Genomic DNA, 57671 nt, shown 5'->3' with positions numbered 1-57671 from the left:
AAAAGAGCTAATGCTCCCTCTGAAGCCAAAGCCACATAATCTCTGGCATCTGGAGGAAACTCGTAATAAACTACTTTGTTATTATATACATACACAACTGTATTAGAGAATTCTTGAGCTATTCCATATCTAGAATTTGGAAAAGATTCTACTTTCTTAACATCAATATTTTGTTCTCGCATTAATGTAATATAACGTCCACTAATACTGCCACTGATTAACCAAACTTCATCCCATTTAAAATTAGTATAATCAGATAAGGTTATGGTTTTAGGATGATTGTTTTTTACATCTTTTAAAACCTTTTCTAAAGGTGTTTTGTTGCAACTGGTTAATGTTACTAGTGACATAAATGTGACTAATAGTAGAAGTATTTTTTTCATTCCTTGTTATTCCAGATTAATTTTGTTTTATATTCTTGTTTAGATTTGATTGAAAGTCCGCTTAATGATTCTATCTTATCTAAAAACTTTATTTTCTTTTTCAACACTGCTTTGATTACTCATTAATACTACGATAAATTACTTATTAAACAGATGATAAGCGAGCGAAAAAACAATCGATATCTTATATTGACAAGATAATAGATATAAAGTTCACATATACAATGACTTTTCTATAACTGAATAATATCTAATTATTTTTATTCGGATTTATTTGGATGTTATAAACCAATTGCGGCTAAGTAAACAGGATGTTCTACTCTGTCGGTCTATTAAAAAGTTTTCATATTTGATAAGTATTAACATGGTATTTACGATACGAACTAAAATAATCGGTAAAAATAGCGTACAATAGCGCAATGTTTACTTGTACATCAGCTTAATTAATTTAGGAAATAAGTATGACCGGCAAATTTATTGTCATTGAAGGACTTGAAGGTGCAGGAAAAACCACAGCAATTAATACTGTTGCGCGTATTTTAAAGCAATCTAATATTGAAGATTTACAATTTACTCGTGAGCCGGGTGGAACTCCGATTGCTGAAGCGTTACGTAATATTATTAAAAATGGTTTAGAACATGAGCCGTTAACGGATAAAGCTGAATTATTGATGTTATATGCGGCTAGAATTCAACTTATTGATAATGTTATAAAACCCGCTCTTAAAATAGGAAAATGGGTAATAGGTGATCGTCATGATTTATCCACGCAGGCATATCAAGGAGGGGGACGCCAACTTGATAGCGTATTGATTGAAACGTTACAAAAGCAAGTGTTAGGTGATTTTAAACCCGATTTAACTTTGTATTTGGATGTTGATCCAAAAATAGGATTAATGCGAGCAAAATCTCGTGGTCAGCTAGATAGGATTGAGCAGCAATCTATCCTATTTTTTGAACGTACTCGTCAACGCTATTTAGAGCTTGCTATGCAAGATGATACTATTGTGACTATTGATGCCAGTCAATCAATGAATGTGGTAACACAGCAAATTGAAGACGTGTTAACTGCATGGTTATCATTAATACAGGTTAATAATGCATGATCAAAAATGGATATAGTTGGCTCACGCAGCCATATCAGCAATTAGCGACAAGTATTTTACATGATCGAGCCCATCATGCTTTATTAATTAATTATATTCAAGGTAGTGGTGAAAATGAGCTAATTGAGCAATTAGCAAATCGTTTATTATGCCAAGCATCAAGCGATCTAGCCCCTTGTTTAAAATGTCATAGCTGCCAGTTATTTTTGTCTCATCATCATCCTGATTATTATAAGATAACTAACGAGCAAGGTAAGCAATCGATCGGTATCGATCAGATTCGAAGTATTACCGCTAAAATTTATGAAAAATCACAGCAAGGCGGTAATAAAGTGATTTGGATTAAACATGCTGCCTTAATGACCGAAGCCGCCGCAAATGCATTATTGAAAACGTTAGAAGAGCCACCTGCAAATACTTATTTTATTTTAAGTGACGATCATAATAGTCATTTATTACCAACTATTTATAGTCGTTGTTTTTCTTATTTTTTACCGATACCTAAGCTTGAACAGTCTATGGATTGGTTGAAAAATATACAGGATTTACATCATAGTGATAATGAACTTGCGTCAGCTTTGTTATTAAGCGAAAATGCGCCATTAACAGCAAAAACTTTGTTGGATCCTACAAAATGGCAACAACGTAAAGTATTTTGTGAAAATTTATTGAGTGTTATTCCTAATAATGATTTTTGGACGCTTGGCGTAACATTTGAGCATGACCATTTTATTGATCGCATTAGTTGGTTTTGTGCTTTATTAAGTGATGCTTTGAAAGCAAAACAAAAAGCTGGACGGTATATTATTAATCGTGATCAAGTGCCATTGGTAAGATTATTGGCAACATTAAGTTATGAAAAAATTACTGTTCTTTATGAACTCTGGTTGAATGCCAGACGTCAGTTATTGTCAATAACTGGGTTGAATAAAGAATTATTGGTTTATTATGTTCTTTCTCAATCAGAGTTGATTTGCGATTAAATATTTTCATGGAAGTGTTGAGGGATATTATTTTATATGTAAATGTTTTAACGAAGGATTATAGTGAGTTATTTATCTATTGAATTTGGTCTGTTGTTTATCGTTTTTTTTGCTATATATTGGGCATTTAACTTATTACCTAAATTCCAAAATGCCTTGTTACTCGTTTCAAGTTATTTAATTGTAAGCAGTTATAGTTGGCAATTTGCGTTGATTCTTGGTGTTTATACCAGTGTAACTTATCTTATTTCCATTATGATATCGGTTTCAAAAGATCATGCTAAAAGTTGGTTGATTTTTGGCTTAATAATATCGATTAGTAATTTAGCATTATTCAAATATTTTGATTTTTTCCGACAAGAACTACAAGCTTTACTTAACGTCTTTCATATTCCTATTTTATTACCATTATTTTCTGTGCTAATCCCTATTGGGATTTCCTTTTATACTTTCCATTCTGTCAGTTATTTAGTTTCAGTTAAAAGAAAAGAGATTGAAGTAGCTAAATTTTGGGATTTTGCACTTTTTTTATCTTTTTTCCCCAGTATTGTCGCAGGGCCGATCAATCGAGCTAAAGATTTTTTGCCGCAAATTTCAGTTTGCGAACCCCGCCAAATTTTAGAGCCATATCGAGCTTTTATATTAATCATGATGTCAATCATTAAAGTTTATTGTTTAGGTGGTTGGATAAATGATGCATGGGTTAACCCCATTTTTGCCAATCCATTAGAATTTAGTGTGATTGATTTATTAGTGGGTGTATATGCTTATGCAATTCAAATTTATCTCAATTTTTCAGGCTATACGGATTTGGTGACTGGTATTGCTTTGTTGTTAGGGTTTCGTCTACCAATTAATTTTAATCAACCTTATTTATCTTTAAATTTAAGGCATTTTTGGGCGCGTTGGCACATAAGTTTATCTCAATGGATTCGGGATTATATTTATATTCCGCTTGGCGGTAATCGTAAGGGATTTACCCGAACACAAATCAATGTTTTGTTGGCAATGTTTTTATCGGGATTATGGCATGGTGCAGGTATCAATTTTATTATTTGGGGTATTTGCCATGGTATTGGTATTGTGGCTCTGAATATTGGTGATCGCTTTTTTGGTCGTGATGTGATTAGTCAACGCTCACCTTTTATTGCGCGTTTATTAACTTGGCATTATGTCTGTTTTACTTGGTTGTTTTTTTATTGTGAAAATTTATCCGATGCTTTGGATTATTTAATGGCATTAACGCATAATGTGATGATAAAACCACAATATTGGCAGGCTTTTTTAATTATCATGGTTGCTTATTTAGTTTATCCAATGTGTAAAAATCTGCCAAATTTGGCAACGGTACTGTTATCTAAAGTTAATAAATTATGTTTACCTGTGATAATGATATTAATTTTGTGGTGTGTCATTTATTTTGCGCCGTCAGGTATGCCCGATTTTATTTATGCCAGTTTTTAATTGTGTTTTAAAATTTTTTAAGATCAGTTTTGACAAGGAACAGTAATTTGAAGGATTTTATGAAGTTAAGTAATATGCTAACAATGCCAACTAACAAAACCTTATCTGCATTTTATATTGTTATAGTGTTAGTTGTTACAGCTATTGCTTTAATGGTTTTGTTTCATAAATCAATATTGATTTATTGCCAGCAATCTTACCATTTTGAGTTTTTTGATATGGCATTAATGGTGGATGATGCTAATGTCACTGAGGATGATCAGACAAAATGGACTAATGAATCGTATGAATCAGAGGAGTTAGAAAACACGAATATTGAAAAGGATAATCAAAAACATCCTAATGTCGTGACTGCAAACGCAATTGCAGATAAACAGTTACAACAAAATAACCGGCAAAACAAAACAATAAAATCCAATCACACAACTGAAAATAATAAACAAAAATTACCGTTAATTAAGGGTGATAGCCTGCAAGCTACTAATAAACGTCAAACTCATTCTGATAGTCAACTAAACAGTACTCGGACTAATACAGCGTTAGGTAATACGGTAACATTGAATGAATCAAGTAACCCAAGACTTAGCAATAATACCGATTTTACTGAACTTTCACCGATTGTTTTAACTAAAAATGACAAAGTCCTTTTTGCGGGGGATTCATTAATGCAAGGGGTTGCACCATATGTTAAAAAAATGTTATTTAAACAATATAAGATAGAAAGTATTAACTTGAGTAAACAAAGTACTGGGCTTGCTTATCCAAAAGCTTTTGATTGGCCAAAAACAATTAATGATGCAATCAGTGCTGATGCCTCCATTAAATTAATCGTCATTTTTTTAGGCCCTAATGATCCGTGGGATTTTCCTGTTAAGGGATATGCTAAATATGCTAAGTTTAAATCGCAATTGTGGGAAGAACAGTACCGTTTACGTGTTGCATCGATATTAGATATCGCAAATCAACATAATGTAAAAGTACTTTGGCTTTCACCACCTTGTATGCGTAAACCAAAGTTGAATGACGGAATGAATTATTTAAGCCATTTATATGAATCCGAAGTTGAAAAAGCGCATCAACATTTTATGGAAACCAATACATTATTAGGTTGTTCTTACGATCAATTTAACAGCTATATTGAGACTAATAAGCAAAAAATTAAAGTAAGAATAGACGATGGTATTCATTTTACAATAACTGGACAAAAGCTTTTAGCTCAAGCAATTTTGGACCAAATCACATCCACTTTATCAGAGGATTCCCACATTGAATCAATGCATTAAAACTATGGTTGCTGTTTTTTTGGTGGTGTTTACTGTCAGTTTTAGTACTATGGCTGAAAGTATTCCAACGTCTAAGTCTGTGATTGTTGATTTTGGCGATCCAAATGCTAAACAATTTGTTTTACGCTTAAATTCATTAGTCAATAATCAAGACCACACCCATAAAGTTGTCAATATCACCCAATTTGGTGATTCTCATACCGCTGCAGATTTTTTTACAGGCGAATTTAGAGCGTTGATGCAAGATAAATATGGTGATGCAGGTATAGGTTGGGTTCCTCCTGTTTGGGTTAAAGGGCAAAACCATACTCGAGTTAGTTTGAAAGATTCTAATTGGGAATTGTTAAGTAGTCGAGTATTAAGTAATCTCGATTTTCCTATGGGCGGTTTTATCGCTAAACCTATTAATTCTCAAGCTTCTATTGAGTTGGCACTTAAAGCAGACGATAGAGATATATGGAAAGTTAGCCTTATTTTTAAAACAAAGAAAATGACTAAAAATCCATTAAGTATCTATAATAAAGATAAAATTACCTTTAGTTTCAAGAATAAATTTGGTGGTTGGCAAACGACAACGTTTACTTCAACGCTTCCTATTACCATTAAAAGTAAAGATAGCACTGAAATTGGTGGATTTTGGTTAACTCGAGCCAACAAGTCGGGTGTTATTGTATCTGCGATTGGTTCGAATGGGGCTAAGCAAACAATTTGGCAAAAATGGCGTCCTCAGTGGTTTCAGGAATTATTGTTATCCAAAAGCGATTTGGTTATTTTGGAGTATGGAACAAACGAGAGTTTCGATGAGACTTTAGATGCAGATGAATATCGGAAAAATTTAGTCTACAACATTCGTAAAATTCGAAAATTATTGCCGAATGCTGCAATTTTATTGATTTCACCTCCTGATACAATGATTAATCAAACTGAAATTCCAAAGTCTTATAATTTAGTAAAAAGGATTCAAAAACAAGTGGCTAAATCAGAAAAAACACTGTTTTGGGATTGGCAGGCCGCTATGGGGGGAAGTCATTCGGTTAAGCTTTGGTCTAAGTATGGATTGGCTCGGTCAGATTTAGTACATCAAACCTTGCAAGGCTATAAAGAAAGTGCCAAAATCTTTTATAATGATTTAAATGAATTTGTTAAAAAAAATAGCGATTAGTTATTAATAAAAGGAATAAATCTGTTATGTCTTCACCTATTATCGTTGCTGTTGATTTTGCTGATGTTAAATCAGCTTGGAATTTTATTGATCGTGTTGAGCCAAAAGATTGTCGTTTAAAAATTGGCAAAGAGCTTTTTACGCATGCGGGGCCCGATTTTATTAAACAGATTATGAATAAAGGTTTCGATATTTTTTTGGATCTGAAATTTCATGATATTCCAAATACGGTTGCTAAAGCTATCGTAGCTGCTGCTGATTTAGGTGTTTGGATGACAAATGTTCATGCTAGTGGTGGGTCTCGGATGATGCAGGCGGCGAAAGACGCACTCTATCCATATGGTAAAGATGCGCCTCTTTTAATCGCGGTAACTGTTTTAACAAGCATGGAGTCGGTAGATCTTCAAGAAATCGGTATCCCTGTTTCGCCTTTGGAACAAGCCACTAAATTAGCTTTGTTAGCCAAAAATTGTGGGCTTGATGGCGTAGTATGCTCCGCTAAAGAAGTGCAAAGTTTTAGAACTCGCTTAGGGAGTGATTTCAAGTTAGTGACGCCAGGTATCAGACCCGCCGGTTCCAATGCTGATGATCAGCGTCGAATTATGACGCCACAACGTGCGCAAGCTGCAGGATCGGATTATCTGGTTATTGGTCGTCCGATTACGCAAGCAGAAGATCCTTCTTTAGCATTGCAAACTATTTTATCAACCCTTGATTTGAGCAAGAGTTAATTTCATGATGTCTGATAATCCACTTGTTTATTCTACCGATCAAGGTCGTATTAAATCGGTTGAAGTAAAAGAATCTCGACCTAAAGGGGATGGGGTTATTCGAATTCAACGCCAAACATCCGGACGTAAAGGCAAAGGTGTGTGCGTCATTTCAGGATTTGATTTTGATGATGCCCAACTTCAAAAAATAGCTGCGGAACTCAAAAAACGTTGTGGTTGTGGTGGAGCAGTTAAAAATGGTAGCATTGAAATTCAAGGCGATAAACGTGATTTACTCAAATCTTTGCTGGAAGAAAAAGGCTTTAAAGTAAAGTTAGCCGGTGGTTGAGTTGTGGTAATTGTCTTTACTCCCATTATTGAATGGGAGTAAATCTGCTATATGTTAGTGAGAACGATAGCTACGCATTTTGTTGCTGATTTCACGGCGTTCTTTTGAAATTTCAGCATTTTTGATAATATAATCATCTACACGATCATCATAATCACTTTTCATGTTAGCAATAATTGCTTGAAGTTCGTCATAAGTCATATCTGGTTTTATATAATCACTCAAATTTTCAAGTAATAATACTCGTTTTTGGTTATCTCGGATTTTTTTCTCATTATCGGATATTTCACGTTTTAATTTGTTTAAACGACGTGATAAACGAATATATTCTAATACATCTTGAAATGATGGTGCGGCGTTTTTTTCCTTGTCCATCTATAACCCCTTATTTCTAAAATTGGAAAAAATAAATTATGACTAATTATATACTAATAAATTTATAGATGATAATTAAATCTGTTTTGAGTGTTTATCAATTTTAAATTATGTTCAATGAAAAATCATTGATATTACAATAATTTACTACCGTTCAATGTGAGCTTGCTTATGATTTTAATGGCTATTTATTTATTCCTATTTGTCATCAACGATAAATATCGATGCTATTGACCCAATGTAGAGTGTTTAATTGAACTTATCATGTCAGTTTACTCTAAGCCAAGTTTATCCCAAATTTCATCGATATAAGCCACAACTTTTGGATCTTTTTTGATGATTTTTCCCCATTCTCGCTGAGTTTCGCCTTGCCATTTATTGGTCGCATCTAATCCCATTTTTGAGCCTAACCCAGAAATAGGCGAAGCAAAATCTAAATAATCAATCGGCGTATTGTCAATAAATGTGGTATCACGATGAGGATCCATGCGCGTTGAAATAGCCCACATGACATCTTTCCAATCTCGGGCATTGATATCATCATCACATACAATAACAAATTTGGTATACATAAATTGGCGTAAGTAAGACCAAACGCCCATCATGACACGTTTAGCATGGCCTGGATACTGTTTTTTGATGGTCACAATTGCAATCCGGTAGGAACATCCTTCGGGTGGTAAATAAAAATCGACAATTTCAGGAAATTGTTTTTGTAAAATAGGGATAAATACCTCATTTAAAGCGAGTCCCATTACGGCTGGTTCATCGGGTGGACGACCCGTATAGGTAGAGTGATAAATCGCATCTTTTCGACGAGTTAAATGCGTAACCGTAAAAACAGCAAATTTTTCAACTTCGTTGTAGTAACCAGTATGATCACCATATGGGCCTTCAGGCGCTAATTCATTCGGATCAATATAGCCTTCTAAGATAATTTCGGCGGTAGCGGGGACATCTAAATCATTGGATAGCGATTTTACTACTTCAGTTCGACTATTGCGTAACAGACCTGCAAAGGCGTATTCTGGTAAGGTATCTGGTACGGGAGTGACTGCACTTAAAATGGTTGCTGGATCTGCACCAATGGCAACACTAACAGGAAACTTTTCATTAGGATGGGCTTGTTGCCATTCTGCAAAATCAAGCGCTCCTCCTCGATGAGATAGCCAGCGCATGATTAACTTATTTTTACCCAATAATTGTAAGCGATAAACGCCGACATTTTGCCTTTCTTTATAAGGTCCTTTCGTTATCGTTAGTCCCCAAGTTAAAAGTGGTGCTACATCATCGGGCCAACAATGCATGATTGGCAGACGAGTTAAATCAACTTCTTCATTTTTAAAAATCAATTCCTGACAAGGCGCAGACGATCGTCGCTTAACAGGCATATTTAATATTTGCTTATATTTGGGTAACACATTAAAAAATTGCTTAATGCCTTTTGGTGGTTCTGGCTCACGTAAAAAAGCTAATAATTCACCAATTTCACGTAATTGCGATGTATCTTCTAACCCCATTCCCATCGCAACACGTTTGGGTGTTCCAAATAGGTTACAAAGTACGGGCATGTCATAACCAATAGGATTTTCGAATAATAAGGCTGGGCCTTTAGAACGTAAAACACGATCTGCAATTTCGGTCATTTCCAAATAAGGATTAACAGGATAGAAAATTCGTTTTAATTCACCTTGTTCTTCAAGATAATTTAAAAAATCACGAAAATTGGTCAAGTTCATAAAAATAATTACTCCCTATTAATCTGCCTTTGTTTACACTAATTTAAGGTAGTCTAACATCCTAAATGTTAACGTTATTTTGTCATCAACTAGTCAGCGTCAAAATTTTCACTATAAATAGGCACTTGTTGATTTAGATTGCACTTCACAATTTTAGGTAATAATGTTTTAAATTGCTGTTGGTCGATATCAATAAATTTATTTTCATCTACTTGATAAAAAAGATATTGGGTCGTTTGATCTTCAAACTCAAAAGAAGCAATCCAATAGTTTCTATCATCATTGTTTTCATTAGCAAACACTTTGATGATGGTATTTTCTCGTATTTCAGGTTGATTATGTAATTTGTGTTCGATAATATTTTCAGCGATTTGCGAATCGATTTCATCGAAAATGATATAATCAGTTTTGTTGGTTTGACATGTTTTAATGTTAATTTCAGCATAACTATTAGGTATAAAATACAATAAGCTTGATAACACAATGGCATACTGACTTAATTTCATTTCCTACTCCTTAGTTAATCTTGTTTAATTGAATAATTTCATTAATTGCTTCTTGATTATTTGGCGATGCTGTTATTTTAGCTGCATCGCTAATTGTCAACCATTGATAGGCTAAATGTTCAGTAAGCGTTGGTGTTATTTCATTTTCGAGCGGTAAATAAAACCAATGTTCTTTATTTATTTCAACTTCAGGTGCATATCGATGCCTAAATTGTGGAAAAATCTTGAATTCAACCGTATGGTTAGTATCGATTAAATTAAGATTTTTACCCAGAATATCAATGCCTGTTTCTTCAAAAACCTCACGAATGGCAGTTTCAACCGGCAATTCGTTATCTTCCATGCTACCTGTTACTGACTGCCAAAAATTGGGATCATCTTTGCGTTGTAGCATAAGACAACGCAAAGTTTTTTGACAGTAAATAACAACTAAAACAGATTCAGGCTTTTTGAACTTTTGCATTAAGACATCACTATTTTTTGCTAACTTCAATACCAAGCTCAGCTAATGCATTAGGATTTGCCGGGCTTGGTGCATCTGTCATTAAACAAGTTGCCGCTGTTGTTTTAGGAAATGCGATAACATCCCGGATATTATCGGTACCTGTTAATAGCATACTTAATCTATCTAAACCAAATGCAAGTCCTGCATGTGGCGGTGTACCATATTTTAGCGCATCAAGTAAAAAGCCAAATTTTTCGCGTTGATCGTGTTCATTTATACCTAAAATAGAAAACACAGCTTGTTGCATTTCACTACGGTGAATACGTACTGACCCTCCACCTACTTCATATCCATTGATAACCATGTCATAAGCGTTAGCTATCGCGTTTTCAGGATTTTGTTTAAGCTGTTCTGGCGTCAAGTCTTTTGGTGATGTAAACGGATGGTGCATCGCACTAAGACCTTCTTCCGTTTCTTCAAACATTGGGAAATCTACTACCCAAAGCACAGCCCACCTATTTTCATCAGTCAGATTTAAATCTTTACCTACTTTTAATCGTAGTGCACCTAATGCATCACTGACAACTTTATAACTATCTGCCCCAAATAATAAAATATCACCATCTTTGGCATTAGCACGATTCAACAGTGCTTCCATTTGCGTTTCATTAAAGAATTTAGCAACCGGACTTTGTACCCCTTCAAGACCTTTATTACGGTCGTTGACTTTAATCCATGCCATACCTTTAGCGCCATAGACCGAAATAAATTGAGTGTAATCATCTAACTGTTTACGGGTTAACTGGGCTCCGTTTGGTACGCAAAGTAATGCAACTCGACCTTTTGGATCATTTGCTGGGGTTGAGAATACGTTAAAATTGACATCTTTTACTAAATCGGCAACATCTATTATTTCTAATGGATTTCGTAAATCAGGTTTATCGCTACCATAACGGCGCATCGCTTCGGCAAACGTCATGATAGGGAATTGACCTAAATCCACATTTTTAACATGTAACCAAAGTTCACGGATCATTTGCTCCATAACTTCACGGACTTGCTCTGCGGTCATAAACGAAGTTTCAACATCAATTTGTGTAAATTCTGGTTGGCGATCTGCACGTAAATCTTCATCACGAAAACATTTTACAATTTGATAATAGCGGTCAAAGCCAGACATCATTAATAATTGTTTAAATAATTGCGGTGATTGTGGCAGTGCATAAAACTCACCATTGTGAATTCGACTTGGTACAAGGTAATCACGCGCACCTTCTGGCGTTGCTTTGGTTAACATAGGGGTTTCAATATCAAGAAAACCATGCTCATTCATAAAGTTACGTACAAACGCAGTAATTTGAGCACGAGTTTTGAAGATGTTTGTCATTTCAGGACGACGTAAATCAATATAGCGATATTTTAAACGCTGTTCTTCACTGTTGTTTTGGTTAAAATCAAGTGGCAGCACATCACTGCGATTGAAAATTGTCAGCTCAGTGGCTAAGATTTCAACTTCACCCGTAGCCATGTCTTTATTTGCTTGTCCTTCTGGTCTTGCTCTTACTTTTCCTTTAATTTGAATGCAAAATTCATTACGAAGTTCACTGGCAAGTTGATAAGCTTGTTGATATTCAGGATCAAAAAATACTTGTACAATCCCTTCGCGATCACGCATATCAATAAATATCATACCGCCAAAATCTCGACGCTTATTGACCCAACCGCATAATGTGACTTCTTGATTAATATGAGATGCTGTTAAATGACCACAATAAATTGAACGCATAAAATATCCTGTTTAAATACCAATCTTATAAAAAAATATGAGGTATTATAAATCAAATAGTGTCCTTATAAAGGCATTTGTTGAGATTTATTCTTTAATTATTTTTGCGTCATTGAAATATATTGTTTGGTTATGTGTATTTAATGGTAGATGCGTGTTGACGCAAGTAATCTGGGTTATGTATATTAGCTGTGCAAAATAATAATTATTATGATAATAGCTGTCATGGATAGTTTTATTGACCGGAAATTTATGTAAAGAGGCGTGAAAGGATGGAAATTTTAAAAGACTATAGAGTGCATTTGCTTGCGCTGATAGTTGTTTTAGTATGTGAGTTTGTTGGTAGGCAGTCTATCTGGATTATCATGTTGTATCCTATGCTATTTGCCATGATTATTGGTGGTCTTATCAGTCTTCCTAAATTAAAAATCTTAAAACATAAAAATATGCTTCATGCTAGTTCGGTGATGATTGTGACGTTAATGTTACTGATTGCCAAATTAGGCGTTGCGGTGGGGCCTAAAATTGATATGATTTTGCATGATGCTAAGTTGGCATTGATTTTCCAAGAATTAGGGCATTTTGCGGGTACTATTTTACTCGGTTTACCGTTGGCAATGATGTTAGGTATGAAGCGTGAAGCGGTCGGGGCAACCTATTCTGTTGCACGTGAACCCAATATTGCCATTGTGGCAGATAAATATGGATTGGATTCGCCCGAAGGTCGTGGTGTCATGGCAATGTATGTTTGTGGTACGCTCTATGGGGCGATTTGGATGAGTATTCTTGCTAGTGTAATGGCAAAATTAGACGTTCTTCATCCTTATGCATTAGCCATGGGGGCAGGGGTTGGTAGTGGTAGTATGATGGCGGCATCACTTGCGCCGATAAGTGACCTTTATCCGAATATGGCGAGTGACATCAAAGCTTATGCAACAACGGCTAATTTAATGTCTAGTATAGTTGGTATTTATATTTATACATTATTCTCACTACCGTTTGCTTCTTTTCTCTATAATGTTTTTGCTCGTTTCCAAAGCAGTAAAAGGAGCTCACTATCATGAAGATTTTCGAAACCGTTTTTTTATTGATTTTAGTCGCAATTATCATGGCTGCTGGCAATACAGTCGGTTATCATGTTGATTTTATGCTGTCATTACAAGCTTTAGCTGTGCTTGTCGCAATATCGGTTGTTGGTTTTTTTATAAGCAAAGTGCCATTATTCAATAAACTTCCTGTTATTTTGTGGGTGTCAGTTGTGGCGGCTGTGGCTTCTTCACCGATATTTCCATTTCATGAGCAAGTTGTTGCGATAACTGAACATGTCTCTTTACTTGCTGTTTGTACACCAGTGCTTGCTTACGCTGGATTAGCCATTGGTAAAGATCTTGCTTTATTCAAAAGTATCTCATGGCGAATTATCCCCGTTTCATTAGCGGTGTTTTCCGGTACTTTCCTTTTTGCCGCCATCATTGCCCAAATTACCTTAAAGTGGGAAGGTGTGATTTAATATTAGGTAGGATTTAATGTATGACAAAAGAAGAACTAAAACGACAAGTTTGCAGTGCCATTGCTAATCGTAAAGCAGATATAAAAGCGATTGCTGAGGCAATTTGGGCTGAACCTGAACTGGGCTATAAAGAACACAAAACCGCAAAAAAAGTTGAAGAAGCTTTTGAAAAACTTGGTGTACCCTATAAAAATAAATTGGCGTTAACAGGAGTCAAAGGGCGCTTAAAAGGTGGAAAAGGAAGCCAATGCAGTGTCGCAATTATTGGTGAGCTTGATGCCATTATCTGTGCTGACCATCCTGCAGCCGATGAAACCTCTGGCGCTGCTCATTGCTGTGGTCATAATGCTCAAATAGCGAATATGATGGCTGTCACCATGGGATTAATCGATTCTGGAGCGATGCAATTTTTAGCCGGTGATGTCGTTCCTTTTGCAGTACCGGCCGAAGAATACGTTGAAATTACTTATCGTAATCGTCTGATTGAAGAAGGTAAAATTAAGTATATTGGTGGTAAACCCGAACTTATTTCACGGGGTGAATTTGATGATGTGGATATGGCACTTCAAATTCATTTAACCAGTGTACCAAACGATCGCCAAGACGGATTTATTGAGATTTCAACCACAAGTAATGGATTTATCGGTAAATTAATCAAGTATAAAGGTGAAGCAGCACATGCGGCGGCGGCTCCTCATGCTGGTGTTAATGCGTTAAATGCAGCAATGATGGGGATGATGGGCGTTCATGCTATACGTGAAACGTTTCAGGAAAAAGATTATATTCGTTTTCATCCAATCATTACCCAAGGTGGTGATTTGGTAAATGTTGTGCCAAGTGATGTCAGAATGGAAAGCTATGTTCGAGCGGGTAATGTTCCGGCAATGATTGATGCTAATGAACGAATTAATCAGGCTTTAAAAGCTGGGGCAATGGCTGTAGGGGCAACTTGTGAAATTAAAGATTTACCGGGTTATCTTCCATTGCAAAATAATCCAACCTTAAATGCATTTTTGAAAGCAAATGCTGAAGCGTTAATTGGCGAGGAAAATGTGTCGGTTGCACCGCATATGACCGGTAGCACAGATATGGGCGATTTATCGCATATCATGCCTGTTAGTCATCCGTGGATAGGATCCGTTAGAGGTGTGTTACATGGTAAAGATTATACGGTATTTGATGAAGAGATGGCTTATATTCGTCCTGCTCAAATGATGGCATGTACCATTATCGATTTACTATATGATGATGCAAAACCAGCTCAAACATTATTATCAAACTATAAACCATTGATGACTAAAGACGAGTATTTAAGCTTCTTAGCGAGTTTTGATAAATAATGTTTATGACTTGGCACAATGCTGTGCCAAGTTTCTGCTATAATAGATTCTTTATGATTAATCACGATGATGATTCCCTATGCTAGCACTATCCGATCAAGAATTACTTCGTTATGACAGGCAAATTTCCTTACTAGGCTTTGATATCGATAAACAGCAAATGTTAAAAAATAGTGCAGTATTGATCATCGGGCTAGGCGGTTTGGGGTGCGCAGCTTCGCTTTATTTGAGCCGTGCAGGTATAGATAAATTGACGCTAGTTGATTTTGATACCGTATCAGAATCAAATTTGAATCGTCAAATTTTATATACTAATCAAGAAATTAATCAATTTAAAGTAGATGTAGCGAAACAAACATTAATTAAAATGAATTCTGATATTAAAATCGAGACTATTAATCAGAAACTTGATGATATTTCGTTAACTTCTCTTATAAAACAACATAATCTTGTCATTGATTGTACCGATAATTTATCTTCGAGAGAGCAGATTAACCGCTGCTGTTTCCAAGTAAAAATACCGTTAGTGTCTGGTGCTGCAATTCGAATGGAAGGCATATTAACGACTTTTACGTATCAAGCAAATGAGCCTTGTTATCACTGTTTAAGTCGATTGTTTGGGCAGGATCAACTGACATGTGTTGAAGCGGGTGTAATGGCGCCTTTAGTAGGTATGTTTGGTTCCATGCAGGCATTAGAGGCAATTAAAGTTTTGACTGATTATGGTCAACCTTTGGTTGGTCGTGTACTGATGATTGATGCAAAAAGTATGCATTTTAATCACGTATCATTGTCGAAACAGCCAGATTGTCAGGTTTGTGGAAACAGTCATAAAATATAGGTAACACAATGAATATCGATCGTATTATTTTAGCGCCAATGGAAGGGGTACTTGATTATCATGTCCGGCAAATTTTGACTGAAATAAACGCATTGGATTACTGTGTGACCGAGTTTGTGCGCATTACTCATCATAAATTATCCAATCGAACTTTTTATCGACTTTGTCCCGAGCTGAATCATGGCGGCAAAACGGCATCCGGTACTCCAGTTCGTGTGCAGATTCTTGGACAATCACCCGAGTGGATGGCAGAAAATGCCGTTAAAGCAATTGAATTAGGCTCGCATGGGGTAGATATTAATTTTGGCTGTCCTGCTAAAACCGTCGTTGGTAGTCATGGTGGCGCATATCTATTGCAATATCCAGATCAAATCTTCAATATTGTTAAGCAAGTCAGACAGGCAATGGGAACATCCGAAATATTATCCGTTAAGATTCGTTTAGGTTGGGCAGATAAATCTTATTGTTATGAAATTGCTGACGCCATTGCACTTGCTGGTGCAAATGAGTTGGTTATTCATGGTCGAACAAAAGCGGATGGTTATCAAGCCGATAAAATTGATTGGCAAACAATTGGAAATATAAAGCAACGGGTCGATATTCCGATCATAGCCAATGGCGAGATTTTTTCTATACAACATGCGCAAGATTGTGTAAGGCAAAGCCAAACAAGCGATATTATGCTAGGACGCGGAATATTAACTATACCAAATTTAGCGAATATGCTACGTTTTAATGAAGCGCCTTTAAGCTGGCAAAATGTATTAAATATATTAATGCGTTACGCAACCATAACGATAGAAGATGTAAAACCGTTATATCACTCAGCTCGCATTAAACAGTGGCTTGCTTATTTTCGGCAATACTATGCGCCTGCATCAGACTTACTCAGTCAAATTAGGACACTAAAAACACAAAAAGAGATTTCAGAACATTTAAAGCGAATCACAGATCAATCACAGCATTTTTGACGGTGAAGTTGTTCCATTGGTCATTGATATTGCTTACGATGACGTACTTGGTCATCACGTTTGTTAGAGTATAATTAGAATTAAATCAATATACTTTTTGCCTAATTGAATTCTTTATAAATATTTAATTGTTATATAAATTAGATTCACGAATTCATTTTTCATCGTTATCTTCCAGAAATTGTGTAAAAATCAAACTTAAATATTTAGTCCTGATATTATAGCTATAATAAGTGATATAACAACGATTTATCTAGAATAAAAAACGGATTATCTTAATTGTGAGTATATAATTTATTATGTAATTTTGTTATAGTGTATAAGTTGTAAATTGTAAAATAGTATAGAGAGGACTGAATGATTATCGGTAAGCAACAATCGGATACAACGTTGGAATGGTTTTTGTCTCATTGCCATATTCATAAATATCCAGCTAAAAGTACCCTGATTCACCAAGGAGAAAAAGCCGAAACTCTCTATTACATCGTTAAAGGTTCTGTTGCTGTTTTAATCAAGGATGATGAAGGCAATGAAATGATTTTGTCTTACTTAAATCAAGGTCAGTTTTTGGGCGAATTAGGACTTTTTGAAGAAGGCACAGAACGAAGTGCTTGGGTTAAAGCGAAAACAAGTTGCGAAGTGGCTGAAATATCGTACAAAAAATTTAAACAACTTGTACAAGTTAATCCTGATATTTTGATGCGATTGGCAAGCCAAATGGCAAGTCGTTTACAAGTGACTTCAGAAAAAGTCAGTAATTTAGCTTTTCTTGATGTTGCCGGTCGTATTGCACAAACTTTGTTAAATTTAGCAAAACAGCCCGATGCGATGACGCATCCGGATGGCATGCAAATCAAAATTACTCGTCAAGAAATAGGTCAGATAGTTGGTTGTTCACGAGAAACAGTAGGGCGAATTTTAAAAATGCTTGAAGATCAGCATCTCATCTCTGCACACGGTAAAACGATTGTCGTTTATGGTACACGATAATTGAAAAATATTACGAAATTTAGTCATAACATGATTGATATAACGCGAGATATTACATGACACAAGAAAGATGTATTCCAAGTCATGTGGCTATAATTATGGATGGAAATGGTCGCTGGGCAAAAAAACAAAATCAATTACGAGCATTTGGTCATCGTGCCGGTTTGAAAGCTGTGCGTAAAATTGTGAGTTATGCTGCAACCATTGGTATCAAAGTACTAACTTTATATGCGTTTAGTAGTGAAAATTGGAAACGCTCATCCAATGAAGTGTCATCTTTACTTTCGCTATTTATTTATGCATTAAACCGAGAAACAAAAAGTTTACATAAAAATAATATTCGTTTGAATATCATTGGGGATATTTCGCGTTTTAATGAGCAACTTCAAACTATGATAGTTAATGCAGAGGCATTAACTAAAAATAATTCGGGACTGGTGTTAAATATTGCCGCTAACTATGGCGGACGCTGGGATATATTACAATCAGCCCGCAATATAGCAATACAAGTAAAACATGGTGAGTTGATGATAGATGATATTACTGAGGAACGTTTAGGGTTAGAAATGTCAATGGGTGATTTTCCGGATGTTGATTTAGTTATTCGTACTGGTGGTGAATACAGAATAAGTAATTTTTTATTATGGCAAATTGCTTATGCTGAACTTTATTTTACTGATACTTTATGGCCGGATTTCGATCAGGCGTTATTTGATCAAGCAATCAGTGATTTTAATACCCGGGATCGTCGTTTTGGCGGTATTCTAGTGGAGGAGCAATCATGTTAATTCACCGTATTTTAGCTGCTATTATTCTAATACCTGTTGTTATACTAACGCTTTTTTTCGCGCCATTATCACTCTTCACCTATATTATGATTTTTATTTGTGGTCTTGCAGCGTTTGAGTGGTCGCAGTTTTTAGCAATAACCCAAAAACCGCAAAGAGTTATATTTGCTTTAGTCGTTATTATTTTATTAAGTTTACTCTGTCTATTACCCATTCCGGTTGTGGTAAAATTGAAGTTATATTCAGGGTTATTGTTACTTTCGTTATGTTGGTGGTTGGTTGCACTATTTTTAGTTCTTACCTATCCAAATACGGCTAAATATTGGCGTGGTTCTATCACTGCTAAATTAATATTTGCTTTTTTTACTCTCGTTCCTTTTTTTATCGGGATGATCGAACTTAGAATGATTAATTATAGTGCGAATACTTATACCGGCGCTTATTGTCTGTTATATGTCTTTATTTTAGTCTGGGCAACAGATACTGGCGCTTATTTTGTTGGGCGCAGTATGGGGAAACGTAAATTAGCACCAAAAGTTTCACCCGGTAAAACTTTAGAGGGATTTATTGGCGGTGTGATTGTTGCCGTTGTTATTAGTTTTATTGCCTACTTTACCGGATTTATTTCAATTAATTTGACCAGTTTTATTATGAGTTCTTTATTCGCTATTTTTGCATCAGCATTAGGTGATTTAACTGAAAGCATGTTCAAACGTGAAGCAGGCATCAAAGATAGTGGAAATTTAATCCCTGGACATGGCGGTATTTTAGATCGTATTGATAGTTTGACTGCTGCAGTGCCGATTTTTGCAGCATTATCTTTCAATTTATTTTAAATAAGGTAATTAACTTTGCTTTGGTCTCTGTTGTTATTTATTATTACCATTAGTATATTAGTTACAGTACACGAATTTGGGCATTTTTTCGTGGCAAGGCTATGTGGCGTTCGGGTTGAGTGTTTTTCCATAGGATTTGGGAAAAAAATATGGTCATATAAGTTTTCAGGTGGAACAGAATTTGTCATTGCTATGATTCCACTAGGTGGTTATGTTAGAATGCTGGACGGAAATGCGAAAAACTTATCAACCGACGAAGAAAAACAGGTTTTTGATAAAAAAAAGATATGGCAACGAGCAGCAATTATATTTGCAGGTCCATTTGCTAACTTTATTTTAGCTTTCATTCTTTATTGGATAATTTTTATGCTTGGTGTTGTTACCTATCCGGTTAAAATAGGTAGTACAATACCCGATACACCTGTTGCTACTGTGAATATCCCTTCAGGAGCAGAGTTAAAAAAGATTAATAATATACAGATCGAAAGTTGGAATGATGTAAATTTTGCATTAATGTCTATTTTAGGACAAGATGATGTGACGATTACCTATTTGATTAATGCTGGTAATAATCATCAAAAAGAAGTTAGTCAACGTGTTGATATTCGTCATTGGCATTTTGATATTGAAAAAGAATCAGCAATAAAGACCTTTGGGTTGGTACCTAAAACATTGGAAATTTATCCAATTGTGAGTAAAATTATACCAAATTCAGCTGCCGAAAAAGCGGGTTTACAAATTGGTGATAAGATTCTAAGTTATGATGAACACCCTTATGTAGATTGGAATGATTTTTCAGCTATAATAAAGAAAGGTAATCAAATAAGATTAAAAATTGAGCGTGAAAATAAAAATCTTTACCTTGATTTAACGCCGTCAATACAGGCAAATGGGGAAGGTATTGCGGGGCTATATCCTACCTCGGAAGCAGTCATTAAGCAGTATGGATGTTTAGAAGGGTTTGGCAAAGGATTAGAACAAACAGTGTTAACTACTCAGTTAACAATTCGTTCTTTTTATCAGTTAGTAACAGGTGTTATTGGACTTAATCATTTATCAGGACCAATAACAATAGCAAAAAGCGCAGGGCAAACAGCAAGTTATGGTTTCACACCTTACTTATATTTTCTGGCATTTATTAGTATAAGTTTGGGGGTAATCAATCTTGTTCCATTACCAATGCTAGATGGTGGGCATCTTATTTTTTTATTATTTGAAAAAATAAAGGGTAAAAGTCTATCAATTAAAGCAAAAGAACGTTTTTATCGTTTCGGATTTGCTTTTTTACTGGTAATAATGGGGATTGCACTATTTAATGATGTTTTACGATTGTGATGGAATGAGGTTATAAACATTTACAATGAAAAAAATAAATAAATTACTTATAGCATCTTTGCTGTTTAGCACAACAGCAGTATATAGTTCCAATGCATTTTGTGTTGATGATTTTGTAGTAAAAGAAATCAAATTTGAAGGATTACAACGGGTAACTCAAGGGGCAGCATTGCTTGATATGCCAATCCAAGTTGGTGATTATGTCAGTGAGTCTGATTTGGGGCATATTGTTAAATCACTTTACTCGAGTGGAAACTTCGATAATATTACTATTTCTAGAGATGGTAATAGCTTAATCATTCATGTTGAAGAGCGTCCAACCATTGCGAGTATTACTTTTTCAGGTAATAAATCAATTAAAGATGATATGCTGAAAAAGAATTTAGATAGCTCCGGTATTCGGGAAGGCGACGCACTTGATAGAACCATGCTTTCTGCCATGGAAAAAGGGCTAGAAGATTTTTATTATAGCGTCGGTAAATATAATGCTCGAATTAAAGCTGTTGTCACACCATTATCTCGTAATCGCGTTGATTTAAAATTAGTTGTAGCGGAAGGTAAATCAGCGTTAATCGATCAAATCAACATTGTTGGGGCTAAGGCATTTTCGTCCGAAGAGCTAATTTCACGCTTTTCACTGCGCGATGAAGTGCCGTGGTGGAACATGCTTGGCGATCGCAAATATCAAAAACAAAAATTAGCTTCTGATTTAGATGAATTACAAAGCTTCTACTTAAATCGAGGTTATGCACGTTTTAATATTGAATCCACGCAAGTCAGTTTAACGCCAGATAAGAAAGGTATTTATGTCACTATCAATATTCATGAAGGTGAACAATATAAATTATCTGATTTTGACTTCAAAGGGGATTTTGCCGGACATAAGGATGCGATTACTAAAATAGCAAAAGAGCGTGTTTCAACGGGTGATTTGTATAATGGTAAAAAAATTACTGATATTGAAGATAATGTGAAACAGCTACTTGCAAATTTTGGTTATGCTTATCCAAAAGTCAGTATTCAACCTGAAATGGATGATTCAACGCATACCGTAAAATTAATTATGTTTGTTGATGTAGGGCCGCGTTATTATGTTCGTAATATCAACATAGAAGGTAATACCATAACAAGTGAAGGTGTTATCCGTCGTGAACTTCGTCAAATGGAAGGTTCTTGGCTGAGTAATGGACTTGTAGAATTAGGTAAAGATCGCTTAAGTCGACTAGGATTTTTTGAATCAGTAGATGTTGAAACTGAGCGTGTTCCGGGGGCCGAAGATCAAGTTGATATTACTTACAAAGTCGCGGAGCGTAACACAGGTAGCATCAAACTTGGTGTCGGTATTGGTTCTGATAGTGGTATTAGTTTTAATGCTGGTATTTCGCAAGATAACTGGTTAGGTACGGGTAATAGTGTTTCATTCGATGTAAATACGACAAATACCGATAAAACTGCATCGATATCAGTTGTAAACCCTTACTTTACTATTGATGGGGTGAGCTTAGGCGGAAGCATTTATTACAATACTTATAAAGCAGATGATGATGATGATGAATCTGTTTATTCAAGTAAGTTATGGGGTGCATCAGCTAATTTAGGTTTCCCAATTAGTGAAAATAATTTTATCCGTTTTGGTAGCGAGTATGCTAATCGGAAATTATCCGATATGAAACCACAATATGGTATGTGGCGTTACTTCCATTCAATGGGTGAAAACACTAAAAATAAACACTCCATGACCTATGATACTAATGATTTATTATTAAATGCGAATTGGACATATAATTCATTAAATCGTGGTTATTTCCCTACAGAAGGTTTAAAAGTATCGGCTAACGCAAAAATTACGGCTCCAATATTTGATAACCGCTTCTATAAAGTGGTTGCAGATGCATCTTATTATTATCCTCTTGATAACGATCATAATTGGGTATTCTTAACGCGTGGTCGATTAGGTTATGGAAATGGTTTTGGTGGAAAACAGCTACCATTTTATGAAAACTTTTATGCAGGTGGTTCGACCGTGCTTCGAGGATTTAAATCCAATACTGTTGGGCCTAAAGCAGTCTATTTTAATAGAGCAAACTGTAGTAATTTAAATAATACTTCAGGATGTGTAGAGTCTAAAGATGCGGTAGGTGGTAATGCATTAGCGTTTGCAAGTGCTGAATTAATTGTTCCAACGCCTTTTATTAGTGAAAAGTATTCCGATAGTATTCGAACATCATTCTTTGTTGATGCAGGTACGGTTTGGGATACCGAATGGAACTTAAAAGGTAATCATTTGCATGATTACAGTTCTCCTTCAAATATACGAGTTTCGCTAGGTGTTGCAGTACAGTGGATGTCACCACTTGGACCATTAGTATTTTCTTACGCAATACCGCTTAAGAAATATGACGGCGATTCGTCTCAACAATTCCAGTTTAACATAGGTTCAACATGGTAAAACCATGTTGTAATTAAATGAAATACACATAGGTGAAAAAAGTGAAAAAAATTATATCTATTCTTAGTCTTAGTGCAGCGCTTCTTTATACAGGTATAGCTAATGCAGAAATAAAAATTGGTGTTATAGATGTGATGTCTGTATTACAACAAATGCCTCAACGGGAAGCCGTTGGTAAAGCATTAGATAAGGAATTTGAATCACAAATCAAATCGTTACAAGATCAAGAAGAAAAAGCGAAGAATGCAAGTGCTCGTTTGAAAAAAGATGGTCCAACACTATCTGCATCGGAAAAAAGCAAATTGAATAAAACAATTGCTGATTTTGAAAGTAAAGCAAAAGATTTTTCAATAAAATATCGTAAACGTGAAAATGAAGAAGCAGAAAAATTATTGAAACAAATTCAAAGTGCAGTTAAAGAGATTGTTGCTACTGAAAAATATGATCTTATTTTGAAAGCCGAAGCAGCACTTTCTGCCTCTGATGCCGTTGATATCACTGAAAAAGTATTGGAAAAGGTCAAAAAATAATGTTGGCTTGTCGTTTAGAGCAACTAGCAAACTATCTTGACGCACAATTACACGGTAATGCAGATATACTCATTACCGGTATAGCTTCAATGAAAAGCGCTGTATCTGGGCAAATCACTTTTTTGGCGGATCAAAAATTGCAAAGCAAATTAGCAGAATGTAAAGCTTCTGCTATTGTGATGACTGAAGATAGCCTTAAGTATTGGCACGGTGCTGCATTGATTGTTAAAAATCCTTATCTTGCCTATGCAAAATTAGCACAATATCTTGATACAACCCCCGATCCTGCCAAAGATATCGCGCCTTCTGCTGTGATCGACCCTACCGCTCAATTAGGCGCTAATGTTTCGGTCGGTGCTAATGCCGTTATCGAAAGCGGTGTACATTTAGGGGATGGCTGCATTATCGGAGCGGGTTGTTTTGTAGGAAAAAATACGACTATTGGTGCCGACACTAAATTGTGGGCTAATGTAACTGTTTATCATAATTGCGTTATTGGTAAAAATTGCCTGATTCAATCTGGAACCGTTATTGGCTCTGATGGATTTGGTTATGCGAACGACAAAGGTAAATGGATTAAAATCCCTCAACTTGGACGTGTTATTATCGGTGATAATGTCGAAATTGGGGCATCAACTACGATAGATCGTGGTGCACTTGATGATACCGTGATTGGTAATGGGGTGATTATTGATAATCAATGCCAAATTGCCCATAATGATATTATAGGTGACCATACTGCCGTTGCTGGTGGTGTAATAATGGCAGGAAGTCTGACTATAGGACGTCATTGTTTAATTGGTGGCGCAAGTGTAATCAATGGACATATGGAAATTTGTGATCAAGTCACTGTGACTGGAATGGGCATGGTTATGCGCCCGATCACTAAGCCAGGCGTTTATTCATCAGGTATTCCATTGCAAGAGAATAAAATATGGCGAAAAACCGCTTCATTAGTTTTACATATTGATGAAATGAATAAACGCTTGAAATCACTTGAGAAGAAACTATTAAATAGCTCGACGTAGCCAGTTTCGGTCGGTATAATGCCAACCTATTTTATAATTTTTTTAAGCCCAAATATCATTGATGATTTATTTATGGGCTGAATATATTCAATAATTCCGAGGTATAAAGATGCAAGTTTCGGTAGAAACAACACAAGGTTTAGGTCGACGTTTGTCAATTACTATTAAAGCTGAAAATATTAAAAAAGCTATTGATAAAGAATTAGTTAATACGGCTAAAAAAGTTCGTATTGATGGTTTCCGTAAAGGAAAAGTGCCTTTAAAACTTGTTGAACAGCGTTACGGTGCTTCAATTTTACAAGAAGCATTAAGTGATTTAATGCAAAAAAGTTTTATTGATGCGATTATTCAAGAAAAATTAAATCCAGCTGGTGCTCCAACTTATACTCCTAAAGAATATAAAAATGGAGAAGATTACACATTTAACGTTGAATTCGAAGTTTATCCTGACGTTAAAGTTAAAGATTTAGATAAAATTGAAGTTGAAAAACCTGTTGCAGAAGTTGTCGATGCAGATGTTGAAACTATGATTGAAACACTACGTAAACAACAAGGTACTTGGAAAGTAACAGAACAAGCTGCAGGCGAACAAAATCGAGTGACTTTAGATTTTGTGGGTAAAGTAGATGGAGAAGAGTTTGAAGGTGGAAAAGCTAATGATTTTGCATTAGTTTTAGGACAAGGTCGAATGATCCCAGGTTTTGAAGATGCGATTATTGGGCATAAAGCAGGTGATTCGTTTGATATTAATGTAACCTTCCCGGAAGATTATCACGCTGAAAACTTGAAAGGTAAACCAGCTGTATTTGCTGCAACATTGACAAAAGTTGAAGAGCTTGAACTTCCTGAGCTGACTGAAGATGTTATTAAACGTTTTGGTATTGCTGATGGAACAATCGAAAGTTTACGCGCTGAAGTTCGTAAAAATATGACACGTGAACTTAATGCGACAATTCGTAACAAAATCAAATCACAAGTTATCGATGGATTGGTTAAAAATAATGAAATTGACGTTCCAACTGCGTTAATCGATCGTGAAGTTGATGTATTACGTCAACAGGCTTTATCACGTTTTGGTGGCAACATGAAACAACCAATGGAACTACCAAAAGAGTTATTTGAAGCTGAAGCAAAACGACGTGTCAGTATTGGATTATTATTCAGTGAAATCATTGAAAGTAATAAACTCAAAGCTGATGAGGCTCGTGTGCAAACATTGATTGATGAAATAGCAACGGCTTATGAAGATCCTAAAGAAGTGATAGAATATTACCGCAAAGATAAAAAAGCGATGGACAATATCCGTTCTGTAGCGCTAGAAGATCAAGTTGTTGATCTGTTATTAGCTAGTGCAAAAGTAACTGATAAAAATTCTTCATTTTCTGAATTAATGAATCAGCAAATGGCTTAATTAGCAGTTTTATTCAGTTTAAAAAAATTACTTTAAAGCCCAAATAAGGATTATCTGTTTGGGCTATTTTGTTTAATTAGGAGATAAAAATGCCGTTAGAACCATTTATGAGTGTTATACCAATGGTGGTTGAGCAAAGTTCTCGTGGAGAGAGGGCTTATGATATATATTCACGTTTATTGAAAGAGCGGATTATATTTTTAACAGGTCAAGTTGAAGATAACATGGCTAATTTAATTATTGCTCAAATGCTATTTTTAGAAGCCGAAAATCCTGAAAAAGATATTCATCTCTATATCAATTCACCTGGTGGTGTAGTAACAGCAGGAATGGCAATCTATGATACGATGCAATTTATCAAACCTGATGTTAGCACTATTTGTTTAGGCCAAGCTTGTTCAATGGGGTCTTTACTTCTAACTGCCGGTACAAAAGGAAAACGTTACTGCTTGCCTAATGCTCGAGTGATGATCCATCAACCATTAGGCGGTTTTCAAGGTCAAGCTTCTGATATACAAATTCATGCTCAAGAAATTTTACAGGTTAAAAGTCGATTAAATAAAATTATGGCGATGCATACAGGTCAAGATATTAGCGTGATTGAAAGAGATACAGATCGTGATAACTTTATGTCTGCTGAAAAAGCGGTTGAATATGGTTTAGTGGATGCCATATACAGTAAACGATCTTAATAACAGACTAGGTAGGTGGTTAAAGTGAATAAAACAAATTCCGAAAAATTACTTTATTGTACTTTTTGTGGTAAGAGTCAGCATGAAGTTCGTAAACTCATTGCAGGGCCATCATCTATTTATATTTGCAACGAATGTATTGGTTTGTGTAATGATATCTTGAAAGAGGAAACTAAAAACTTTCTTTCCCATGAAGAGTTTATCAGTAAACCTTTACCAACTCCTCATGAAATTCGTGCACATCTTGATGAGTACGTTATTGGTCAAGATCGCGCCAAAAAAGTATTATCTGTAGCGGTTTACAATCATTATAAACGGTTACGCAACTATTCTAATCCGAGAGATGTTGAATTAGGTAAAAGTAATATTTTATTAATTGGACCAACAGGTAGTGGAAAGACATTATTAGCTGAAACATTGGCTCGATATCTGGATGTTCCTTTTGCAATGACCGATGCCACAACGCTAACGGAAGCGGGTTATGTGGGCGAAGATGTTGAGAATATTATTCAAAAATTACTACAAAATTGCGATTACGACGTTGAAAAAGCGCAACGTGGTATTATTTATGTAGATGAAATTGATAAAATTTCACGAAAATCAGATAATCCATCAATCACACGGGATGTGTCGGGCGAAGGTGTTCAACAAGCATTGTTAAAAATTATTGAAGGTACGGTTGCATCCGTTCCACCTAAAGGGGGACGTAAGCATCCTCAACAAGAATTTTTACAAGTTGATACATCAAAAATCCTATTTATTTGTGGTGGCGCATTTAGTGGCTTGGATAAAGTCATTGAAAATCGTGTTTCAACTAATACAGGAATCGGTTTTGGCGCTGATGTTAAAAGTACCAAGCAAAAAGCTTCTGAATCTGAACTGTTAGCCCAAATCGAAGCTGAAGATTTAGTGAAATTTGGCTTAATTCCAGAATTTATTGGACGGTTACCTGTGATTGGTACACTATCTGAACTGGATAAAGATGCGCTAATCAGTATATTGACTGAACCTAAAAATGCATTAACTAAACAATATCAAGCATTGTTTGATTTAGATGGTGTAGATCTTGAGTTTTCTAAAGAAGCATTAGACGCCATAGCCGTCAAAGCGATGCAACGTAAAACAGGGGCGCGTGGTTTACGCTCGATTGTTGAAAATATTTTATTAGATACGATGTATGATTTACCATCAGAAAAAAATATTAAACAAGTGATTGTTGAACAAGACACGGTTGAAAAATCTCAACCACCTAAGCTAGTGTATCGAGATAACACGAAACTTTTAGCTTAATGATAGAAATAAACTGCCATGAAAGTGGCAGTATACTGATGAAAAAATTGTATAAGTAAAACTAAACATTATGTGTGATTGAATTCGTCAAGGCTTTTAAGGAATAATATGTTTTAAACAATAATAAAATAGGCTTGAATATCTCAAAACAATCCCAATATCTACCTAATAAGTTTGTATTACCAGAGAGAACAATATGAAAACAAAACAAACTAAATCAATGATTATGCCTATTTTACCATTACGTGATGTTGTTGTGTTCCCACACATGGTGATCCCTCTCTTTGTAGGACGAAATAAATCTATACGTTGCCTTGAAAGTGCAATGGAAATGGATAAGCAAGTTTTTCTTGTTACCCAAAAAAATCCATCGCAAGATGATCCAGATATTGAAGATTTATATGAAATTGGCACGATAGCGAATATTCTACAATTACTCCAATTGCCAGATGGCACAGTGAAAGTTTTAGTCGAAGGCGTAGAGCGAGCTAAAATAGTTGATATTGTCGATCAAAATGATGATGACTTTTTAATTGCTAATATTAAACCACTTAGTGAGAAAAAACGTGCTCAAGATCTCAATGAAGCGCTTGTCCGCGTTGTATTATCTAATTTTGAAGAATATTCAAAACTCAACAAAAAAATCACACAAGAAGTGGTTGATTCAATTCGTTTAATAAAAGAACCTTCACAATTATCAGATTCTATTGCGGCAACGCTATTTTTGAAAGTGGATCAGAAACAACAAATTCTAGTCACAGCTGATTTAGAAAAACGTTTCGAATTGCTTATTGCAATGATGGAAGCTGAAATCGATTTGTTGCAAGTTGAAAAAAATATTCGTCAGCGTGTAAAACAACAAATGGAAAAAGCGCAAAAAGAATATTACTTAAATGAACAAATCAAAGCTATTCATAAAGAATTGGGTGATATTGATAATAAACCTGATGAGTTTGAAGAGTTAAAAACCAAAATCACTAAAGCAAAAATGCCAAAAGAAGCCACAGAAAAAGCTATGGCTGAACTTAATAAACTTAAGATGATGCCAGCAATGTCAGCGGAAGCGACCGTGGTACGTGGTTATATTGATTGGATGTTACAAGTTCCTTGGCATAAACGAAGTAAAGTGAAAAAAGATATTGAAGCTGCTCAAAAGATTCTAGATAAGGATCATTATGGACTTGAGAGAGTCAAAGACCGAATTTTAGAGTATTTAGCTGTGCAAGGACGAGTCAATAAAGTAAAAGGCCCTATTTTATGTTTAGTTGGGCCACCAGGTGTTGGTAAAACTTCGCTTGGTCAGTCAATAGCTAAAGCAACAGGGCGAGAGTATGTCCGAATGGCTTTAGGTGGTGTACGTGATGAAGCAGAAATACGTGGACATCGACGTACTTATATCGGTTCTATGCCGGGTAAATTAATTCAACGTATGGTTAAAGTTGGGGTGAAAAATCCATTATTCTTATTAGATGAGATTGATAAAATGGCATCTGATATGCGTGGTGATCCTGCTTCTGCCTTATTAGAAGTTCTTGATCCAGAGCAAAATAATGCATTTAGTGATCACTATTTGGAAGTTGACTATGATTTATCCGATGTGATGTTTGTTGCAACGGCAAATTCAATGAATATTCCTGCTCCATTACTTGATAGAATGGAAGTGATTCGACTTTCTGGTTACACAGAAGACGAAAAATTGAATATTGCTAAACAACATCTAATTGCTAAACAGATTGAAAATAATGGCTTAAAATCAAAAGAAATTGACATTGAAGATTCTGCCATTATCGGTATTATTCGTTATTATACTCGTGAAGCAGGTGTGCGAAGTTTAGAGCGTGAAATAGCCAAAATTTGTCGCAAAGTTGTTAAACAATTAGCGCTAGATAGTAAATTGAAAAAAGTGAAAGTCACGCAAGCTAATTTAGCAGAGTTCTTAGGCGTGCAACGTTTCGATTATGGAAAAACGGATAATGAAAACCGAATAGGACAAGTTATTGGACTTGCCTGGACAGAGGTCGGTGGTGATTTGTTAACTATTGAATCTGTCAGTGTTCCAGGTAAAGGAAAACTTACCTATACTGGATCATTAGGTGATGTTATGCAAGAGTCCATTCAAACTGCATTAACAGTTGTTCGTTCTCGAGCGGAGAAATTGGGTATCAATAGTGATTTTTATGAAAAACGTGATATTCATGTGCACGTGCCAGATGGTGCGACACCAAAAGATGGTCCAAGTGCAGGCATTGCTATGTGTACTTCATTAATATCAACATTAACGGGTAATCCTGTTCGTTCTGATGTTGCAATGACAGGCGAGATCACATTGCGTGGAGAAGTGTTACCAATTGGTGGTTTGAAAGAAAAGCTTCTTGCAGCACATCGTGGTGGCATTAAAACTGTGTTAATTCCAATGGATAATGTCAAAGATCTGGAAGACATCCCAGACAATGTTAAATCTGAAGTTGAAATTATACCTGTAAAATGGATTGATGATGTTATAACCGTAGCACTTCAAAATAACCCATTTGGAATGGAACCTGTTACCAATAAAGTTACTTTAAAACAACCGACTAAAAAGGCGATTAAAAAAGTAAAAGGGAATGTTGAAGTGCCAGCTCGATTAAATTAATTATCAAAATTTCAAAAAGATCAACGCATGTTGATCTTTTTTTGCTTAACATTCTGACAATAGCCTATTTTAGTAAATATGCTATACTTGCCAAATTAATTATTGGTTTTATGGAGAATCTTTAGAAATGATGGAAACAATCCGAGCAGCTGCAAACCATGTAGCTGTTAAAATTATATTCGCTATAATTATTATAAGTTTTATTTTTACCGGCGTGTTCAGTGGCGCTAATAGTGCACGTGATGAACAAATATATATAGCGAAAGTGGATGGTGAAGGGATTAGTCGAGCGCAATTTGAGGCTCAGGCTAGTGCAGAATCATCAAGAGCGATGGGTGATAGCACTTTTATTAAACAAATTCGTCGAGATGTTCTTGCTGATCAAATTAATAACTATCTCGCTTACCAATTATCTAAAGAGCTCAACCTTAATATTAGTGACGATCGTTTAAAAGAAATGATTAGCAAGCAAAAGGAATTTTTTGAAAACGGAAAGTTTAGTAATCAAAAATATTTAAATCTTCTTGCGGCAAATAACTTTACACCAGAGGCTTATGCGGAGTCTATTAGAGCAGCTGCACAGCGACAACAGCTTATCAGTTCATTAATCTATAGTGATTTTGTTGTACCAAATGATTCTGATTTGTCACAATTACTTGATCAAACAAGAACTATTTATGCCGCGCCAATCAGTTCTTCTATTGTCAAAATGGATGATGTCAATATTACGACTGAAGATGAGCAAAAATACTATGATGAGCATAAAAATTCTTTTTTTAGAAAGGAAAGAGTTAAATTTAAATACATAGCAAATTCTAAGCAAGATTATCTAAACACTATCAGTATTGATGATAAAGACATTAAAAAAGAATTTAATGATAACCTAAAGGAATATACCTATCCTGCCAAAAAATCGTTTAGTGTGATTTTTGTAAAAGACTATAATCAAGCTGAAGATATCGTCAAAGACCTATCATCGGGAACCGAATTTTCAACAGTATTGAAGAATATTAATCAGAATGAAGATGTTTCCCCTTATGGCAAAAATGGTTCACTAGGTTGGTTTGCTGATAATGATGACTTACCACAACCTTTTAAAGAGGCAAATTTACATAATATTGGTGAAGTTTCTAAACCAATACAAGTCGAAGGTGGTTATGTCATTGTCAAACTAGATGATTTACAAAAAGCTAAATCTATGGATTATGATTATGCAAAATACCAAATTAAGACCAAGCTTCAAGAAAACAAAATTCAACAACATTTTGAAAATGCTGAAGATAAAATGAAGTCAGCGCTAGTTAACCATTCTAACGATTTCGATGCGATAGCTAAAGAGGCTGGTTTAGACGTTAAAGAAACAGATTGGACTTATTATAATGATGCAAGTTCAATTGCTCGTTATCCAGAAGTACGAGATGTCATATTTAGTAGCGACATGATTGCTGATGATAAAGTGACGGGTAAAATTTCAGAAATAATACCTGTAGGACGAGATTTAGACATGTCAGATTTTATCATTCAAGTTGTCGATTATAAACCTGAAGGAATTGCTTCATTTGAAGAGGTAAAAAACGAAATACATCAAAAACTTTATGATGATATTGTTGATAGTCGTTTTAAATCAACAGTAGATGATATTGTGAAAGAGTTAAATGAAAAAGGCACATCAAAACAAGTACAATTTTCTACCAATTATACCTTGAAAAGAGATTCTAATGAACTTGATAGGAAAGTGGTTGATATGGTGTTTAATTTAGTTCCTTCGGCAACCGATAAACGTATATATGGGGTTGAATACATCAATAAACATGATGCTTATATCACGGTATTAACACAAGTTAAAGATGGTGAGTGGCAAGATGTTTCATCTTATTTACTGCGTTATTATTTGCAAAATACCTATAATTCTTTAGCTACGGATATGCGTTCTAGAGCAAAAATTGAAATTATGCCAAACTCAAATTTGTGATATACATCGAAAATTTGATATAGACACTGTTAAAACTAAAAGCCACTTGTGTGGCTTTTCTCATTTTTATAACAAGTTAAATCGTTTCATTAAATTAAATGAGATAGTGCTAACGCAAATTTAATTGCGTAACTATTTTAGAGGTTAATTATATGAAACGAATTTCATTATTTGGTATTTTACTATCGTCTTTTATCTTTTCATCAATCAGTTTAGCGGAACCAACGCCAATATCACCCGTTAAGCAAGAACAAAAGCAGACCATTCAAGTTAATATTAATACTGCGTCAGCGCAAGAACTGACAAAAATATTAACAGGAATTGGATTAAGTAAAGCTCAAAAAATTGTTGAATATCGTGAAAAATTTGGACCATTTGTATCGGTTGAACAACTTAAAGAAGTCTCTGGTATCGGGCAAGCCACTCTTGATAAAAACATCGGGAAAATAGCGTTGTGATATTATTTTCCACCAATTCATATTGGTGGAAAATGCCTAACCCTAATAATCTACCGGATCGACATCTATATTCCAACGTACTCGTGAACTTTCTCCCCACTTTTCAATGTTGAGAATAAGTTTATCCAATATTTTTTGTAACAATTTGCGATTAGTATGTTGTAAAAGTAATTGCCACCGATGGTAGTCTGCCTTTTTAGCTTGATTTGCAGGCATCGGGCCAAGTTGCCATAAACCTAAATCACAGTTTGCTTTTAACCAGTCATGAATTTTTTGTAAAAAAATGGGAGCATAACGATTATTACGATCTGCTGCACGGATCAATACTTGATAGCTAAAAGGGGGTAACTGTGTTAATTGACGTTCGTGTAGTGTTACGCTTGCAAATTTTTGATATCCCTCATTTAATAAAATATTAAGAAGTGGGTGATCTGGATGATAGGTTTGCAAAATAACTTCGCCAGCTTTAGTTGCCCGACCTGCCCGACCAGAAACTTGAGTATAAATTTGTGCAAATCGTTCTGTTGCTCTAAAATCACTTGAAAATAGCGCTCCGTCTACATCGATAATTCCAACTAAAGTAACATCTGGAAAATGATGGCCTTTCGCTAAAATTTGAGTGCCAACTAAGATATGAGCTCCGCCTTGTTGAATATCATGTAAATAATTATTCAATGCGCCTTTTTTACTGACTGTATCGCGATCAATGCGACTAATTTTAATATCGGGGAATAAAACTTCGAGTCTTTTTTCAAGCTGTTCAGTTCCAAATCCAATTGGCACGAGGTGAGTCGATCCACATTTAGGGCATTGTTGAGGAACAGCTCGTGGTGTATCACAATGGTGACAACTCAATTTGTGCTGTTTGTGATGATAAGTATAGGGTCTGTCACAACGAGGACATTCTGCAATCCAACCACAGTCATGGCAGATCAGTAATGGTGAAAAACCCCGTCGGTTTAAAAAGAGCATGACTTGATTATTATCAAATAAGTGTTTCTGGATTTGCTCAATTAATGGTTGTGATAATCCTGCATCGAGGTTTAAACCTCGAATATCTAAAATAGACTGTTTAGCCAGCGTTGCATTACCCGCTCTTTCAGTAAGCTGGAGTAACTGATATTTATGATAGATAGCATTTTTGAGCGTTTCAAGTGAAGGTGTTGCAGAACCCAACAAAATCGGAACATTTTCAATTTTGGCTCGAATTATTGCCAAATCTCGAGCATGATAGCGCCAACCTTCTTGTTGTTTATAAGAGCTATCATGTTCTTCATCGATAATAATGATACCTAACTCTTTAAATGGTGTAAAAAGTGAAGAGCGTGTTCCAACGACAATAGCTGTTTCGCCATTACGACTTCTTAACCATACCCCCAGTCTTTCTTTGACCGTTAATCCTGAGTGTAAAATGTCAATCGGTGCATTAAAACGTTGTTTAAATCGGGTAATGGTTTGCGGTGTAAGACTGATTTCAGGTACTAATACCAATGCTTGTTTTCCCATTGATAACACGTGAGATAAAATATTTAAATAGACTTCAGTTTTGCCTGAACCGGTTACTCCCTCTAAAAGAAACACATTAAAATTATCAATCTGTTTATTGACGCTTTGAATGGCATTTGATTGTTGTGCATTGAGTTCAATTGTAGTTGTATTTGTTGAATAGCAAGTTTGCCATTCAGTACTGTCTGGTAAACAACGGACTTGTTCTATTAACTGTTTTTTCTGTAATGCAAGATAGACAGCTGAATTAAAGTCGGTTTCTTGTAGCGTATCATTTTTTAATGCTAATAATAGTTGTTTTTGTTTGGTCGCACGAGGCATTGAGTCTATATTGAACTGCTTACCAAGCTCAGTTAATTGCCATTTTTTAATTTCATCCTTACTTGCTGCTCGTCCTTGTCTTAATAAAATGGGTAAAGCATGAAATAACACCTCACCTATTGGATAATGATAATAACTTGCTGCCCAATTTAATAATTGCCATATTGAATCATTAAATATGGGTGATTCATCAACAATTGATTTTATGGATTTCAAATGACTAATATCAACATCGGTATGTTTATCGATATTAACAATTATGCCTATTGCATCACGATGACCAAAAGGAACCTTCACCCGCATACCAATTTGAGCAGGCATAGTTAATTGATAATCATAAAGTTGGTGTAATGGTACAGGTAAAGCTACATGAGCGATAAGCATGAAAAATCACATCAATGGTTAAATTAAACTCGTATTGTACGTAAAATTAAATGAACTCGCAAAAGCTACACCATGAAATCTAATTTTAAGATGTGAAAAGTGGTTTCAAGTTGTAAAATTTGCTATCTTGATCTTATCGGATTTTTGATGACTATGAAAGGGATAAAAGATGTCAGAGTTATTTTCACATATTAATCAGCGTGGTGATGCGCACATGGTTGATGTCTCAGAAAAAAAAATAACAACGCGAGAAGCGAAAGCAGAGTCAATAATTTTAATGAGTGAAAAAACATTAAATATGATTCTAGAAGAAAAGCATCAAAAAGGGGATGTGTTTGCAACAGCACGAATTGCTGGAATTCAAGCAGCAAAAAAAACTTGGGAACTGATTCCTTTATGTCATCCATTATTATTAACTAAAATTGAAATCAATATTCAAGCAGATATTGATAGAAGTTGTATAAGAATTGAATCTTTTTGCCGATTAAATGGGCAAACCGGCGTTGAAATGGAAGCGCTGGTTGCTGCCTCGGTTGCCGCGTTAACCATTTATGATATGTGTAAAGCAGTTCAAAAAGATATGGTAATAACACAAGTAAGGTTGCTATCAAAAACAGGTGGAAAATCTGGTGATTTTGTTGCACAAACATAGAAAAAGAACATCATGAATAAAATTATTTTTTTTGCTCAAACCAGAGAGTTAGTTGGAATAGATAATATTAAATTGAATGCCGAACACTGGTCTATTTCTGAACTTATTGAGCATCTTAGTCAACGCGGTGATAAGTGGGCATTGGCATTAAAAGAAAAAACAGTATTATGTGCAGTGAATCAAACATTTGTGGATGTTAACTATATTATTCAATCAGGCGATGAAATTGCATTTTTCCCGCCCGTAACGGGAGGATAAAATGGAGATAATTAAAATTGACGATGAATCGATTAATACTAATGACATTATTAGCTGGCTTTCTGAATTACCACAAGATGGTGCGGTGGTAACATTTATTGGTAAAGTTCGTTGTACAGAAAAAAAGACCATTGGACTTTATTTAGAGCATTATGCGGGAATGACAGAAAAGGTATTGAGCAATATTGTTGTACAAGCTAGACAACGTTGGCAATTGAGTCGAATCGCTGTCATTCATCGAGTGGGTGATATTAAAACTAATGAAAAAATTGTATTTGTTGGGGTGAGTAGTGCACATCGCTCAGATGCATTTGCGGCAGCTGAGTTTATTATGGATATATTAAAAAATGAAGCACCATTTTGGAAAAAAGAAAATACTATTGATGGTAATAATTGGGTTGAAGCAAAAAAATCTGATGTTGATGCATTGAAAAAATGGTATTAATTACTATTTACTATATAATAGCTATGTTATGTCAATTTATTTTTAATGAGAGGTAAGGAATGGCAGGATATACTCCTAATGGTTCAATTATTGAACAATCCGGTAGCCGTGTGCAAACATATATGAGTCATGTTTATGGTTGGATGACGGTAGGTTTGCTTTTAACGGCAATGATTGCGTGGTTTGCATCAACGAATGTGCATCTTATGCGAGTATTATATAACATAATGTGGGTTCTATTGATTGCTGAGCTTGGATTAGTATTTGTTATCTCTGGTTTAATTAACCGATTATCAGGTGCAGCGGCGACAACATTATTTATGTTATATTCAGTCTTAAATGGTTGTACTTTTTCTATTTATTTCCTTGTTTATACCTCATCTTCAATAGCAAGCGTCTTCTTTATCACTGCGGGTATGTTTGGTGCACTTGCATTTTATGGGTATACGACAAAACGTGATTTATCCGGTTTTGGGCGTTTCCTATTTATGGGATTAGTTGGTATTATTATCGCTTCGATCGTAAATATATTTTTACAAAGTGAACCATTAATGTGGGCAGTAACCTATATTGGTGTTTTTGTTTTTGCAGGGTTAACAGCGTATGACACTCAAAAATTAAAAGAATTAGGCGAAAACATATCACAAGATGACCCAAATATGTTTAGACGTTATGTTATTCTTGGAGCATTAACGCTTTATCTTGATTTTATCAACTTGTTTATTTTGTTGTTAAGAATTTTTGCTGATCGTCGATAGTTTCAAATTTATTCATATAGTAAGGGCTCTTTTGAGCCCTTATTGCTCTCGTTGTAATCCAACTTTTAAGCATCAACTTTTCTGTAAATGGAATTTTAATTATATCTTACTGTATTATCTAATTGATATATGGCTGAATATTTTTAAAAGTAATCAATTATTATGAAAAAATTATATACATTTATTTTAATCAATACCTTTATCTCATCCATAATTGCAATCAGATACTTTTTGATACCAGGAATCACGTTTTCATGGCAAAGTGGTTTTTTTTCATTTTTTGCCGTGTTAGGGCATTTTTTTTCATTATATCTTCTGATTTTTTTGATTCTCGTTTCTTTAATTTGGTTAAAAAAATGTTATTTTAATACTATTGCTGCTTTGTTGGTTAGTTTAGCGCAGATAGTATTATTTTGTGATACGATTGTTTTTCAACAATATCGCTTTCATATTAATCAATCGGTTCTTTCATTAGTCTTTTCTGGACAAGTGGTAGACTTTTCAACTATTACTTATATTGTAATGTTAGCACTTGCCACTTTAGTATTTTGTATCGAATTACTTATTCTGTGTTTTTTAGATAAAAAGATGACTAAATCAAAAGATCATCGAAAGAAGACACGAATGATTGTTATAGCCACAATCATGTTATTGGGTTCTGCGTTAATTAGTCATGTAATCCATATGGTGGCTTTCTATTATGCTTATTCACCCATTATGGTAGTTAAAGAGTATCTTCCTCTTTATCGTCCCTTTACTTCAAAAAAAATCATGGGTTTTTTTGATAAAGCAGGGGAGCGTAAAGTGATTAATCAGTACACTAAATCAAGTGCAAATATCTATTATCCTAAAAATAGTTTAGTGATTGATCCTGAAAATAAAGAAAAAATGAATATTATGTTTATTGTCTTAGATTCATGGCGTTACGATACTTTCAATGAAGATAATTCACCCAATACCTATCGATTTGTTAAACAAAATAATGGTGTCATTTTTGATAATCATTATTCAACAGGTAATGCAACCCGTACTGGAATTTTCGGATTATTTTATGGTATCCCTGGTACTTATTGGGATGCATTTTTGCGTAATAGTATTCCTTCACTTTTCATTACTACTTTACAGGAACAAAATTATAATATTGGTATTTTTACCTCTGCTAAAGTTTCGTCTCCTGAATTTGACCGCACAGCATTTGTAACCATTAAAAATTTGAGAATTAGCAGTCCAAATGGTACGCCTTCATATCGTGATAAACAGATGACCAATGATTGGCTAGCTTGGTATCAAAATCGGGATACCTCTAAACCGACTTTTTCGTTTTTATTTTATGATGCTCCTCATGGTTATGATTTTCCGAATGACTTTGAAGTAAAGTATAAACCCGTAGGCGATATAAATTATATCACCTTGAATAATAATACTAATCCACTGCCAATTCTTAATCGTTATAAACAGAGTGTCTATTATGATGATTATTTGATGCAAAATATTTATGATGAACTAAAAAAATCGGGAACACTCAATAATACGTTAATAATTATTACGGGTGATCATTCTCAAGAAATCAATGATAATGGACTAGGGTTCTGGGGGCATAATGGGAATTATACCGATGCACAAACTAAGGTGCCTTTTATTATCATTGGAGCGAAAGATCTAAAAATTCTTCAGGAAAATAGTCAACGTTTGACAAGTCATGAAGATGTTGTACCTTCGTTAATGAAACATTATTTACATGTTCAAAATGACATATCTGATTATTCAACAGGGTATGATTTATTTAGTCCAATCACAGATAGAAATTGGTTGTTAATGTCAAATTACAGTTCTTATGCGGTACGAACGTTGGATAATATCTATTTTGTTAATCGAATGGGTATTAGCCATTATATGGATTCACGAAATCATGAAGTTGATCAAACGCCAAACTATCAATACATTCAAGATGCGATGAATAAAATGCGATACTTTTATCAGGAAGGTAATAAATAAAATTATGCCACCAAAATTTTGGTGGCATAAGATGATGTTATTTAACATCAGCACAATTCAGACAATAAATATAGCGATTTTGTTTATCGGTAAATTTATCCCATAAAGAGACTTGTTCACGAATTTGTTTTATTTCAGGAAGTTTTTCAAATAAAACTTCCGCCGTTGATTTTGGTAACATAGCAATCATATCTGAATAAAAGGCACTAAACCAGTTGACTTCCGGTTTTTGCCAATCAATTCGATAGTCAGTTAAATTAGCTAACGTTGCGGCGATTTCAATGGCATCATCAAAATCACCTAGTTTATCTACTAACCCATTTTTAAAGGCTTCTTCACCTAGCCAAACTTGGCCTTGACCAATTTTATCCACTGCTTCTGTGGTCATTTTACGTGATTTTGCCACCAAAGAAATGAATGTACTATAACCATTATCAATATTCATCTGTATGAGTTGGTTCATCTCTTCAGGCAAGTTTTTAGCAAAGTTATTATTTGCCAATGGAGAAGTTGACACGCCATCACTATAAACCCCTATATGAGAAAGCGAGTTTTCGAAAGTTGGAATCATTCCAAAAATACCAATAGATCCAGTTATCGTATTAGGGCTAGCAACAATATAATCCGATGCAGTTGAAATCCAGTATCCTCCTGACGCAGCCATACCACCCATTGAAACCACAATAGGAATTTGATATTCATGTAATGCTTCAAGTTCGCTACGAATGGCTTCTGATGCTTCTACACCGCCACCAGGACTATTGACTCTTAACACAACAGCTTGAATGTTATTGTCGGTTAAATTTTCACGAATTGTTCTGAGTTGATCAACAATTTCTTGACTGCCGGCGATATTGCTATCATTTTCACCATCTGAAATCGTACCATTCACAAAAATTATAGAAATAAGCGGTTTAGAAACTGAATTAGTATCCTGTTTTTTATCATCTTTTAATTTGTAGTCATAAATACTGACTTCAGGTAAATCTTTACCTTTTAGAACAAATTCATAAAAATCTTGTTCAAAAAGGTAATCCGATTTTACGAAATCCACTAAACCATTTGATAACGCATACTGACTCATGCTGCCATTAGCCTCGTGCAATCTAGTTAGCATGGTTTCCGGACTAGGAACCAGTTGTGATGGTGCTTGTTTTCGTTGGGAAGCAATATCATTTAAATAATTATTCCACATCAATGTTAACCATCTTGTGGTATTCGCTTTTGCTTCAGCAGACATATCATTACGGATAAAAGGCTCGATAGCTGATTTGTAGGTACCAACACGGAAAACATGCGTGTTCACTTTTAAATTATCCAGTAAAGTCTTGTAATATAGGTTATTAGCAGCAAGCCCATAGACATTAATGGCACCTTGCGGGGTAAGAGAAATTTTATCAGCATAACTTGCTAAATAATATTGGCTTTGATTAAAGTTTGTGCCTGAGGCATAAATGGGTTTATTCGCCTTTTTAAATTTAGTGAGATATTTACCTATATATTGTAGTGAACTCAAATCTGCCCCAACAAAATTATCTAATCTTAATACCATATTTTCAATATTTGGATCTGCGGCAGCTTGATCTATCTTTTGTGTTAATTCAAATAAACTGTTTTCTCGAGCAAGATTTACTCGTTTTCCATATATCTTGTTTTGTAAATGATAAATATCATCATTATAAAGTGTGCTATCAACAATAACACCTTCAAGATCTAAAACTAATGTGCCATTTTGTGGAACGTCGTCTAAACTTTGTGATTCTTTAAATAATGCAATAAAACTTGAAATGAGTAATATGGCAATCAAGAATATAATGTTAAAAAAAAGCTCTCTTAGGAAATTGATAACTTTCCATATGGATTTAATGACGGATAAAACAGACATAGTAAATGACCCTTTCATAATGATTTATCTAATTTTTTAGCTTCAATATTTCTTTTCTTAAAATACTTCTTATCTTCAAATCTTAAACAAGTTAATTTTCCACCCCAACAACATCCCGTATCAAGTGCAAAAATATTTTCTGGCGTACCTTTACCATTCAGTGCCGCCCAATGTCCAAAAACGATACAATATTCAGGCGGTATTTGGCTAGGAATTAAAAACCAGGGTTTAAGTTTGGTTGGCGCTTGCTCAGGTGGTTTTTTATAATAAAAATCAAGTCGACCATCATCATAACAAAATCGCATACGTGTTAACGCATTGGTGGCATAACGTAGACGATCAAAACCTTGTAATTCAGATGACCATTCATCCGGAAAGTTTCCATACATTTTGTCAAGAAAGAGGGGATAAGAATCACTAGATAATATTTTATTGAGATCATCAGCACATTTTTTTAATGTTTCCATATCCCACTGCGGTGAGACACCTGCATGGGTCATAATGATTTTTAACTTTTCATCAATTTGAACTAAAGGCTGTTTACGTAACCAGTTCATCAATTCATCATAGTCTGGTGCATTGATCACCTCTTCAAGATTATCTTTCTTTTTAGGCGGCGTAACATTAGCATAAACTGATAACAAATGAAGATCATGATTACCTAATACCAGCCGAATTTGGCTGGTATTCGTTTTGACAAATCTTAAAACTTCTAATGATTTAGGACCTCGTGCTACAAGATCACCTGTTAGCCATAACGTATCGGTTGAGGAAAATCCAGCTTTTTCAAGCAATCGCATAAACTCATCATAACAACCATGAATATCACCGATAAGTAAGTTTGCCATGACATCATTTCCATGCGTTGGCAAGCTGGCAATATTGCTGCACAGTTAAATTTTCAGCTCGTAGCGTTGGATCAATATCTAATTCAATGAGTTGTTCTACAGAGAACATATTGGATAAGCTATTACGAATCGTTTTACGTCTTTGGTTAAAGGCTTCAGTAGTTAATCGAGAAAGTTTCTTAACATCATTAACTAAGTAAGGTTTTTGCTTATAAGGGATTAATTTAACTACCGCCGAATCAACTTTAGGCGCAGGTTTAAAAGCACTCGGAGGAACTTCTAAAACGGGAATGATTTGGCAATAGTATTGTGCCATAACACTCAATCTACCATAATCTTTGCTATTCGGCGCTGCGACCAAGCGTGTAACCACCTCTTTTTGTAGCATAAAATGCATATCAGTGATGATATTTGTAAATTCAAAAAGGTGAAACATTAAAGGTGTGGAAATATTATAAGGTAAATTACCAAACACGCGTAATGGTTTACCTAATTCAGTTGCAAGTATATTAAAGTCATAATTAAGTGCATCTTGTTCGATTACGGTCAACTTGTCAGTTAATAAAGGATTTTGTTTTAGTCTTTCCGCCAAATCACGGTCAATTTCTATGACAGTAAGGTGATCGACAAGTTTACTCACGGGTATAGTTAGTGCTGCAAGACCAGGCCCAATTTCAACAAGTGCCTGATCTTTATTAGGTTGAATTGCGGCAACAATACTTTCAATAATATAATCATCATGTAAAAAGTTTTGCCCAAAACGTTTACGGGCAAAATGTCCTTGGTGAACTCGATTATTCATTATCATCTACACCTTTGATTTTGATATATGCGTCACCTTTTAACTCTTGAATCCAGATTTGAGATTCTTCAGCAAATTTACGATTAAATATAAGTCGATAAGCATGATCTTGTTTTGCTGATTCGGTTTTGTCTGCCTTTCTGGTATCGAGTAGCTGAATTAAATGCCAACCATAAGCAGATTGAACAGGCTGACTGATTTCACCTTTTTTAAGTTTAAGTAATCCATTTTTAAAGCCGGTATCATAACGTTCTGGCATACTCCAACCTAAATTACCGCCGTTATCGGCTGAACCGGGATCTTCAGAATACGCTTTCGCTGCTGCTTCAAAAGTGGTAGCACCACTCACGATTGCTTTTCGAATGTCTGTTAATTTCTGTTTAGCTATTTGGTCTGTAACAAGGACATTTGTTTTAATCAAAATATGACGAGCATCCACTTCTTGAACAGTAATTGCTTTTGGTTTTTCAGTGCGAGTATCATCAACTTTTAAAATATGTAATCCTACCCCAGAACGAATTGGTCCTATGATGCTATCCTTAGGTGCACGAACTAAACGTTCTTCAAATATCGTTGGTAGCTCGTTGAGTTTACGCCACCCCATGTTACCGCCTTTTAAGGCAAGATCATCGTTTGAATATGAGGCAGCCAGTTTAGCAAAATTTTCGCCTTTTTTAGCTCGATTGATTACATCCCGTGCTTTTTCGGTTGCAACATCAACTTGTTGTTTAGACGCTTTCTCAGGAATAGCAATTAAAATGTGACTAATCTTTACGCTTAAATTATTCGTGAGTTGTTTGGTCAAACTTTTTGATAGATTTTCCACTTCTTTGTCAGAAATATTGATACGATGTCTAACTTCATTCATACGGGTTTGATCAATTAGCATATCGTTATGAATACGTTCACGATAAGCTGAATAACTAATTCCCATCGTTGATAACTTACTGCGTAATTGATTGACGGTCATGCCATTTTCACTTGCAATCTGAGCTATTGCTTTAGTTACTTCATCATCACTGACTGTAATTTTAGCTTTAGCTGCTTTTTGTAATATTAAGTTTTCAACAATTAAACGATCAATGATTTGTTGACGAAGTATTTTATCATTCGGTAAATTGTTAGGATTTGTGCTTGCTTTAATGGTTTTAAGCATTTCTTGAACATCACTTTCTAAAATGACGTTATTATTGACAACAGCAGCAACCTGCTCAATAACGCGTGGCGCAGCATTTGCTGTTAAAGGATTAAGCAAACCAATACTTAAACTTAAATTTAACGCAATAATTAGTTTTAATAATTTCATATTTTTAACTCATTTTTTTGCTATAGTGTCATTGCTATAGTAATAAATTAATTGATTATGTTTTTTTGAACAATTTATTCAAACGCTGAGACATAAGGAAGTTTGCCGTAATTTAACATTTTTGCTTTTGCGTCACTTCGGCGTCCAAATCCTTGTAATTCAAAGTTTAAAGACAATTTATTTTCATATTTACTTTTATGCGTATCGATATTCCAATCAGTTAGTTTTCGTCCATATTGCACTGTCATCCCCCAACAACAGTCGCTGTAATGTAATCCAACAAACCCATCGACCATTTGTCCTTTTTTGACATCATGATAATACGACCCAACTGCTGAAACTGTTTCAGAGAGTGGCCAAGTAGTCATAATACCAGTTTGAGAAATATTTTGCTTATAGTTATTATAAATCGAGTTTAAATCAACCGTATCGATGTATTTATGATTTGCATAACGGTATGATAATTGAATTAATTTATTAGTCGAAGGACGATATTCAAAAATACTGTTGGCTAATGATATTGCATCAAGGCGAGTATCATATTGCACCCCACCTCTAAATACAATTTCATCTGAAATTTGCCAAAAGTTGTCTGCTGCCCAAGTTATACTACCCGTATCAGAATTTCTATCCAATTTGGTATTGTTTTCACTGGTTCTTGATTTAGTAAAATACGTGGTTTGCCCAATCGAAAAATTGAATCGTTCAACTTTATTTATATCATAGAAACGTGTTGTTATACCGGTTGAAATTTTATTAGTAGATGGAATTCGGTCTAGACCACTATAAGGTTGATCCCTAAATAATCCGATATAGTCTGATTGGAGTAAGGTAGAATCATAATTTAATATATTCGATTGTTTCTTATAAGGTATATAAATGTATTTTACACGTGGCTCTAATGTTTGGGTATAGCCTTCAATGAGGGTTGTATCTCGTTCAAAAATAATTTTACCATCAACCGATATTTTGGGTATAAATCGACTGACATTTTTATCAAGATTTTTGAAACGGTTACTATTACTTGGTAAATCTTGATTGTAATAAGTGGCCATAAAACCAGCTTCAGTTGATATCGAAGACCAAGAATTAGTTAACGTATAGTTTAATGTTGGTTCGATGTGAGTACGCCAAGTTTTAGGTTCATTTTTTCCTTTACTTACAAAATGACTGATTTGCGCATAGTTTTTAAATTTAAATGGCCCGAAATCATAATTGTAATAGGTAATATCTAACTGAGGTTGAGTTTGATAAAGATTATCTTTTAAATTAGTACGGAAAGTCTGAAAGTTTAATTGGCTTAATGTAATGTCCCAATTTTCGTCGTTATAACCCAACTGATAAAGCTGAGAAAGGTAACCCGCCGTTGATGAAACATAATCGGAATCTAAATCCGAAAGATATTGGTTATCACTGACACGTGTAGCATTAATTTTTAGTCGCCAATTGTAATTAATCAGTTCATCGTTTTTCCAATAAAATAACCAGCGTTGACGATTATCATCATAATTAATACCATTGGCTTTATTATCACGGTCTTTATTATATTGACTGTCATGTTGTAGCCAATCAAAGGCAAGCGTACCAGCACCAAGTTCGTTAAGATAACGGAATTCAGTCTTTAATTGAAATCCTCTTTTTACTAGGATTCTTGGTTGAAAAGTTGCATCATAGTTAGGTGCAATATTCCAATAAATAGGTAGCGAAAAATCAACGCCATCTTTGTTATTAAAGCTAAGATTCGGCATTAACAAACCTGAGCGTCGTTTATTTCCGGTAGGTAATTGTAAATAAGGTGAATATAAAACAGGTACTTTTCCCACTCGAAAAACCGCATTCCAAACTTCAAGCAATTCTTCTTTGTTGTCATGAATTACGGTTGTACCCTTGATACTCCAAGTATTGTTATCAACAGGACAAGACGTAAAACTACCATTTTTCAAGATCACATAACGATTATTCTCAAGTTTGATTTCATCGGCTTGACCTCGACCAAGGCGATTTACTAAATGGTATTTACTTGATGTTATTGCAGTATTGTTATTATTAAGATTCATCGATGCATGATCGCCTTTCATTTGAATTAAATTATCTTGATAATTGATACTGCCATCGAGGGTGACGGTTTGGGTATTATTTTCTGAGTTTATTGTCACTCTATCGGCTTTTATAACCCGATTGCCTTGTTCAATTGATACATTACCCTTGTAAGTGGCTGTATTTGGATAATTAGCTTCAAATTCGTTTGATTCAGCATTAACCGGTAATGTATTGATATTACCATTGACTAATGGTCGATCAAATCTAGGCACATTATTTAGACATTGAGCGTTATTGCTATCAGATTTTGGCAAAGCAATAGCGTAACAAACATTGTTATATAAGGAAAAAACTATGGTTAATGTGATTAGTGATGGCGTTAATTTTTTCATCAATGATTAAAATTAATTATGTTTTTTATAATTAACACATTATAACGGTTATTTATAAAAGTGCGAATGAAAAATTAACGTTTTCCTTTGCGTTTAAATGTTTTATTGAGTTGTTTGACCATGATTACTCGTTTTTCAGGCGATGTAAATTGAAATTCATCCCACCATTTAGCCAGTTCAAGTAATTCGCCTTTTTCAATTGATGCTCGCATTTCAAGAAGATCATAGGCAGCACGAAACTTAGGATTTTCTAAAATTGCAAATGCTCGCTTGCCTTCTCTTTTCTTCATGCGTAGCTGTAAACGCCATATATCGCCCATAATAGAGGTTAACCGTCGAGGGATGGCGAGCACTTTACATTGTTCAGCAAGAACATCGTTAATAGCAACAGAAAAAGCGTCGTGAAATTGCAAACCACCTTCAATACAAGTCAATTGTGTTTGCTCAATAATTGGGTACCAAAAAAATGCAGCAAACAAAAATGCCGGATTAACCCTTTTATTATTAGCAATGCGATAATCGGTATTTTTAAGAACTTGCTCAATGATTTTTTCTAAAAAGCTATTTTGATTATTTGTGAACAATCGGTTAATAGCTGGAAAAAGTTGTTCAAAAAGATGATATTCTTTTAATAATTTATAAGTTGCGTAACCATTTCCCGTTTGTAAAAGTTTGAGCGACTCATCAAAAAGTCGAGCAGCTGGAATATTTTTCAATAATGGTGCTAGGTGCTTAATGGGTTTTGCTGTTTGTGCTTCAATTTCCATATCCAATTTAGCGGCAAAGCGTACCGTTCTTAACATCCTGACCGGATCTTCTCGGTAGCGTACTTGAGGATCGCCGATTAAGCGAATTAGACCTTTTTGTAAATCTGCAATACCGCCACAATAATCACGTAAGCTAAAGTCTTTTAAACTGTAATACAGTGCATTTATGGTGAAATCCCGACGGATAGCATCTTGCTCTATGGTTCCGTACACATTATCGCGTAATAACATTCCGGATTGCGAACGTCTAGACATATTGGTTTGATCCAATTGATTATCATGTTCACCACGGAAAGTTGCCACTTCAATAATTTCTTTACCAAACATAATATGGGCAAGTCTAAAACGTCTGCCAACTAAACGGCAATTACGGAAAATCTTTTGTATTTGTTCTGGTGTCGCATTGGTTGTAATATCAAAGTCTTTTGGCTTTTTGCCTAAAAGAAGATCCCGAATACACCCTCCAACTAAATAAGCCTCATACCCTTGTTTATTTAATCGATGAAGTACTTTAAGCGCATTTTCACTTATCTCTTTGCGAGAGATATTATGTTCATTACGAGGAATGGACACATAATGTGATTCAGGGTGTTTATCATGGCAAAACATTTTACGATAAAAGCGGGAAACTTGTTTAAAAATAGCGCACCTCAAAATTTGTTATAAATTGTAAACCAAATATAATGCCGAATTATAGCCTAATTGAATTTAACTTTCCACGGCTCAAACCAATAACTATTAAGTAATCATTAAACTCCTTGAATAAGTCGTCGTAAAACAGTCAATGATTTTTCTATCTGATTTTTTTAAATACAATTATCAAAAATAACATTTATTTATATAGTACAATATAGTAATATCGTTCAATCAAAACGACTTATTTAATTTCGTTTGTATCTATGTAATATCATGGAACTGATTATAATTATTTAAACTTATACTTGAATTTTTTTGAGTTAATTGTAGGGAAACAATAATTTCCAGCAACAGACACAACGTTAAAACATGATTACAAGACATTTTTACCGTTAATTTTTATACTGCAATTAAGTTCCCAAAATCACTTGAGTATATACTATTAACTGATAACTTATCGGGGGCATTATGAATATTCGTGATTTAGAATATTTTGTTTCTTTAGCTGAATTCCGGCATTTTCGTAAAGCAGCTGATGCTTGTAATGTAAGTCAACCAACCTTAAGTGGACAGATCAGAAAATTGGAAGATGAACTTGGCGTAATGTTGTTAGAACGCACTAGTCGCAAGGTTTTATTTACTCAAACTGGCATGATGCTTGTAGAACAAGCCAAAGAAATATTACGTAATATCCAAATTTTGAAAGAGATGGCAAGCCGCCAAGGTGAAGAGATGTCAGGGTCAATGCATATTGGATTAATTCCCACCATTGCACCTTATTTATTGCCTCATGTCATCACGGTTTTACATGAATCTTTTCCTCAATTAGAACTTTATTTACACGAAGCTCAAACGGCCAATATTGTTGCACAACTTGAAAGTGGTAAACTTGATTGTGCGATTGTTGCTCAAGTTAAAGAGACAGCACAATTTATTGAATTACCTTTATTTGATGAACCAATGTTCTTAGCTGTACCTACAAATAGCGATTTAGCTAATCAAAAAACCATCAAGCTTTCAGATTTGAAAGGGCAAAAATTCCTCATGTTAGAAGACGGACACTGTCTACGTGAACACGCTATGGGTTATTGTTTCCAAGTTGGAATCGACGAAGACAAGCAATTTAAAGCAACAAGTCTTGAGACTTTACGCAGTATGATTTCAGCCGGTCGTGGAATTACTTTATTTCCTGAGTTAGCCGCGCCAAACGAGCGAACTCGTGATAATATTTGTTATATCCCTTGTACTGATCCTGTTCCTTCACGAAGTATTGAGCTGATTTATCGACCAGGTTCACCATTACGGTCTCGTTATGAAACCATTGCTAAAACAATTCGTGATCATATGCCAAAAGTATTTGCTGAAAAAGAAAAATTACTTAACGTGGCGAAATAATTATTTTAGAACGAATCAATTTATTTAAAGTTATTAAAAATAAAAATGAAAAATAGCAAATCAGGTGGCGTGCGTGCAAAACAAAAAGAAAAAACACGCCGTAGCTTAATCGATGCAGCATTTAATCAACTTAACGCAGAGCAAGGTTTTGCAAGTTTAAGTTTGCGTGAAGTTGCACGTGAAGCAGGTATTGCAGCGACCTCTTTTTACCGTCATTTTCGAGATATGGATGAGTTAGGTTTAGCAATGGTTGACGAAAGTGGTCTAACACTTCGTCAATTATTACGTCAAGCTCGAAAACGTATTGAGAAAGGAGGCAGTGTCTTACGCACCTCTGTCACAACTTTCATTGAGTTTATTGATAAAAATCCGAAAGTTTTTTTGTTATTACTACGTGAAAAAGCCGGAACCTCATCAGCTTTTCGCTCCGCTATCGCTCGCGAAATACAACATTTTATTGTTGAACTGGTTGATTATCTTGATAATGCCAATAACATGCCCCATTACTATAATGAAGCTCAAGCAGAGGCAATGGTAACCATTGCATTTAATGCGGGTGCGGAAGCAATTGATTTTGATATCGTTCAACGTCAGGAACTTATCGAAGATCTGATATTTCAACTTCGTATGGTTTCACGTGGCGCCTATTATCTTTATCATAAAGAACAAATCAAACTCGAAAATCGCTAATTTAATTTTTTTATTTAATAAAACCTATAATTTGGTTATAAAAAACTGCGGTTTAAACCGCAGTTAAATAAAATGATTTAATCAATAATCATTACAGATTCTGTAATACTTTTTCAACACTATCTTTCGCATCGCCAAATAACATATAGCTATTTTCTTTAAAAAATAGTGGGTTTTGTACGCCTGCATAACCCGTATTCATTGAACGTTTAGAAATAATCACCGTTTTCGCTTTCCAAACTTCAAGTACAGGCATGCCTGCGATAGGGCTATTTGGATCTTCTTCTGCCGCAGGGTTAACCGTATCATTTGCACCAATGACCCAAACAACATCTGTATCAGGAAAATCATCATTGATTTCGTCCATTTCTAGTACGATATCATAAGGGACTTTAGCTTCTGCTAATAATACATTCATGTGACCTGGTAAACGTCCTGCAACGGGGTGAATCCCGAATCTTACTTCAATTCCCATACCACGTAGTTTTTCTGTAATATTACTGACAGCGCCTTGTGCTTGCGCAACTGCCATACCATAACCTGGTACAATAATGACAGAACGCGCTTCTTTTAACGTTTGTGCAACTTCAGCAGGTTGCATTTCACGATATTCACCTTGTTCTTCATCAGTAGTGTTAGCTGAGCTACCGTCAGTACCAAAACCGCCTGCAATAACGCTAATGAAAGAGCGATTCATTGCTTTACACATAATATAAGAAAGAATGGCGCCTGAAGAACCAACTAATGCGCCGGTAACAATTAATAAATCATTACTTAGCATAAATCCGGCAGCGGCGGCAGCCCAACCTGAATAGGAGTTTAACATCGAAATAACCACAGGCATATCTGCACCACCGATAGATGCAACAAGGTGGAAGCCAAATACGAATGCAATAATGGTCATGGCAAGTAAGCAGACCAGTGCGCCAGCGCCTGTTTTTAGCTCAATGAACGTAAACATTAAAATGATTGAGACAACAATTGCAGCTAAATTCCAATAATGTTTATTTGGAATAGATAACGGTTTTGAGCTAATGCGTCCATTAAGTTTGCCAAATGCGACAATAGAACCTGAGAATGTTACTGCACCAATAAAGACACCGACAAAAATCTCGACTAAATGGACGGTCATTTCACTACTATGGTATATCAGTATTGCACTATTTAAATCTAAAAAGCTATTTAAACCAACAAGTACTGCTGCCATCCCAACAAAGCTATGAAGTAATGCCACCAGTTCAGGCATTTGCGTCATTTCGACTTTTTTGGCTAGGTATAAACCAATAGCAGCACCCAGAATCATGGCAATAATGATCCAATGCAATCCACCTTTAATACTTGCAACGGCAGCAATAAGTGCAATAGCCATGCCGATCATACCGTAAATATTACCAGATTTAGCTGTCTCTTGATTTGAAAGTCCACGTAGACTAAATATAAAAAGTAATGCAGCAATCACATAGGCTGCTTGAATAATTCCATTACTGAACATTATTGATACTCCCCTCTATTTGCCACGTTGGAACATTTTTAGCATTCTTTGAGTAACAAAGAATCCACCAAAAATATTGATGCTAGCAATCAAAATAGCTACAAAGGCAATGGCAGTCGTTAAACCATTATCATCACCAATTTGCAATATGGCACCGACTAAAATAATGCCTGAAATCGCATTTGTTACAGACATAAGTGGTGTATGTAAAGAGTGGGTGACATTCCAAACAACGTAATAACCCACAACACAGGATAAGGCAAAAACAGTAAAATGCCCTAAAAAGCTTTCCGGAACTGAATTAGCAATCCAAAAATAGGCGATGATTAACAGAGCCAGAATTCCAAATTTTTTTTGTGGTGTTATTCGTTTCGGTTCGGGTTTTACAACAGGCGTTGTCGCTTTTTGTTGCGGTTGAGCCGACACTTGTATTGGTGGTGCAGGCCAAGTGATTTCTTTATCTTTAACCACTGTCACACCACGAATAACAACATCATCAAAGTTGATATCAATATTACCGTCTTTCTCTTTAGCAAGCAGTTTTAGTAAATTAACAATATTCGTACCATAAAGCTGTGAGGCTTGTGCAGGCATACGATTAGCTAAATCAGTATAACCAACGATTTTAACGTTATTATTGGTTTCAAAAACTTTACCTGGTTTGGTTAATTCGCAGTTACCACCTGTTAGTGCCGCTAAATCTACAATCACACTACCTGGTTTCATTGATTCTACCATTTCTTTAGAAATCAACTTCGGCGCAGGTTTACCGGGGATAAGAGCGGTTGTGATGATGATATCCACCTCTTTGGCTTGTTCAGCAAATAAAGCCATTTCAGCTTCAATAAAAGCTGCTGACATTTGTTTTGCATAGCCGTCGCCTGAACCGGCTTCTTCTTCAAAATCTAATTCTAAAAAATCAGCGCCCATACTATTAATTTGTTCGGCAACTTCAGGGCGAGTATCAAATGCCCGAACAATTGCACCTAAACTCACCGCTGCACCGATTGCAGCAAGACCGGCAACACCGGCACCAATGACTAAAACTTTTGCTGGTGGGACTTTACCTGCAGCGGTAACTTGACCGGTAAAAAAACGACCAAATTGATTTGCCGCTTCAATAACTGAACGATAACCAGCGATGTTAGACATTGAACTTAATGCATCAAGTGATTGTGCTCGTGAAATACGTGGCACACAATCCATTGCCATGACTGTTATATTTTTGGCAGCAAGTTTTTCCAATAACTCTTTATGCTGAGCAGGATAAATATAGCTAATGAGAGTTGATCCTTCTTTCATCAACGCGATTTCTTCATCAGTTGGTGCGTGAAATTTAAGAATTAAGTCATTTTGCCAAATATCTTGAGTATTTTGAATGGTGGCTCCAGCATCAATGAAAGCTTGGTCTTCGAAATGAGCAGCATGTCCAGCACCTTGTTCAACTGAAACTGTAAAACCAAGTTTTAACAGTTGTCCAACAGTTTGTGGTGTAGCAGCAACTCTTGCTTCATTGGCTAACCGTTCTTTAGGTATACCGATATGCATTGCGTTACGTCCTTATGTTAAGTGAGCTTGTAAATGTTTCTCGATTTTAGCATAAATTAGCGACGGTGCGAGTAGGGAATTTATTTTTTATTATCGAAATATTAATATTAAATTTAATAATAATTGGATTTTAAATCTGTGAATTAAAATTAAAATATTTACCCTGCAACCAATGTGATTAAATCTTTTTGATAGTGAACTAATTAAGGAAGAAATAGATGTGTTAGTTTACCTAAAATTGATCATTCCTTCTACTGATAGCTTTGCATTTATTAGAAAGAAAACAGGTTTAGTTGGCTTGTGATTCATCGTATAAAACTTGGAATTTATCAGAACACTCAATAAAAATAGTTCAATTAAAAAGATTTATGGAAAAATCAGTAAATAATGCTGGCGAGATAAAACGTTAACCTATCCCAATTGATACTAAATCGTTGGGATTTTTAGTGTCAGTCTTATAAACACAAAACAGTGTTGTTTTGATTTATACGTAACAATTAATAGCCCTGTAATTTGCTGTTGAGGTTATGGTAAAACCAAGTATTGTCCAATAATAAGTATTAACGAGGTAAAATATGGCCGAATTAAGCCAGAAAAAAAATAGTATGCTAACATTAATGTTTGCATTGCTTGCTGCTTGTGTAGCATTTCAACTCAATGCGAGTATGTTAAGCCCAGTATTAGTCACTATTGCTAAAGAATTAGGTTCTAACGACGCTCAAGTCGGATTATCCCAAACCGCTTTTTTTACCTCTGCTGCACTGTTTTCATTATTTTTACCCCGTTTAAGTGATATAAAAGGTCGTAAAAAAGTCTTAACGATTATGTTGTTTATTATGACATTAGGTACGGTGCTTGCAGCGGTTGCCCCGAATATCGTTGTATTATATATTGCGCGAATTATTCAAGGTGTATCAGGGCCAGTCGTTCCACTTTGTTTACTGATGCTCAGTCATGAAGTTAAAGATGTCAAAAAATATGGCATGTTAATGGGCATTGTGACCGCTGTAAATGGCGGTATTGCTGGCATAGATGCAATTGCCGGCGGTCTGCTTGCAACTTATTGCGGTTTTCGTTCGGTGTTTTGGGTCATTGCGATTGCCGCAGCGCTATCCACCTATTTTGTTCATCGTTATGCACCTGAGTCTAAACCTTCTGAAGGAACCAAAATGGATTGGTTAGGCGTGCTGTTCATTGTGCTTACCGTTGCTGCATTGTTACTAGCGCTAAATGAAGCAGGGAATTTAGCCCTTGCCAACTGGTTTAAAGTCATAGGATTAACTATTTTTGCTGGTATCTGTTTTATTCTATTTTGGAAAACAGAAAAAACCAGTAAACAACCATTAGTAACGATAGTACATTTAAAAACCAGAGCAACTTGGGCAATATTGTTAACCACACTATTAACTATGACAGGGATTTTTGCCGTGGTTAATGGGTTAGTGATGTCATTAGCGCAAAATACTGAAATCGGATTTGGTTTAGAAGCTGATTGGGCTTCACTTATTTTATTAACACCTTATGCCTTAATTGGGTGGTTGATAGGGCCATTTTCTGGACGTTTGGCGCCAAGTTTAGGTTACAATAAGGTACTTAAATTAGGTTTAATAGGATGTGTCATTAGTCAATTAATGATCATGTTCTACGGGATTGATTCACTACCGATATTAATTATTGGTGTTATTGCATTAGGTATTTTTTATGCAGGAATGGCGAATATCATTTTAAATGGTCTTGGTATAGTCTTATCGCCTAAAGAAAACTTAGGTTTTCTGCCAGGCATGAATGCAGGGGCTTTTAATTTAGGTGCAGGATTAAGTTTTGCTTTATTGCCTGCTGTACAAATGATAAGTGGTTATACCGTTAAGGGTTATTTTAATGGAATGTTATTAGGATTAATCATTACAATTTTAGCCTTAGTTTGTAGTTTCTTTATTCCTCGACCTGTCGAAGCTGAAGTATAAAATCAAGATAAAAACGGGATTTTTTAATCCCGTTTTTATTGTTTAAATTAATCTTCTTCTGGCATGAGTGTAAAAACTAATGTTGTAAAAAATTTTTCTTGAGTCGCAAGTTGGCTATCTTTTAGGGGAAAACCTATTTCGACACCTACTACGTTTAAGCCTTGATTAGGAATAGTAATGGTCGCTTGACCTTTATCATCAGTTATAACCGTTTTATCTAGATTATTAACGACATCGATAATAACAGCAGTATTTGTTAATGGCTGATTATCTTTATAGACAGTTACAAGTAAATTATCACCGCGTTTTAATTGGGTTGGATCAACTGCTGGTACTATTTGTAACGGAATATCTTCAACCCGTTTAGGTGCGTTGACGGATGATAAATAATTGACACTGTATTTAATGGCATGGGTTCCTTTACTCGCTCCTTCTACTTTATTCATCGGAAGATTAACATATTTACCCTGTGCATTTTTAGTCCAATAACCATAATCAAAACCAACCGTTACAACAGCGGTATTTTCTGTCGGTTCAACGGTCACATAATTTTGATGTTTTTTTTGATTAATCGGTAAAGAAGTCCAATTACCATTATAAGCATGAATCTTTTTTACATATTCCGTTTGATAACCATTATCTAACGGGCCTTCACCTAAAACGATTTGCTTTTGATCAACCCGATTAGCGATCCAAATACCATGAGCAGAAAGCGATTGTGATATCATACAAGTAACACTTCCTGATAAGATGAGTACAAATAATTTACGCATGATAAAAATCCTTATATTTTATGAAAATGATAATCATTATCATTATCATATCGATATAAAAAAAGTCAATGCTATTTGTGTAATTATTGATCATCAAAAAATGTTTAATATGATAATTAAATATAAAATATGTTTTGTTCGTTTTTGATCGCTTTAGTAATAAAATAATTGCATTACAATTCTTGAATATAAATAACCAAATTGTGTTTTTATTTTTTTGATATATAAAAACATATTATGAATAACAAATCTTAAACTTGCTATTTTTAACTATTACAATTTGTTATATAATCAAAAGTATTTTGTCCTTAACGCAATATATTGTCTTACTCATTTATATTTAGGGCGCATTCAACAATTGAGCATCTATTAATAAGGAACCACTATGATGGATTTTTCCCAATCAGTGCCAGAACTGGTCTCTTGGGCAAAAAAAAATGATTTTTCAATTAATTTGCCAGTTGAACGGCTCGCTTTTTTATTGGCGATAGCCGTCTTAAATAGCGAACGCTTTGATGGTGAAATGACTGAATCTGAATTAATTGATGCTTTCAGGCATGTATCACAAATTTTTGAACAGAGTGAAGATACCATTGCTGTTCGAGCAAATAATGCCATTAATGATTTAGTACGCCAGCGATTAATTACGCGTTTTGCTAGCGAAATGACGGATGGTTATTCAATTTATCGTTTGACCCCTTTAGGAATTGGCATTTCGGATTACTATATTCGTCAACGAGAATTTTCTACGTTACGTTTATCAATTCAGCTTTCTATTGTTGCTCAAGAGCTAAAACGTGCGGCTGATGCAGCACTTGAAGGTGGTGATGATCTTCACTGGCATCGTAACGTTTTTGCACCCTTGAAATACTCCGTTGCAGAGATTTTTGATAGTATTGATATTACCCAACGGGTAATGGATGAGCAACAAGCGGATGTAAAACAAAATATTTCGGCATTATTGAGCCAAGATTGGCAAGCAGCAATTAGTAGTTGTGAAGGCTTACTCACTGAAACGTCACAAACATTACGAGAATTGCAAGATACGCTCGCCGCTGCGGGCGATAAACTCCAAGCAAGTCTGCTCTTGATTCAAGATGCAACCATGGATAATCCTGAACTTGATAAAATCAATAATGTGGTTATGGATTTACAAGGCAAACTTGATCGCATTATGGGCTGGGGACAAAAGGCGATTGATCTTTGGATTGGTTATGATCGCCATGTTCATAAATTTATCCGTACCGCTATTGATTTAGATAAAAATAGAGTCTTTTCACAGCGATTACGTAAATCAATACAAGGCTATTTCGATTTACCATGGTCACTTATTTTTGCCAATGCTGATCGCCTACTTGATATGCGTGATGAAGAACTTGCACTACATGAAGCAGAAGTAACAGGTGAATTACCTTCAGAACTTGAATTTGAAATGATTGAAGAGATTCAA

At 35.1% G+C, this 57671-nt stretch carries 50 protein-coding genes (2 of these 50 running past the window's edge); 34 read left to right on the top strand and 16 right to left on the bottom strand.

Annotated elements, in window-relative coordinates; all coding sequences use genetic code 11:
• On the bottom strand, positions 1-383 hold the 5' portion of the coding sequence (locus ACGH4F_RS03325) for a hypothetical protein (RefSeq protein WP_411589965.1). It extends 133 nt beyond the left edge of the window; the window shows 383 of its 516 coding nt (coding positions 1-383); it begins with the start codon at positions 381-383; the stop codon falls past the left edge of the window.
• A gap of 461 nt (positions 384-844) precedes the next feature.
• Between ACGH4F_RS03325 and tmk the strand changes: the two genes are divergently transcribed.
• From tmk to yciH, 7 genes are all read left to right on the top strand, one after another.
• Positions 845-1489 carry a dTMP kinase gene (tmk, locus tag ACGH4F_RS03320; protein WP_267352423.1) on the top strand — a complete coding sequence of 215 codons (645 nt, stop codon included), beginning with the start codon at positions 845-847 and terminating at the stop codon, positions 1487-1489.
• On the top strand, positions 1486-2472 hold the full coding sequence (locus ACGH4F_RS03315; RefSeq protein WP_411589964.1) for a DNA polymerase III subunit delta' C-terminal domain-containing protein: 987 nt from the start codon (positions 1486-1488) through the stop codon (positions 2470-2472). Before tmk ends, ACGH4F_RS03315 begins: the two co-directional genes overlap by 4 nt.
• Positions 2473-2535: 63 nt before the next feature.
• Positions 2536-3936, top strand: a complete 1401-nt coding sequence (locus ACGH4F_RS03310) for an MBOAT family O-acyltransferase (protein ID WP_411589963.1) — start codon at positions 2536-2538, stop codon at positions 3934-3936.
• A gap of 59 nt (positions 3937-3995) precedes the next feature.
• On the top strand, positions 3996-5219 hold the full coding sequence (locus ACGH4F_RS03305) for a DUF459 domain-containing protein (RefSeq protein WP_411589962.1): 1224 nt from the start codon (positions 3996-3998) through the stop codon (positions 5217-5219).
• Positions 5203-6381, top strand: a complete 1179-nt coding sequence (locus ACGH4F_RS03300) for a GDSL-type esterase/lipase family protein (RefSeq protein ID WP_411589961.1) — start codon at positions 5203-5205, stop codon at positions 6379-6381. The genes ACGH4F_RS03305 and ACGH4F_RS03300 overlap by 17 nt, the downstream gene beginning before the upstream one ends.
• A 26-nt stretch (positions 6382-6407) precedes the next feature.
• Positions 6408-7112, top strand: coding sequence for an orotidine-5'-phosphate decarboxylase (gene pyrF / locus ACGH4F_RS03295; protein WP_411589960.1), 705 nt, complete (start codon positions 6408-6410; stop codon positions 7110-7112).
• A 4-nt stretch (positions 7113-7116) separates the two neighbouring features.
• A complete protein-coding gene (yciH, locus tag ACGH4F_RS03290) occupies positions 7117-7440 on the top strand; it encodes a stress response translation initiation inhibitor YciH (RefSeq protein ID WP_411589959.1) in 324 nt (107 codons plus the stop codon).
• Between the two features lie 54 nt (positions 7441-7494).
• Here the strand turns inward: yciH and tmaR are convergent, their stop codons facing one another.
• From tmaR to aspS, 5 genes are all read right to left on the bottom strand, one after another.
• Positions 7495-7815: a PTS system regulator TmaR gene (tmaR, locus tag ACGH4F_RS03285; protein WP_065558977.1), complete on the bottom strand. Its 321-nt coding sequence runs from the start codon at positions 7813-7815 to the stop codon at positions 7495-7497.
• 272 nt (positions 7816-8087) lie between these two features.
• On the bottom strand, positions 8088-9554 hold the full coding sequence (gene ubiD, locus ACGH4F_RS03280; RefSeq protein ID WP_411589958.1) for a 4-hydroxy-3-polyprenylbenzoate decarboxylase: 1467 nt from the start codon (positions 9552-9554) through the stop codon (positions 8088-8090).
• Positions 9555-9643: 89 nt separating this feature from the next.
• Positions 9644-10060 carry a hypothetical protein gene (locus ACGH4F_RS03275; protein ID WP_267352416.1) on the bottom strand — a complete coding sequence of 139 codons (417 nt, stop codon included), beginning with the start codon at positions 10058-10060 and terminating at the stop codon, positions 9644-9646.
• A gap of 10 nt (positions 10061-10070) precedes the next feature.
• On the bottom strand, positions 10071-10523 hold the full coding sequence (gene nudB, locus ACGH4F_RS03270) for a dihydroneopterin triphosphate diphosphatase (protein ID WP_267380394.1): 453 nt from the start codon (positions 10521-10523) through the stop codon (positions 10071-10073).
• Positions 10524-10533: 10 nt separating this feature from the next.
• Positions 10534-12291 (bottom strand): aspartate--tRNA ligase, encoded by a 1758-nt coding sequence (aspS, locus tag ACGH4F_RS03265; protein ID WP_267352414.1) that lies wholly within the window; start codon positions 12289-12291, stop codon positions 10534-10536.
• 272 nt (positions 12292-12563) lie between these two features.
• On the opposite strand from aspS, the gene ACGH4F_RS03260 reads away from it, so the two are divergent.
• The 18 genes from ACGH4F_RS03260 (at position 12564) to ACGH4F_RS03175 (ending at position 33364) form a co-directional block, all read left to right on the top strand.
• A complete protein-coding gene (locus ACGH4F_RS03260; RefSeq protein ID WP_267361320.1) occupies positions 12564-13355 on the top strand; it encodes a DUF3100 domain-containing protein in 792 nt (263 codons plus the stop codon).
• The gene (locus ACGH4F_RS03255) at positions 13352-13801 is read left to right on the top strand and encodes a hypothetical protein (RefSeq protein WP_267352412.1); all 450 of its coding nucleotides are present in this window, start codon (positions 13352-13354) and stop codon (positions 13799-13801) included. Before ACGH4F_RS03260 ends, ACGH4F_RS03255 begins: the two co-directional genes overlap by 4 nt.
• A 20-nt stretch (positions 13802-13821) precedes the next feature.
• Positions 13822-15141, top strand: coding sequence for an amidohydrolase (locus tag ACGH4F_RS03250; RefSeq protein WP_411589957.1), 1320 nt, complete (start codon positions 13822-13824; stop codon positions 15139-15141).
• Between the two features lie 79 nt (positions 15142-15220).
• Positions 15221-15982: a molybdopterin-synthase adenylyltransferase MoeB gene (locus ACGH4F_RS03245; protein ID WP_411589956.1), complete on the top strand. Its 762-nt coding sequence runs from the start codon at positions 15221-15223 to the stop codon at positions 15980-15982.
• Positions 15983-15990: 8 nt separating this feature from the next.
• Positions 15991-16953, top strand: coding sequence for a tRNA dihydrouridine(16) synthase DusC (dusC, locus tag ACGH4F_RS03240; protein WP_411589955.1), 963 nt, complete (start codon positions 15991-15993; stop codon positions 16951-16953).
• 357 nt (positions 16954-17310) lie between these two features.
• Positions 17311-17943: a cAMP-activated global transcriptional regulator CRP gene (gene crp / locus ACGH4F_RS03235; RefSeq protein ID WP_267352408.1), complete on the top strand. Its 633-nt coding sequence runs from the start codon at positions 17311-17313 to the stop codon at positions 17941-17943.
• 56 nt (positions 17944-17999) lie between these two features.
• On the top strand, positions 18000-18731 hold the full coding sequence (locus ACGH4F_RS03230) for an isoprenyl transferase (protein ID WP_267352407.1): 732 nt from the start codon (positions 18000-18002) through the stop codon (positions 18729-18731).
• A complete protein-coding gene (locus ACGH4F_RS03225; RefSeq protein ID WP_411589954.1) occupies positions 18725-19567 on the top strand; it encodes a phosphatidate cytidylyltransferase in 843 nt (280 codons plus the stop codon). The genes ACGH4F_RS03230 and ACGH4F_RS03225 overlap by 7 nt, the downstream gene beginning before the upstream one ends.
• A gap of 15 nt (positions 19568-19582) precedes the next feature.
• Positions 19583-20902: an RIP metalloprotease RseP gene (gene rseP / locus ACGH4F_RS03220; protein WP_411589953.1), complete on the top strand. Its 1320-nt coding sequence runs from the start codon at positions 19583-19585 to the stop codon at positions 20900-20902.
• A gap of 25 nt (positions 20903-20927) precedes the next feature.
• Positions 20928-23351 carry an outer membrane protein assembly factor BamA gene (bamA, locus tag ACGH4F_RS03215; RefSeq protein WP_267361331.1) on the top strand — a complete coding sequence of 808 codons (2424 nt, stop codon included), beginning with the start codon at positions 20928-20930 and terminating at the stop codon, positions 23349-23351.
• A gap of 41 nt (positions 23352-23392) precedes the next feature.
• Positions 23393-23881: an OmpH family outer membrane protein gene (locus ACGH4F_RS03210; protein ID WP_411589952.1), complete on the top strand. Its 489-nt coding sequence runs from the start codon at positions 23393-23395 to the stop codon at positions 23879-23881.
• Positions 23881-24909, top strand: a complete 1029-nt coding sequence (lpxD, locus tag ACGH4F_RS03205; protein ID WP_267352402.1) for a UDP-3-O-(3-hydroxymyristoyl)glucosamine N-acyltransferase — start codon at positions 23881-23883, stop codon at positions 24907-24909. Before ACGH4F_RS03210 ends, lpxD begins: the two co-directional genes overlap by 1 nt.
• Positions 24910-25018: 109 nt before the next feature.
• A complete protein-coding gene (tig, locus tag ACGH4F_RS03200; RefSeq protein ID WP_267352401.1) occupies positions 25019-26320 on the top strand; it encodes a trigger factor in 1302 nt (433 codons plus the stop codon).
• An 89-nt stretch (positions 26321-26409) separates the two neighbouring features.
• Positions 26410-27012: an ATP-dependent Clp endopeptidase proteolytic subunit ClpP gene (gene clpP / locus ACGH4F_RS03195; RefSeq protein ID WP_065558960.1), complete on the top strand. Its 603-nt coding sequence runs from the start codon at positions 26410-26412 to the stop codon at positions 27010-27012.
• Between the two features lie 24 nt (positions 27013-27036).
• Complete coding sequence (clpX, locus tag ACGH4F_RS03190; RefSeq protein ID WP_267361334.1) at positions 27037-28302, top strand: ATP-dependent protease ATP-binding subunit ClpX; 1266 nt, start codon at positions 27037-27039, stop codon at positions 28300-28302.
• Positions 28303-28498: 196 nt separating this feature from the next.
• On the top strand, positions 28499-30934 hold the full coding sequence (lon, locus tag ACGH4F_RS03185; protein ID WP_267352399.1) for an endopeptidase La: 2436 nt from the start codon (positions 28499-28501) through the stop codon (positions 30932-30934).
• Between the two features lie 127 nt (positions 30935-31061).
• Entirely contained in the window at positions 31062-32906 is a 1845-nt protein-coding gene (locus ACGH4F_RS03180) for a SurA N-terminal domain-containing protein (RefSeq protein WP_411589951.1), read from the top strand.
• A 152-nt stretch (positions 32907-33058) separates the two neighbouring features.
• Positions 33059-33364: a ComEA family DNA-binding protein gene (locus tag ACGH4F_RS03175; RefSeq protein ID WP_267352397.1), complete on the top strand. Its 306-nt coding sequence runs from the start codon at positions 33059-33061 to the stop codon at positions 33362-33364.
• A gap of 42 nt (positions 33365-33406) precedes the next feature.
• Here the strand turns inward: ACGH4F_RS03175 and priA are convergent, their stop codons facing one another.
• Complete coding sequence (gene priA / locus ACGH4F_RS03170; protein WP_411589950.1) at positions 33407-35575, bottom strand: primosomal protein N'; 2169 nt, start codon at positions 35573-35575, stop codon at positions 33407-33409.
• 169 nt (positions 35576-35744) lie between these two features.
• Here priA and moaC point away from each other — a divergent pair, with 169 nt between their 5' ends.
• The 5 genes from moaC to ACGH4F_RS03145 all read left to right on the top strand — a co-directional run bounded on the left by moaC (position 35745) and on the right by ACGH4F_RS03145 (position 39683).
• Positions 35745-36227 (top strand): cyclic pyranopterin monophosphate synthase MoaC, encoded by a 483-nt coding sequence (moaC, locus tag ACGH4F_RS03165; RefSeq protein WP_267361344.1) that lies wholly within the window; start codon positions 35745-35747, stop codon positions 36225-36227.
• Positions 36228-36239: 12 nt separating this feature from the next.
• Positions 36240-36485 (top strand): molybdopterin synthase sulfur carrier subunit, encoded by a 246-nt coding sequence (gene moaD / locus ACGH4F_RS03160; protein WP_267352394.1) that lies wholly within the window; start codon positions 36240-36242, stop codon positions 36483-36485.
• A gap of 1 nt (position 36486) precedes the next feature.
• Positions 36487-36930: a molybdopterin synthase catalytic subunit MoaE gene (gene moaE, locus ACGH4F_RS03155; RefSeq protein WP_411589949.1), complete on the top strand. Its 444-nt coding sequence runs from the start codon at positions 36487-36489 to the stop codon at positions 36928-36930.
• A gap of 59 nt (positions 36931-36989) precedes the next feature.
• Entirely contained in the window at positions 36990-37688 is a 699-nt protein-coding gene (locus ACGH4F_RS03150) for a Bax inhibitor-1/YccA family protein (protein WP_411589948.1), read from the top strand.
• A 162-nt stretch (positions 37689-37850) separates the two neighbouring features.
• Complete coding sequence (locus tag ACGH4F_RS03145; protein ID WP_411589947.1) at positions 37851-39683, top strand: sulfatase-like hydrolase/transferase; 1833 nt, start codon at positions 37851-37853, stop codon at positions 39681-39683.
• A gap of 37 nt (positions 39684-39720) precedes the next feature.
• Here the strand turns inward: ACGH4F_RS03145 and sppA are convergent, their stop codons facing one another.
• From sppA to pcnB, 6 genes are all read right to left on the bottom strand, one after another.
• Positions 39721-41568, bottom strand: a complete 1848-nt coding sequence (gene sppA, locus ACGH4F_RS03140) for a signal peptide peptidase SppA (protein ID WP_411589946.1) — start codon at positions 41566-41568, stop codon at positions 39721-39723.
• A gap of 14 nt (positions 41569-41582) precedes the next feature.
• Positions 41583-42416 (bottom strand): bis(5'-nucleosyl)-tetraphosphatase (symmetrical) ApaH, encoded by an 834-nt coding sequence (gene apaH / locus ACGH4F_RS03135; protein ID WP_411589945.1) that lies wholly within the window; start codon positions 42414-42416, stop codon positions 41583-41585.
• A gap of 4 nt (positions 42417-42420) precedes the next feature.
• Positions 42421-43218 (bottom strand): 16S rRNA (adenine(1518)-N(6)/adenine(1519)-N(6))-dimethyltransferase RsmA, encoded by a 798-nt coding sequence (gene rsmA / locus ACGH4F_RS03130; protein ID WP_411589944.1) that lies wholly within the window; start codon positions 43216-43218, stop codon positions 42421-42423.
• Positions 43211-44524 carry a peptidylprolyl isomerase SurA gene (surA, locus tag ACGH4F_RS03125; protein WP_267352387.1) on the bottom strand — a complete coding sequence of 438 codons (1314 nt, stop codon included), beginning with the start codon at positions 44522-44524 and terminating at the stop codon, positions 43211-43213. The genes rsmA and surA overlap by 8 nt, the downstream gene beginning before the upstream one ends.
• Positions 44525-44598: 74 nt before the next feature.
• Complete coding sequence (lptD, locus tag ACGH4F_RS03120) at positions 44599-46956, bottom strand: LPS assembly protein LptD (RefSeq protein WP_411589943.1); 2358 nt, start codon at positions 46954-46956, stop codon at positions 44599-44601.
• Positions 46957-47030: 74 nt separating this feature from the next.
• Positions 47031-48365: a polynucleotide adenylyltransferase PcnB gene (gene pcnB, locus ACGH4F_RS03115; protein WP_411589972.1), complete on the bottom strand. Its 1335-nt coding sequence runs from the start codon at positions 48363-48365 to the stop codon at positions 47031-47033.
• A gap of 462 nt (positions 48366-48827) precedes the next feature.
• On the opposite strand from pcnB, the gene oxyR reads away from it, so the two are divergent.
• Entirely contained in the window at positions 48828-49754 is a 927-nt protein-coding gene (gene oxyR / locus ACGH4F_RS03110) for a DNA-binding transcriptional regulator OxyR (protein WP_411589942.1), read from the top strand.
• Positions 49755-49799: 45 nt separating this feature from the next.
• A complete protein-coding gene (fabR, locus tag ACGH4F_RS03105; RefSeq protein ID WP_267352383.1) occupies positions 49800-50444 on the top strand; it encodes an HTH-type transcriptional repressor FabR in 645 nt (214 codons plus the stop codon).
• A 91-nt stretch (positions 50445-50535) separates the two neighbouring features.
• Here fabR and pntB read toward each other — a convergent pair whose 3' ends face one another.
• Both pntB and pntA read right to left on the bottom strand, forming a co-directional pair.
• Entirely contained in the window at positions 50536-51936 is a 1401-nt protein-coding gene (pntB, locus tag ACGH4F_RS03100; protein WP_267352382.1) for a Re/Si-specific NAD(P)(+) transhydrogenase subunit beta, read from the bottom strand.
• 15 nt (positions 51937-51951) lie between these two features.
• Positions 51952-53484 (bottom strand): Re/Si-specific NAD(P)(+) transhydrogenase subunit alpha, encoded by a 1533-nt coding sequence (gene pntA, locus ACGH4F_RS03095; protein ID WP_411589941.1) that lies wholly within the window; start codon positions 53482-53484, stop codon positions 51952-51954.
• A gap of 575 nt (positions 53485-54059) precedes the next feature.
• On the opposite strand from pntA, the gene ACGH4F_RS03090 reads away from it, so the two are divergent.
• Positions 54060-55448 (top strand): MFS transporter, encoded by a 1389-nt coding sequence (locus tag ACGH4F_RS03090; protein ID WP_267380434.1) that lies wholly within the window; start codon positions 54060-54062, stop codon positions 55446-55448.
• Positions 55449-55495: 47 nt separating this feature from the next.
• On the opposite strand, the gene ACGH4F_RS03085 is transcribed toward ACGH4F_RS03090, so the two are convergent.
• The gene (locus tag ACGH4F_RS03085) at positions 55496-56221 is read right to left on the bottom strand and encodes a DUF4198 domain-containing protein (protein ID WP_411589940.1); all 726 of its coding nucleotides are present in this window, start codon (positions 56219-56221) and stop codon (positions 55496-55498) included.
• Between the two features lie 385 nt (positions 56222-56606).
• On the opposite strand from ACGH4F_RS03085, the gene mukF reads away from it, so the two are divergent.
• On the top strand, positions 56607-57671 hold the 5' portion of the coding sequence (gene mukF / locus ACGH4F_RS03080) for a chromosome partition protein MukF (protein ID WP_411589939.1). It continues 258 nt past the right edge of the window; only the first 1065 of its 1323 coding nucleotides appear in the window; its start codon is at positions 56607-56609; the stop codon falls past the right edge of the window.

The sequence above is a fragment of the Gilliamella sp. CG35 genome (assembly GCF_046635745.1).
GTDB lineage: Bacteria > Pseudomonadota > Gammaproteobacteria > Enterobacterales > Orbaceae > Gilliamella > Gilliamella apicola_I.
The sequence above is the reverse complement of the archived record's forward strand: the minus strand, read 5'-3'. Positions and strand labels throughout refer to the sequence as shown.

Bases quoted from the DNA above. Each gene is read 5' to 3' on its own strand.
- tmk (WP_267352423.1), top strand. From the start codon at position 845: ATGACCGGCAAATTTATTGTCATTGAAGGACTTGAAGGTGCAGGAAAA.
- ACGH4F_RS03315 (WP_411589964.1), top strand. From the start codon at position 1,486: ATGATCAAAAATGGATATAGTTGGCTCACGCAGCCATATCAGCAATTA.
- ACGH4F_RS03305 (WP_411589962.1), top strand. From the start codon at position 3,996: ATGAAGTTAAGTAATATGCTAACAATGCCAACTAACAAAACCTTATCT.
- pyrF (WP_411589960.1), top strand. From the start codon at position 6,408: ATGTCTTCACCTATTATCGTTGCTGTTGATTTTGCTGATGTTAAATCA.
- yciH (WP_411589959.1), top strand. From the start codon at position 7,117: ATGATGTCTGATAATCCACTTGTTTATTCTACCGATCAAGGTCGTATT.
- tmaR (WP_065558977.1), bottom strand. From the start codon at position 7,815: ATGGACAAGGAAAAAAACGCCGCACCATCATTTCAAGATGTATTAGAA.
- ubiD (WP_411589958.1), bottom strand. From the start codon at position 9,554: ATGAACTTGACCAATTTTCGTGATTTTTTAAATTATCTTGAAGAACAA.
- ACGH4F_RS03275 (WP_267352416.1), bottom strand. From the start codon at position 10,060: ATGAAATTAAGTCAGTATGCCATTGTGTTATCAAGCTTATTGTATTTT.
- nudB (WP_267380394.1), bottom strand. From the start codon at position 10,523: ATGCAAAAGTTCAAAAAGCCTGAATCTGTTTTAGTTGTTATTTACTGT.
- aspS (WP_267352414.1), bottom strand. From the start codon at position 12,291: ATGCGTTCAATTTATTGTGGTCATTTAACAGCATCTCATATTAATCAA.
- ACGH4F_RS03260 (WP_267361320.1), top strand. From the start codon at position 12,564: ATGGAAATTTTAAAAGACTATAGAGTGCATTTGCTTGCGCTGATAGTT.
- ACGH4F_RS03255 (WP_267352412.1), top strand. From the start codon at position 13,352: ATGAAGATTTTCGAAACCGTTTTTTTATTGATTTTAGTCGCAATTATC.
- ACGH4F_RS03250 (WP_411589957.1), top strand. From the start codon at position 13,822: ATGACAAAAGAAGAACTAAAACGACAAGTTTGCAGTGCCATTGCTAAT.
- ACGH4F_RS03245 (WP_411589956.1), top strand. From the start codon at position 15,221: ATGCTAGCACTATCCGATCAAGAATTACTTCGTTATGACAGGCAAATT.
- dusC (WP_411589955.1), top strand. From the start codon at position 15,991: ATGAATATCGATCGTATTATTTTAGCGCCAATGGAAGGGGTACTTGAT.
- crp (WP_267352408.1), top strand. From the start codon at position 17,311: ATGATTATCGGTAAGCAACAATCGGATACAACGTTGGAATGGTTTTTG.
- ACGH4F_RS03230 (WP_267352407.1), top strand. From the start codon at position 18,000: ATGACACAAGAAAGATGTATTCCAAGTCATGTGGCTATAATTATGGAT.
- ACGH4F_RS03225 (WP_411589954.1), top strand. From the start codon at position 18,725: ATGTTAATTCACCGTATTTTAGCTGCTATTATTCTAATACCTGTTGTT.
- bamA (WP_267361331.1), top strand. From the start codon at position 20,928: ATGAAAAAAATAAATAAATTACTTATAGCATCTTTGCTGTTTAGCACA.
- lpxD (WP_267352402.1), top strand. From the start codon at position 23,881: ATGTTGGCTTGTCGTTTAGAGCAACTAGCAAACTATCTTGACGCACAA.
- tig (WP_267352401.1), top strand. From the start codon at position 25,019: ATGCAAGTTTCGGTAGAAACAACACAAGGTTTAGGTCGACGTTTGTCA.
- clpP (WP_065558960.1), top strand. From the start codon at position 26,410: ATGCCGTTAGAACCATTTATGAGTGTTATACCAATGGTGGTTGAGCAA.
- lon (WP_267352399.1), top strand. From the start codon at position 28,499: ATGAAAACAAAACAAACTAAATCAATGATTATGCCTATTTTACCATTA.
- ACGH4F_RS03180 (WP_411589951.1), top strand. From the start codon at position 31,062: ATGATGGAAACAATCCGAGCAGCTGCAAACCATGTAGCTGTTAAAATT.
- ACGH4F_RS03175 (WP_267352397.1), top strand. From the start codon at position 33,059: ATGAAACGAATTTCATTATTTGGTATTTTACTATCGTCTTTTATCTTT.
- priA (WP_411589950.1), bottom strand. From the start codon at position 35,575: ATGCTTATCGCTCATGTAGCTTTACCTGTACCATTACACCAACTTTAT.
- moaC (WP_267361344.1), top strand. From the start codon at position 35,745: ATGTCAGAGTTATTTTCACATATTAATCAGCGTGGTGATGCGCACATG.
- moaD (WP_267352394.1), top strand. From the start codon at position 36,240: ATGAATAAAATTATTTTTTTTGCTCAAACCAGAGAGTTAGTTGGAATA.
- moaE (WP_411589949.1), top strand. From the start codon at position 36,487: ATGGAGATAATTAAAATTGACGATGAATCGATTAATACTAATGACATT.
- ACGH4F_RS03150 (WP_411589948.1), top strand. From the start codon at position 36,990: ATGGCAGGATATACTCCTAATGGTTCAATTATTGAACAATCCGGTAGC.
- ACGH4F_RS03145 (WP_411589947.1), top strand. From the start codon at position 37,851: ATGAAAAAATTATATACATTTATTTTAATCAATACCTTTATCTCATCC.
- sppA (WP_411589946.1), bottom strand. From the start codon at position 41,568: ATGTCTGTTTTATCCGTCATTAAATCCATATGGAAAGTTATCAATTTC.
- apaH (WP_411589945.1), bottom strand. From the start codon at position 42,416: ATGGCAAACTTACTTATCGGTGATATTCATGGTTGTTATGATGAGTTT.
- rsmA (WP_411589944.1), bottom strand. From the start codon at position 43,218: ATGAATAATCGAGTTCACCAAGGACATTTTGCCCGTAAACGTTTTGGG.
- surA (WP_267352387.1), bottom strand. From the start codon at position 44,524: ATGAAATTATTAAAACTAATTATTGCGTTAAATTTAAGTTTAAGTATT.
- lptD (WP_411589943.1), bottom strand. From the start codon at position 46,956: ATGAAAAAATTAACGCCATCACTAATCACATTAACCATAGTTTTTTCC.
- oxyR (WP_411589942.1), top strand. From the start codon at position 48,828: ATGAATATTCGTGATTTAGAATATTTTGTTTCTTTAGCTGAATTCCGG.
- fabR (WP_267352383.1), top strand. From the start codon at position 49,800: ATGAAAAATAGCAAATCAGGTGGCGTGCGTGCAAAACAAAAAGAAAAA.
- pntB (WP_267352382.1), bottom strand. From the start codon at position 51,936: ATGTTCAGTAATGGAATTATTCAAGCAGCCTATGTGATTGCTGCATTA.
- pntA (WP_411589941.1), bottom strand. From the start codon at position 53,484: ATGCATATCGGTATACCTAAAGAACGGTTAGCCAATGAAGCAAGAGTT.
- ACGH4F_RS03090 (WP_267380434.1), top strand. From the start codon at position 54,060: ATGGCCGAATTAAGCCAGAAAAAAAATAGTATGCTAACATTAATGTTT.
- ACGH4F_RS03085 (WP_411589940.1), bottom strand. From the start codon at position 56,221: ATGCGTAAATTATTTGTACTCATCTTATCAGGAAGTGTTACTTGTATG.